At 70.6% G+C, this 54,638-nt stretch carries 58 protein-coding genes, 1 tRNA gene and 1 pseudogene (1 of these 60 running past the window's edge); 19 read left to right on the top strand and 41 right to left on the bottom strand.

All coding sequences use genetic code 11. From position 1 onward, the window contains the following. Both ACIQU6_RS05760 and ACIQU6_RS05755 read left to right on the top strand, forming a co-directional pair. On the top strand, positions 1-354 hold the 3' portion of the coding sequence (locus tag ACIQU6_RS05760; RefSeq protein WP_403480374.1) for a TadE family type IV pilus minor pilin. It extends 57 nt beyond the left edge of the window; only the last 354 of its 411 coding nucleotides appear in the window; its start codon lies off the left edge, out of view; its stop codon occupies positions 352-354. Positions 355-370: 16 nt separating this feature from the next. Beyond that, a pseudogene (locus ACIQU6_RS05755) lies at positions 371-604 on the top strand (Rv3654c family TadE-like protein); the annotation flags it as partial. Positions 605-1,003: 399 nt separating this feature from the next. Here ACIQU6_RS05755 and ACIQU6_RS05750 read toward each other — a convergent pair. After that, a complete protein-coding gene (locus tag ACIQU6_RS05750; RefSeq protein ID WP_403480373.1) occupies positions 1,004-3,373 on the bottom strand; it encodes a DEAD/DEAH box helicase in 2,370 nt (789 codons plus the stop codon). Positions 3,374-3,533: 160 nt separating this feature from the next. Between ACIQU6_RS05750 and bldG the strand changes: the two genes are divergently transcribed. The 7 genes from bldG (at position 3,534) to ACIQU6_RS05715 (ending at position 10,947) form a co-directional block, all read left to right on the top strand. After that, positions 3,534-3,875, top strand: a complete 342-nt coding sequence (bldG, locus tag ACIQU6_RS05745; RefSeq protein WP_004571875.1) for an anti-sigma factor antagonist BldG — start codon at positions 3,534-3,536, stop codon at positions 3,873-3,875. Between the two features lie 110 nt (positions 3,876-3,985). Then, positions 3,986-4,429, top strand: coding sequence for an ATP-binding protein (locus ACIQU6_RS05740; protein ID WP_403480372.1), 444 nt, complete (start codon positions 3,986-3,988; stop codon positions 4,427-4,429). 822 nt (positions 4,430-5,251) lie between these two features. After that, positions 5,252-7,660, top strand: coding sequence for a sodium-translocating pyrophosphatase (locus ACIQU6_RS05735; RefSeq protein WP_403480371.1), 2,409 nt, complete (start codon positions 5,252-5,254; stop codon positions 7,658-7,660). A gap of 216 nt (positions 7,661-7,876) precedes the next feature. Next, a complete protein-coding gene (locus tag ACIQU6_RS05730) occupies positions 7,877-8,461 on the top strand; it encodes a small secreted protein (RefSeq protein ID WP_403480370.1) in 585 nt (194 codons plus the stop codon). Positions 8,462-8,594: 133 nt separating this feature from the next. Beyond that, positions 8,595-10,118 carry a methyltransferase gene (locus tag ACIQU6_RS05725; protein WP_403480501.1) on the top strand — a complete coding sequence of 508 codons (1,524 nt, stop codon included), beginning with the start codon at positions 8,595-8,597 and terminating at the stop codon, positions 10,116-10,118. 69 nt (positions 10,119-10,187) lie between these two features. Continuing rightward, positions 10,188-10,385 carry a hypothetical protein gene (locus ACIQU6_RS05720; RefSeq protein WP_403480369.1) on the top strand — a complete coding sequence of 66 codons (198 nt, stop codon included), beginning with the start codon at positions 10,188-10,190 and terminating at the stop codon, positions 10,383-10,385. A 157-nt stretch (positions 10,386-10,542) separates the two neighbouring features. Continuing rightward, on the top strand, positions 10,543-10,947 hold the full coding sequence (locus ACIQU6_RS05715) for a hypothetical protein (protein ID WP_403480368.1): 405 nt from the start codon (positions 10,543-10,545) through the stop codon (positions 10,945-10,947). A gap of 18 nt (positions 10,948-10,965) precedes the next feature. Here ACIQU6_RS05715 and ACIQU6_RS05710 read toward each other — a convergent pair whose 3' ends face one another. After that, on the bottom strand, positions 10,966-11,418 hold the full coding sequence (locus ACIQU6_RS05710) for a DUF2752 domain-containing protein (RefSeq protein WP_403480367.1): 453 nt from the start codon (positions 11,416-11,418) through the stop codon (positions 10,966-10,968). Then, positions 11,415-11,975 (bottom strand): hypothetical protein, encoded by a 561-nt coding sequence (locus ACIQU6_RS05705; protein WP_403480366.1) that lies wholly within the window; start codon positions 11,973-11,975, stop codon positions 11,415-11,417. The genes ACIQU6_RS05710 and ACIQU6_RS05705 overlap by 4 nt, the downstream gene beginning before the upstream one ends. Before the next feature lie 441 nt (positions 11,976-12,416). Here ACIQU6_RS05705 and topA point away from each other — a divergent pair, with 441 nt between their 5' ends. From topA to ACIQU6_RS05680, 5 genes are all read left to right on the top strand, one after another. Then, positions 12,417-15,257: a type I DNA topoisomerase gene (gene topA / locus ACIQU6_RS05700; RefSeq protein ID WP_403480365.1), complete on the top strand. Its 2,841-nt coding sequence runs from the start codon at positions 12,417-12,419 to the stop codon at positions 15,255-15,257. Positions 15,258-15,406: 149 nt separating this feature from the next. After that, positions 15,407-18,595, top strand: coding sequence for a dTMP kinase (tmk, locus tag ACIQU6_RS05695; protein ID WP_403480364.1), 3,189 nt, complete (start codon positions 15,407-15,409; stop codon positions 18,593-18,595). A 310-nt stretch (positions 18,596-18,905) separates the two neighbouring features. Further along, a complete protein-coding gene (locus ACIQU6_RS05690) occupies positions 18,906-20,126 on the top strand; it encodes a DNA polymerase III subunit delta' (RefSeq protein ID WP_403480363.1) in 1,221 nt (406 codons plus the stop codon). A 209-nt stretch (positions 20,127-20,335) separates the two neighbouring features. Beyond that, positions 20,336-21,940 (top strand): alpha/beta hydrolase, encoded by a 1,605-nt coding sequence (locus ACIQU6_RS05685; RefSeq protein WP_403480362.1) that lies wholly within the window; start codon positions 20,336-20,338, stop codon positions 21,938-21,940. Between the two features lie 90 nt (positions 21,941-22,030). Continuing rightward, positions 22,031-22,104: transfer RNA gene (locus ACIQU6_RS05680), tRNA-Thr, on the top strand. Between the two features lie 43 nt (positions 22,105-22,147). On the opposite strand, the gene ACIQU6_RS05675 is transcribed toward ACIQU6_RS05680, so the two are convergent. Together ACIQU6_RS05675 and ACIQU6_RS05670 are read right to left on the bottom strand one after the other, a co-directional pair. Further along, positions 22,148-23,920: a tyrosine-type recombinase/integrase gene (locus ACIQU6_RS05675; RefSeq protein WP_403480361.1), complete on the bottom strand. Its 1,773-nt coding sequence runs from the start codon at positions 23,918-23,920 to the stop codon at positions 22,148-22,150. Then, positions 23,917-24,633, bottom strand: a complete 717-nt coding sequence (locus tag ACIQU6_RS05670) for a helix-turn-helix domain-containing protein (protein WP_403480360.1) — start codon at positions 24,631-24,633, stop codon at positions 23,917-23,919. Before ACIQU6_RS05670 ends, ACIQU6_RS05675 begins: the two co-directional genes overlap by 4 nt. Before the next feature lie 112 nt (positions 24,634-24,745). Between ACIQU6_RS05670 and ACIQU6_RS05665 the strand changes: the two genes are divergently transcribed. Then, positions 24,746-24,973, top strand: a complete 228-nt coding sequence (locus ACIQU6_RS05665; RefSeq protein ID WP_403480359.1) for an integrase — start codon at positions 24,746-24,748, stop codon at positions 24,971-24,973. Positions 24,974-25,054: 81 nt separating this feature from the next. Here ACIQU6_RS05665 and ACIQU6_RS05660 read toward each other — a convergent pair whose 3' ends face one another. After that, positions 25,055-25,252, bottom strand: a complete 198-nt coding sequence (locus ACIQU6_RS05660) for a hypothetical protein (protein ID WP_403480358.1) — start codon at positions 25,250-25,252, stop codon at positions 25,055-25,057. Continuing rightward, the gene (locus ACIQU6_RS05655) at positions 25,249-25,572 is read right to left on the bottom strand and encodes a hypothetical protein (RefSeq protein ID WP_403480357.1); all 324 of its coding nucleotides are present in this window, start codon (positions 25,570-25,572) and stop codon (positions 25,249-25,251) included. Before ACIQU6_RS05655 ends, ACIQU6_RS05660 begins: the two co-directional genes overlap by 4 nt. A 175-nt stretch (positions 25,573-25,747) precedes the next feature. Between ACIQU6_RS05655 and ACIQU6_RS05650 the strand changes: the two genes are divergently transcribed. After that, complete coding sequence (locus ACIQU6_RS05650; RefSeq protein ID WP_403480356.1) at positions 25,748-26,023, top strand: GntR family transcriptional regulator; 276 nt, start codon at positions 25,748-25,750, stop codon at positions 26,021-26,023. Positions 26,024-26,146: 123 nt separating this feature from the next. Here the strand turns inward: ACIQU6_RS05650 and ACIQU6_RS05645 are convergent, their stop codons facing one another. From ACIQU6_RS05645 to ACIQU6_RS05630, 4 genes are all read right to left on the bottom strand, one after another. Continuing rightward, a complete protein-coding gene (locus ACIQU6_RS05645) occupies positions 26,147-26,713 on the bottom strand; it encodes a GNAT family N-acetyltransferase (RefSeq protein ID WP_403480355.1) in 567 nt (188 codons plus the stop codon). After that, positions 26,706-27,119, bottom strand: a complete 414-nt coding sequence (locus ACIQU6_RS05640; protein ID WP_403480500.1) for a lasso peptide biosynthesis B2 protein — start codon at positions 27,117-27,119, stop codon at positions 26,706-26,708. Before ACIQU6_RS05640 ends, ACIQU6_RS05645 begins: the two co-directional genes overlap by 8 nt. Before the next feature lie 209 nt (positions 27,120-27,328). Next, positions 27,329-29,011, bottom strand: coding sequence for an albusnodin/ikarugamycin family macrolactam cyclase (locus tag ACIQU6_RS05635; RefSeq protein ID WP_403480354.1), 1,683 nt, complete (start codon positions 29,009-29,011; stop codon positions 27,329-27,331). A 77-nt stretch (positions 29,012-29,088) separates the two neighbouring features. Next, positions 29,089-29,232, bottom strand: a complete 144-nt coding sequence (locus ACIQU6_RS05630) for an albusnodin family lasso peptide (RefSeq protein ID WP_403480353.1) — start codon at positions 29,230-29,232, stop codon at positions 29,089-29,091. 455 nt (positions 29,233-29,687) lie between these two features. Between ACIQU6_RS05630 and ACIQU6_RS05625 the strand changes: the two genes are divergently transcribed. Then, complete coding sequence (locus ACIQU6_RS05625) at positions 29,688-30,518, top strand: Scr1 family TA system antitoxin-like transcriptional regulator (protein WP_403480352.1); 831 nt, start codon at positions 29,688-29,690, stop codon at positions 30,516-30,518. Beyond that, positions 30,515-30,733 (top strand): DUF397 domain-containing protein, encoded by a 219-nt coding sequence (locus ACIQU6_RS05620; protein ID WP_403480351.1) that lies wholly within the window; start codon positions 30,515-30,517, stop codon positions 30,731-30,733. The genes ACIQU6_RS05625 and ACIQU6_RS05620 overlap by 4 nt, the downstream gene beginning before the upstream one ends. Positions 30,734-30,819: 86 nt before the next feature. Here ACIQU6_RS05620 and ACIQU6_RS05615 read toward each other — a convergent pair whose 3' ends face one another. The 5 genes from ACIQU6_RS05615 to ACIQU6_RS05595 all read right to left on the bottom strand — a co-directional run bounded on the left by ACIQU6_RS05615 (position 30,820) and on the right by ACIQU6_RS05595 (position 33,881). Next, on the bottom strand, positions 30,820-31,077 hold the full coding sequence (locus ACIQU6_RS05615; RefSeq protein WP_403480350.1) for a hypothetical protein: 258 nt from the start codon (positions 31,075-31,077) through the stop codon (positions 30,820-30,822). After that, positions 31,074-31,340 carry a hypothetical protein gene (locus ACIQU6_RS05610; protein ID WP_403480349.1) on the bottom strand — a complete coding sequence of 89 codons (267 nt, stop codon included), beginning with the start codon at positions 31,338-31,340 and terminating at the stop codon, positions 31,074-31,076. Before ACIQU6_RS05610 ends, ACIQU6_RS05615 begins: the two co-directional genes overlap by 4 nt. A 7-nt stretch (positions 31,341-31,347) precedes the next feature. Continuing rightward, positions 31,348-32,073 carry a GH25 family lysozyme gene (locus tag ACIQU6_RS05605; RefSeq protein ID WP_403480348.1) on the bottom strand — a complete coding sequence of 242 codons (726 nt, stop codon included), beginning with the start codon at positions 32,071-32,073 and terminating at the stop codon, positions 31,348-31,350. Positions 32,074-32,151: 78 nt separating this feature from the next. Then, positions 32,152-32,400, bottom strand: a complete 249-nt coding sequence (locus ACIQU6_RS05600) for a hypothetical protein (RefSeq protein ID WP_403480347.1) — start codon at positions 32,398-32,400, stop codon at positions 32,152-32,154. A gap of 29 nt (positions 32,401-32,429) precedes the next feature. Next, on the bottom strand, positions 32,430-33,881 hold the full coding sequence (locus ACIQU6_RS05595; protein WP_403480346.1) for a hypothetical protein: 1,452 nt from the start codon (positions 33,879-33,881) through the stop codon (positions 32,430-32,432). Between the two features lie 112 nt (positions 33,882-33,993). Between ACIQU6_RS05595 and ACIQU6_RS05590 the strand changes: the two genes are divergently transcribed. Beyond that, positions 33,994-34,218 carry a hypothetical protein gene (locus tag ACIQU6_RS05590; RefSeq protein ID WP_403480345.1) on the top strand — a complete coding sequence of 75 codons (225 nt, stop codon included), beginning with the start codon at positions 33,994-33,996 and terminating at the stop codon, positions 34,216-34,218. A 38-nt stretch (positions 34,219-34,256) separates the two neighbouring features. Here ACIQU6_RS05590 and ACIQU6_RS05585 read toward each other — a convergent pair whose 3' ends face one another. The 25 genes from ACIQU6_RS05585 to ACIQU6_RS05465 form a co-directional block, all read right to left on the bottom strand. After that, the gene (locus ACIQU6_RS05585; protein WP_403480344.1) at positions 34,257-35,003 is read right to left on the bottom strand and encodes a hypothetical protein; all 747 of its coding nucleotides are present in this window, start codon (positions 35,001-35,003) and stop codon (positions 34,257-34,259) included. Continuing rightward, positions 35,003-36,103 (bottom strand): hypothetical protein, encoded by a 1,101-nt coding sequence (locus ACIQU6_RS05580; RefSeq protein ID WP_403480343.1) that lies wholly within the window; start codon positions 36,101-36,103, stop codon positions 35,003-35,005. Before ACIQU6_RS05580 ends, ACIQU6_RS05585 begins: the two co-directional genes overlap by 1 nt. Before the next feature lie 22 nt (positions 36,104-36,125). Next, a complete protein-coding gene (locus ACIQU6_RS05575) occupies positions 36,126-37,127 on the bottom strand; it encodes a hypothetical protein (RefSeq protein ID WP_403480342.1) in 1,002 nt (333 codons plus the stop codon). A gap of 9 nt (positions 37,128-37,136) precedes the next feature. After that, positions 37,137-38,039, bottom strand: a complete 903-nt coding sequence (locus tag ACIQU6_RS05570) for a phage distal tail protein (RefSeq protein WP_403480341.1) — start codon at positions 38,037-38,039, stop codon at positions 37,137-37,139. A 2-nt stretch (positions 38,040-38,041) separates the two neighbouring features. Further along, entirely contained in the window at positions 38,042-40,462 is a 2,421-nt protein-coding gene (locus ACIQU6_RS05565) for a phage tail tape measure protein (RefSeq protein ID WP_403480340.1), read from the bottom strand. Positions 40,463-40,468: 6 nt separating this feature from the next. Continuing rightward, the gene (locus tag ACIQU6_RS05560; RefSeq protein ID WP_403480339.1) at positions 40,469-40,636 is read right to left on the bottom strand and encodes a hypothetical protein; all 168 of its coding nucleotides are present in this window, start codon (positions 40,634-40,636) and stop codon (positions 40,469-40,471) included. A gap of 20 nt (positions 40,637-40,656) precedes the next feature. Beyond that, positions 40,657-41,178: a hypothetical protein gene (locus ACIQU6_RS05555; RefSeq protein ID WP_403480338.1), complete on the bottom strand. Its 522-nt coding sequence runs from the start codon at positions 41,176-41,178 to the stop codon at positions 40,657-40,659. Then, entirely contained in the window at positions 41,178-41,696 is a 519-nt protein-coding gene (locus tag ACIQU6_RS05550; RefSeq protein ID WP_403480337.1) for a phage tail tube protein, read from the bottom strand. The genes ACIQU6_RS05555 and ACIQU6_RS05550 overlap by 1 nt, the downstream gene beginning before the upstream one ends. Before the next feature lie 11 nt (positions 41,697-41,707). Beyond that, positions 41,708-42,139 (bottom strand): minor capsid protein, encoded by a 432-nt coding sequence (locus tag ACIQU6_RS05545; RefSeq protein WP_403480336.1) that lies wholly within the window; start codon positions 42,137-42,139, stop codon positions 41,708-41,710. Then, positions 42,136-42,492: a minor capsid protein gene (locus ACIQU6_RS05540; RefSeq protein WP_403480335.1), complete on the bottom strand. Its 357-nt coding sequence runs from the start codon at positions 42,490-42,492 to the stop codon at positions 42,136-42,138. Before ACIQU6_RS05540 ends, ACIQU6_RS05545 begins: the two co-directional genes overlap by 4 nt. Next, positions 42,489-42,812, bottom strand: coding sequence for a hypothetical protein (locus ACIQU6_RS05535; RefSeq protein WP_403480334.1), 324 nt, complete (start codon positions 42,810-42,812; stop codon positions 42,489-42,491). The genes ACIQU6_RS05540 and ACIQU6_RS05535 overlap by 4 nt, the downstream gene beginning before the upstream one ends. Then, positions 42,806-43,201 carry a hypothetical protein gene (locus ACIQU6_RS05530; RefSeq protein WP_403480333.1) on the bottom strand — a complete coding sequence of 132 codons (396 nt, stop codon included), beginning with the start codon at positions 43,199-43,201 and terminating at the stop codon, positions 42,806-42,808. Before ACIQU6_RS05530 ends, ACIQU6_RS05535 begins: the two co-directional genes overlap by 7 nt. Before the next feature lie 3 nt (positions 43,202-43,204). After that, positions 43,205-44,119: a N4-gp56 family major capsid protein gene (locus ACIQU6_RS05525; protein ID WP_403480332.1), complete on the bottom strand. Its 915-nt coding sequence runs from the start codon at positions 44,117-44,119 to the stop codon at positions 43,205-43,207. 22 nt (positions 44,120-44,141) lie between these two features. Further along, complete coding sequence (locus ACIQU6_RS05520; protein ID WP_403480331.1) at positions 44,142-44,798, bottom strand: hypothetical protein; 657 nt, start codon at positions 44,796-44,798, stop codon at positions 44,142-44,144. A 76-nt stretch (positions 44,799-44,874) separates the two neighbouring features. Next, the gene (locus ACIQU6_RS05515; RefSeq protein WP_403480330.1) at positions 44,875-45,042 is read right to left on the bottom strand and encodes an Rmf/CrpP fold protein; all 168 of its coding nucleotides are present in this window, start codon (positions 45,040-45,042) and stop codon (positions 44,875-44,877) included. Between the two features lie 12 nt (positions 45,043-45,054). Beyond that, on the bottom strand, positions 45,055-47,337 hold the full coding sequence (locus ACIQU6_RS05510; protein ID WP_403480329.1) for a phage minor capsid protein: 2,283 nt from the start codon (positions 47,335-47,337) through the stop codon (positions 45,055-45,057). A gap of 79 nt (positions 47,338-47,416) precedes the next feature. Then, positions 47,417-47,626, bottom strand: a complete 210-nt coding sequence (cspE, locus tag ACIQU6_RS05505) for a transcription antiterminator/RNA stability regulator CspE (protein ID WP_403480328.1) — start codon at positions 47,624-47,626, stop codon at positions 47,417-47,419. Positions 47,627-47,711: 85 nt separating this feature from the next. Then, complete coding sequence (locus ACIQU6_RS05500; RefSeq protein WP_403480327.1) at positions 47,712-49,190, bottom strand: phage portal protein; 1,479 nt, start codon at positions 49,188-49,190, stop codon at positions 47,712-47,714. Continuing rightward, positions 49,177-49,875: a terminase gene (locus ACIQU6_RS05495; RefSeq protein WP_403480326.1), complete on the bottom strand. Its 699-nt coding sequence runs from the start codon at positions 49,873-49,875 to the stop codon at positions 49,177-49,179. The genes ACIQU6_RS05500 and ACIQU6_RS05495 overlap by 14 nt, the downstream gene beginning before the upstream one ends. A 266-nt stretch (positions 49,876-50,141) precedes the next feature. Then, on the bottom strand, positions 50,142-50,498 hold the full coding sequence (locus ACIQU6_RS05490) for an ASCH domain-containing protein (RefSeq protein ID WP_403480325.1): 357 nt from the start codon (positions 50,496-50,498) through the stop codon (positions 50,142-50,144). Beyond that, complete coding sequence (locus ACIQU6_RS05485; protein WP_403480324.1) at positions 50,495-51,643, bottom strand: hypothetical protein; 1,149 nt, start codon at positions 51,641-51,643, stop codon at positions 50,495-50,497. Before ACIQU6_RS05485 ends, ACIQU6_RS05490 begins: the two co-directional genes overlap by 4 nt. A 92-nt stretch (positions 51,644-51,735) precedes the next feature. Continuing rightward, positions 51,736-52,173, bottom strand: coding sequence for a hypothetical protein (locus ACIQU6_RS05480; RefSeq protein WP_403480323.1), 438 nt, complete (start codon positions 52,171-52,173; stop codon positions 51,736-51,738). 77 nt (positions 52,174-52,250) lie between these two features. Continuing rightward, entirely contained in the window at positions 52,251-52,691 is a 441-nt protein-coding gene (locus ACIQU6_RS05475; protein ID WP_403480322.1) for a hypothetical protein, read from the bottom strand. A gap of 55 nt (positions 52,692-52,746) precedes the next feature. After that, on the bottom strand, positions 52,747-53,976 hold the full coding sequence (locus tag ACIQU6_RS05470; protein ID WP_403480321.1) for a helix-turn-helix domain-containing protein: 1,230 nt from the start codon (positions 53,974-53,976) through the stop codon (positions 52,747-52,749). A gap of 244 nt (positions 53,977-54,220) precedes the next feature. Further along, a complete protein-coding gene (locus ACIQU6_RS05465) occupies positions 54,221-54,517 on the bottom strand; it encodes a winged helix-turn-helix domain-containing protein (RefSeq protein WP_403480320.1) in 297 nt (98 codons plus the stop codon). Between the last annotated feature and the right edge of the window lie 121 nt (positions 54,518-54,638).

Here is a 54,638-nt window from a genome sequence, read left to right as displayed (position 1 = left end):
CCCGGCGGGCCGGGAGCGCGGGACGCCGGGTTCGTGACGGCGGAGGCGGCGGTGGTGCTGCCGGTGCTGGTGGTCGTCGCGGTGGCGCTGGTCTGGGGGTTGCTGGCCGCCTGCGCCCGGATCGCCTGCGTGGACGCCGCGCGGGCCGGGGCGCGCGCGGCGGCGCGGCAGGAGCCCTCGGCCCAGGTGCTCGCGGCCGCGCGGGCGGCGGCTCCCCGGGGTGCGCGGATCGCGGTGACCCGGGAGGGCGACCTGGTGCGCGTACGGGTCGAGGCCGGGCTCCCGGGAGTGGGGCGGTTGCCGGTACGGGTCGGGGGAGAGGCGGTGGCCCTTGCGGAGGAAACGGTGCGCTGACGAGGGTTCCGCCACGGTGTGGACGGTCTGCGCGGCGGCGGCGCTGTGTGCGGTCTTCGCGGCGTTGATGGCCGTCGGCCAGGCGGTCACCGCCCGGCACCGGGCGGGCGGTGCGGCCGACTTGGCGGCGCTGGCGGCCGCCGATCAGGCGCTCCGGGGCCCGGTGGCGGCCTGCGCCACGGCGCGCCGGGTGGCCGCCGGGCAGCACGCCCGGCTGGTGCGCTGCGCGGTGGCCGGGCCGATCGCCGACGTCACGGCGGAGGCGGGCGGCGGCCCGTTCACCGCGCGGGTGCGAGCCCGCGCGGGCCCGACGACGGGCTCGCCGGCCGCGCCCGTGCCGCTGAGTTGGGGCGGGCGGTTGCCGCCGGCGCGGGGGTCGTTCGGGAAGCCCGACGCCGTGCGGGCGCGGGGCCGTCCGGGCGCCGCGGGGCTCCGGGCGTCGTGGCGGTCTGCCCTCCCGGCAACGCCCCAGCGGTGCGGGCCGGGAGTGAGGCGTGCCCGTGAAGTCCCGCTCGACGACGGGCACTTGGTGCGCACCGTGGCCGTACGGCGGGACGGTCCCCGGACGCCCCACGCGGGGTCGGTGCCACGGCCGGGGCCAACGCCCCGTGCGCCCGGCGCGGTTGGCGCGTGGTGGGGGCGGCGAACGTCAGCCGGGGGGAGCGCCTGGGGCGCCGCGGAGGAGTTCGGTGAGGAGGCGGAGGGCGCCGCGCTTGTGAAGCGGGTCGTTGCCGTTGCCGCACTTGGGGGACTGGATGCAGGACGGGCAGCCGGCGTCGCACTCGCAGGCGGCGATGGCGCTGCGGGTGGCGGCGAGCCAGTCGGCGGCCGTGTGGAAGGCGCGCTCGGCGAAGCCCGCGCCGCCGGGGTGGCCGTCGTAGACGAAGACCGTCGGCAGCAGCGTGTCCGGGTGCAGGGGGACGGAGACGCCGCCGATGTCCCAGCGGTCGCAGGTGGCGAAGAGCGGCAGCATCCCGATGGAGGCGTGCTCGGCGGCGTGCAGGGCGCCGCCCAACTGCTGCGGGCCCACCCGGGCGGCGTCGAGCTGGTCCTCGGTGACCGTCCACCACACCGCGCGGGTGCGCAGCGTACGGGGCGGCAGGTCCAGCTTGGTCTCGCCCAGGACCTCCCCGGTGATCAGTTTGCGACGGAGGAAGGAGACGACCTGGTTGGTGACCTCCACGGAGCCGAAGCACAGTCGGGCGTCGCCCCAGGGGACCTCGGTGTCGGTCTCCAGGACGGAGATCGCGGTGGTGTCGCGGGCGGTCGTGGAATACGGCGGATTGGCCTCCTCCACGAGGGCGACGTCGTCCGCCAGGTCCAGGTGCCGGACGAGATAGCTGCGGCCCTGGTGGAGGTGGACCGCCCCCTCGTGGACGGTGGTGTGCGCCGCCGCGGCGTCGACGGTGCCCAACAGCCGGCCGGTGCCGGCCTCCACGACCTGGACGGGGGAGCCGCCCTGGCCGCGGATGTCGGTGAGGTCGGCGGCCCGCTCGCGGCGCGTCCAGTACCAGGCGGCGGTGCGCCGCCGCAGCAGGTTGGCCGCCTCCAACTGCGGCAGCAGTCCGGCGGTCTCCGGGCCGAAGAGCGGGAAGTCGGCCTCGGTGAGCGGCAGTTCGGCGGCGGCCGCGCAGAGGTGCGGGGCGAGGACGTACGGGTTGTCCGGGTCGAGCACGGTCGACTCGACGGGGCGGTCGAAGAGCGCCTCGGGGTGGTGGACGAGATAGGTGTCCAGCGGGTCGTCGCGGGCCACCAGGACGGCCAGCGCGCCCTGTCCGGCGCGCCCGGCCCGGCCGGCCTGCTGCCACAGCGAGGCCCGGGTGCCGGGGTAGCCCGCGATGACCACGGCGTCCAGGCCGGAGACGTCCACGCCCAGTTCCAGCGCGGTGGTCGCGGCCAGGCCGAGGAGATCCCCGCTGTGCAGGGCGCGTTCGAGGGCCCGGCGCTCCTCGGGCAGATAGCCACCGCGGTACGCGGCGACCCGCGCGGGCAGCGAGCGGTCCACCTCGGCGAGCCGTTCCTGGGCGATCAGGGCGATCAGTTCGGCGCCGCGCCGCGAGCGGACGAAGGCGACCGTGCGGACCCCTTGGACGGCGAGGTCGGTGAGCAGGTCGGCGGTCTCCGCGGTCGCCGTGCGGCGGACCGGGGCGCCCTGCTCGCCGTGGAGCTCGGTCAGCGGCGGTTCCCACAGGGCGAACACCAACTCGCCGCGGGGCGAGGTGTCCTGCGTGATCTCCGCCACGGGCAGGCCGGTGAGCCGGGACGCCGCCTGCGCCGGCTCCGCGGCGGTGGCGGACGCCAGCAGGAAGACCGGTTCGGAGCCGTAGCGGGCGCACACCCGGCGCAGCCGGCGGATGACCTGGGCGACGTGGGAGCCGAAGACGCCGCGGTAGGTGTGGCATTCGTCGATGACGACGTAGCGCAGCGCGCGCAGGAACGAGGACCACCGGGAGTGGGCCGGGAGGACGCCGCGGTGCAGCATGTCCGGGTTGGTCAGGACGTAGTTGGCGTACTGGCGGACCCACTCGCGCTCCTGGACCGGGGTGTCGCCGTCGTAGACGGCGGGCCGGACCGCGGTGCCGAGCGGGGCGGCCAGTTCGCGCACCGCCCGCCGCTGGTCGGCCGCCAGGGCCTTGGTGGGCGCGAGGTACAGGGCCGTGGCCCCCCGCCCGTTGGGCGCCTCCGAGCCGTCCAGCAGCGTGGAGAGGACCGGTGCCAGGTACGCCAGGGACTTGCCCGAGGCGGTGCCGGTGGCGACCACGACGGATTCGCCGCGCAGCGCGTGTTCGGACGTCCGTGCCTGGTGGGCCCAGGGGCGATCGATTCCGGCCGAACGGATGGCATCGATCACTTCCGGTCGGATCCGTGCCGGCCAGTCGGCATGGGTGCCGATGCGCGGGGGCAAGTGCTCCGTATGAGTGATGCGCGCAGCACGGGTCGCGCCCCGGGCGAGACCGTCGAGAATCATGCCTGGGGACGTGCGCGCGTCACGCTCCGGCGGACGTGGATTGGAGGCCATCGGCACCGAGTGTGTCACCGGTGTGACGGACAATGCTCACAAGGCGTCGTGCACGCCTGCTGGTAAGTGATTGAATGCCATGGCGGCTGCCGATCCGCCCCTACCTCGGTGGGGAGGCCCCAGGGGGGCGACCGCTCGATAGCAAGGTGCTGGAGGATCCGTGGACCTGTCCCTGTCGACCCGGACCGTTGGCGACCGTACGGTCGTCGAGGTCGGTGGCGAGATTGATGTATACACCGCGCCCAAGCTGCGCGAGCAGCTGGTCGAGCTTGTGAACGACGGAAGCTACCACCTCGTGGTGGACATGGAACGTGTCGACTTCCTGGACTCCACAGGGCTCGGCGTCCTGGTCGGCGGGCTCAAGCGGGTGCGCGCCCACGAGGGCTCGCTGCGCCTGGTCTGCAACCAGGAGCGCATTCTCAAGATCTTCCGAATCACCGGTCTGACCAAGGTGTTCCCGATCCACACCTCGGTCGACGAAGCCGTCGCAGCCACTGACTGACGGTTCGCCGGTCCCCCGCGCCAAGGGTGCGGGGGGTGGAAGGAGTGGGGGGTACCGGGCGCGCTCGTCCGGCCCCCCGCGTTGCACGTCCGCATCCTGAGGGGGATGGCATGGCCACCGTCGAACTTCGCTTCAGCGCCCTTCCCGAGCACGTCCGGACCGCGCGTCTGGTCGCGGCTGCCGTGGCGCGGCGCGCGGGGGTGGACGAGGCCGTGCTGGACGAGGTGCGGCTCGCCGTCGGCGAGGCGTGCAGTCGCGCCGTGGGGATGCACGAGAGCCACGGCATCTCGGCGCCGGTGCGGGTGGTGCTGGTCGAGGACGAGGCCGAGAAGAAGTTCTCGATCGAGGTGGGCGACGAGGTTCCCGGCTCCGGTGGGACCGCCGCGGGCGGAGTTCCGGCCGAGGGCGGCGGGGAGAGCGACGCCGAGGGCGAGGACGAGATGGGCCTCGCGGTGATCAGCGGGTTGGTCGACGACGTCGAGGTGTCCTCCGGCGAGAACGGCGGGCGGATCCGGATGAGCTGGCCCGCGCATCCCACGCCGGTGCTGCCGTAGCGAGTGGGGCCGTCAGGCACGGGGCGGTTGGTGCCTCGTCGGGCGGGTGGATTGGTTCGTTGGGCGGGCGTCGTTGGTGGCGCCCTCGCTCCGGGGTTGTCTGCCCTCGCTTCGGGGGTGTCTGAGGTGGGTGTTGTCGGGCCGTGGGGCTCGGCGTTTTCGCGTGGGCGTTTCCGTGTGGTGTGTTCCTGACCGGCCGTCGGCACCGCCGGTTCTCTTGTCTGTTGCCGCCTGTCGGCGTCTGCCGCCGCCCGTTTCTGTCTGCTGGCGTGCCGAGTTGGGTCGGTGCAGCCTGCTTCTCCCTGGGCCCGAGGCGGCGACGGAGCCGTTGGACGGGCCGCCCGTCCGGCCGGCCGTTGAGGCCGTCTACCCCGACGCGTTCCGGCGTAGCCCGGGTGCTCCGTCATGGCCGGTGTGTGCCGTTGTGGGCGATGCGATCCGGACGTGATCTGACGGGACGTCACCACGTGGTGCGGGGCCGCTGGAGGGGGTGGGTGAGGGCTTCGGAGGGGTGTCGGGCGGCTCAATTCCCTCCCGTTTCACGGCGGTCACGGGGGGATCGGGGTGCGGTGAAAGGTCTTTGAGCAGCGAGGATCGTGGGAAATTCCGATCATCGGTCAAGGGTCAGCGAATTCGCCGGTTTACTTCGTGCGGGCGAATTCGGCGAACCCCCGGCCTTTTGATCTTCGCCGGGAACAGGCGAATTCCCTTTGAGGCGCCCTGTTTTGATCAACCGCGGCTCCCTACAATCCGTCCACATCTTGCTCAGGACGCCTGAGCGTGCTTCCGCGCGCCCATGTGCCATAACGTCAAGGAGGACGAATGGCGGGGCCTCTCACCCCTCAGTTGATGGACACCCCCACCGTGCTGGCCGAACCGTCACTCACCGCGGGCAACCGCGGGATCGTGCTGGTGATCGCCGTCGTCGCCCTGGCCGCCCTGGCGGTCGCGGCGGTGCTGGTCCGCCAAGTGCTCGCGGCCGGTGAGGGCACCGACAGTATGAAGAAGATCGCGGCGGCGGTGCAGGAAGGCGCAAACGCCTACCTGGCACGGCAGTTGCGGACCCTCGGCGCATTCGCCGTGGTCGTGTTCTTCCTGCTCATGTTGCTGCCCGCGGACAATTGGTCGCAGCGCGCCGGACGGAGCGCCTTCTTCTTGATCGGCGCGGCTTTCTCGGCGGCCACCGGCTATATCGGCATGTGGCTTGCGGTGCGTAGCAATGTGCGTGTGGCGGCAGCGGCCCGTGAGGCGACTCCGGGAGAGGACGCGACGCAGCAAACGGATCTTACGGCGGTCGCGCACAAAGCGATGAAGATCGCTTTCCGTACCGGTGGCGTCGTCGGCATGTTCACCGTGGGACTCGGCCTGCTCGGCGCGTCCTGCGTGGTGCTGGTGTACGCGGTGGACGCGCCCAAGGTGCTGGAGGGCTTCGGCCTCGGCGCCGCGCTGATCGCGATGTTCATGCGGGTCGGCGGTGGCATCTTCACCAAGGCCGCGGACGTCGGCGCCGACCTCGTCGGCAAGGTCGAGCAGGGCATCCCGGAGGACGACCCGCGCAACGCCGCCACCATCGCGGACAACGTCGGCGACAACGTGGGCGACTGCGCCGGCATGGCGGCCGACCTCTTCGAGTCGTACGCGGTGACCCTGGTCGCCGCGCTCATCCTGGGCACCGCGGCCTTCGGCGACGCCGGGCTGGCCTTCCCGCTGCTGGTGCCCGCGATCGGGGTGCTCACCGCGATGGTCGGCATCTTCGTCGTGGCGCCCCGGCGCCGGGACCGCAGCGGGATGACCGCGATCAACCGCGGCTTCTTCATCTCCGCGGGCATCTCGGTGGTGTTGGTGGCCGTCGCGGTCTTCGCCTACCTGCCGTCGAGCTACAAGGACCTCGCCGGCGTCAACGACCCGGAGATCCTGGGCCGTAGCGGCGACCCGCGGGTGCTGGCACTGGTCGCGGTGGCCATCGGCATCGTGTTGGCCGGGCTGATCCAGCAGTTGACCGGCTACTTCACCGAGACCAACCGGCGGCCCGTACGGGACATCGGCAAGACCTCGCTGACCGGGCCGGCCACCGTCGTGCTCTCCGGCATCTCGATCGGCCTCGAATCGGCGGTCTACTCCGCCGTGTTGATCGCGCTGGCGGTCTACGGGGCGTTCCTGTTGGGCGGCGCCTCGATCACGCTGGCGCTGTTCGCGGTGGCGTTGGCCGGCACCGGCCTGCTGACCACCGTCGGGGTCATCGTCGCGATGGACACCTTCGGTCCGGTCTCCGACAACGCGCAGGGCATCGCCGAGATGTCCGGCGACGTGACCGGGGACGGCGCGCAGGTGCTCACCGACCTGGACGCGGTGGGCAACACCACCAAGGCCATCACCAAGGGCATCGCCATCGCCACCGCGGTGCTCGCGGCCTCCGCGCTGTTCGGCTCGTACCGGGACGCGATCGCCAACGCCGTACGGGAGATCGGCCAGGCGGCCGGCGGGATGAGCCTGAGCCTGGACATCTCGCAGCCCAACAACCTGGTGGGGCTGATCCTGGGCGCGTCGGTGGTCTTCCTGTTCTCCGGGCTGGCGATCAACGCGGTGTCGCGGTCGGCCGGGGCGGTGGTCTTCGAGGTGCGCCGGCAGTTCCGGGAGAAGCCCGGGATCATGGACTACACCGAGAAGCCCGAGTACGGGCGGGTGGTCGACATCTGCACCAAGGACGCGCTGCGCGAACTGGCCACGCCGGGGCTGCTGGCGGTGCTCACGCCCATCGTGGTGGGCTTCGCGCTCGGCGTCGGCGCGCTCGGCTCGTTCCTGGCCGGGGCGATCGGCTCCGGCACGCTGATGGCGGTCTTCCTCGCCAACTCCGGTGGCGCGTGGGACAACGCCAAGAAACTGGTCGAGGACGGCCATCACGGCGGCAAGGGCAGCGAGGCGCACGCCGCCACGGTCATCGGCGACACCGTCGGCGACCCGTTCAAGGACACCGCGGGCCCGGCGATCAACCCGCTGCTCAAGGTGATGAACCTGGTGGCGCTGCTCATCGCGCCGGCCGTGGTGAAGTTCTCGTACGGCCACGACAAGAGCCTCGGCATCCGGGTCGCGGCCGCCGCGTTGGCGCTCGTGGTCATCGTCGGCGCGGTGTACCTCTCCAAGCGGCGCGGCATCGCCGTGGGTGACGAAGGCAACACCACGGAGGACCCCGAGAACGTCGCCAAGTCGACCGAGACCGCCGTGGCGTCCTGAAGGCCAGGGCCGCAGGTACGGCCCTCCGACCGCTCAACGGGCGGGTGTACGGCGCTTTTTGTGCGCGCCGGACACCCGCCCGCGGCGTCTCCGGACCCGCCCGCGGTCCTTGGTGCAAATGGCTGCAATGCGGGCCGGGCCCGAAGCCCGACCAGGGGGCGAGGCCGGTCGGACGTGTATGTTCCGGGGCCGAGAGCCATGGAAGGGACCAATCCGGTGAACAAGAAGCTCGTGGCTGCCCTGTCCGGCGGTGCCGCACTCCTGCTCGCGCTGACCGGTTGCAGCAGCGACAACTCGAAGAAGCTCGACGACTGGGCGAAGACGTTCTGCGACCCCGCGCAGGCTCCGTTCAAGCAGATCCAGGACGCCAACGCGGCCATGCAGACGGCCGACAGCGGCAACACGGACTCCAAGAAGGTCCAGCAGACCGACTCGGCGGCCTTCCAGAAGATCTCGGCGGCCTACGCCCAACTGGCCAAGTCCCTGGACAAGGCGGGGGCGCCGCCGAGCGAGGGCGGCGAGGACGCGCAGAAGAACGCGGTCAAGGAACTCAACTCGCTGTCCGCGGGGTACGCCGACCTCAAGAAGCAGGTGGACGGCCTGGACACCGGCGACAAGCTGAAGTTCGCCGACGGGCTGCGCAACCTGTCCAACGGGATCAACAAGCTCAACGCCAAGAGCGAACAGGCCTTCAAGAAGCTGGAGGCCGGCGACGTGGGCAAGGCGATGGCGCGGCAGAAGGGCTGCCAGAACCAGGGCGCCTCCAACGGGCCGTCGGCGGCGCCGTCCAAGAGCGCCTAGCGGACCGGTCCGTGGGGTTCCCGCGGACCGGTCGGAACAGCCCGTGGCGACGGCCCGGCGACGCGCCCGAGAGGGGCGGGGCGCGGGGCCGTCGCCGATTGTCGGTGGCAGGGCCGACAATGGTGGGGTGACGATGCACCTCCCCACCGCAGATGCCCAGGACCCCGAGAGCAGCGCGCGGACCAACCGGCTGCGCGAGGCGCTGTTGGCCGCCGCCTTCACCGCCGACGGCCTGTTGGAGCTGCTGGGCGCGCCCGCGTACGCGGCGTTGGCCCGCAGCGAGACCGTGCCCGCGCTGCGCGCGACCCGGGGCGAGGGCCCCCTGGAGACGCTGGTGCGGCTGTTCCTGTTGCAGCGTCCGGTGGCCGAGGCGCGGGCGGCCGCGGTGCTGCCGCTGGCGGACTGCCTCGCCGACGGCTGGCTGGTGCGGGACGGCGACGAGGTGCGCGCCACGGTGGACGTGCGGCCGTACGGCGGCCCCGACGGGGAGGACTGGTGGATCGTCTCCGACCTCGGCTGCGCGGTCGGCGGCGCGGGCGGCATCCGGGGCGGGGCGGGGGCGGACCGCTCCGGGCTGGTGCTCGGCGTCGGCGGGGCGTCCACGACCCTCGCCGGGATCACCGCGCGCCGCCCGGTCGCCAAGGCGCTCGACCTCGGCACGGGTTCCGGCATCCAGGCGCTGCACGCCGCCCAGCACGCCACCCACGTCACCGCCACCGACCTCAACCCCCGCGCGCTGCGCATCGCGGCGCTGACGCTGGCGCTCTCCGGGGCCGGTTCGGCGGAGCTGCGCGAGGGCTCGCTCTTCGAGCCGGTGGGCGAGGAGCGCTACGACCTGATCGTCTCCAACCCGCCGTTCGTGATCTCGCCGGGCGCGCGGCTCACCTACCGGGACGGCGGGATGGGCGGCGACGACCTGTGCCGCACCCTCGTCCAGCAGGCCGCCGCGCACCTCAACGACGGCGGGTACTGCCAACTGCTCGCCAACTGGCAGCACGTGGCGGGCGAGGAGTGGCAGGACCGACTGCGCTCCTGGGTGCCGCGCGGCTGCGACGCCTGGATCGTGCAGCGCGAGGTGCAGGACGTCACCCAGTACGCCGAGCTGTGGCTGCGCGACGCCGGCGACCACCACGCCGGCCAGGAGGAGTACGCGGCGCGCTACGACGCCTGGCTGGACGAGTTCGAGGCGCGCAAGACCAAGGCCGTCGGCTTCGGCTGGATCACGCTGCGCAAGTCCGGCGCGGAGGACCCGTCCCTCACCATCGAGGAATGGCCGCACCCGGTCGAACAGCCCCTGGGGGAGGCGGTGTTGCGCCACTTCGACCGCCAGGACTACCTGCGGGCCACCGACGACGCGGCGCTGCTGGCCGGGCACTTCCGGCTGGTCGACGAGGTGGTGCAGGAGCAGGTCGGGCTGCCCGGCGCGGAGGACCCGGAGCATGTGGTGCTCCGTCAGAACCGCGGCATGCGGCGGGCCACGAAGGTGGACACGGTCGGCGCCGGCTTCGCGGGCGTCTGCGACGGCTCACTGCCCGCCGGCCGGATCCTGGACGCCATCGCCCAACTCGTCGGCGAGGACCCGGTGTTGCTGCGGGACCGCACGCCGGCCGCCATCCGGATGCTGGTCGAGCAGGGCTTCCTGGAGCCGGTGGAATAGCGGCCGGGGCGGCGTTTTCGTTCACACGGCGTTCGTCCCGTCGCCGTACGGGCCTGCCAGGCTGGGGGCATGGACAGTGGGCCGGCAGGCTTCGCGGGGGCGGTGTTCGCGCTGTTCGGGGGCGGACTGCTGCTGTGGGCGGGCGTCTGCGCCCGGACCGGGCAGCCGGTGGCGGTGGGGTACGGCCGGGTGGCCGGGGCGGTGACGGCGCTGCTGACCGGGGCGGGGTTCCTGGCCCTGGGGTGCCGGCTGTTGGGCGCGTTCTGAGGGGACAACTACCGGGCTGGTGGCGGGTGTTCAGTTCCGGCCAGTTTCGGGGAATTCGGCGGATCTGGGGCGGAGGGGGAACCTCCGGTAGTCGATGCCCGTATTCCTGAGCGAAGGTCACCAACCAGCTCATTGGCCCATCAGTGAGGAATCCGACATGAACCGTGCACTTCGTTACGCCGCCGTCGGGATGGCCGCCGTCGCCCTGCTCGCCGGGGGTACGGCCGCCGCGGTCGCCGCGCCGACGCACGTCCACACGCCCACGCCGGTCGTGGCCACCGCGCCCGCGAAGGCGACGCTGACCGCCAAGGCCAGCGCGACGACGGTCAAGACCTGGCAGGAGTTCCGGATCACCGGCGTCGCCAAGGGCATCAAGGCGGGCAGCAAGGTGACGGTCCAGCAGAAGCAGGCCGCGAAGTGGGTGTCGCTGCCGGCGCAGGCGCCGGTCAACCACAACGGCAGCTACGCGATACGCGTCAAGCTGGGCATCAAGGGCGCCAACCAGCTCCGGATCGCCTCCGGCAGCACCCTCTCGCCGGTGGTGAAGGTCACCGTTCGCTGACGCCGGGACGGTCGCCCGTCAGCCGACGAGGTTGCGGGCGACCAGCCACACCGCGGCGGTGCCGAGGAGCACGGCATTGCCGCGGGCGGTCGGCTTCATCGGACGGCGCCGCCCGCGCAGCCCGTCGGCCAACCAGCGCGTCAGGGCGTAGGCGAGGGCGGGGACGCCGAGGACGAGCAGCACGGCGTTGTCGTGGAAGGCGGTCGCCACGTCGCCGTGCATCAGGTCGTACGCCATCCGCGTCCCGCCGCAGAACGGGCAGAGCAGCCCGGTGAGCAGGCGGAAGGGACAGGGGAGCAGGAGCTGCCCCGGTTGGTGCGGGTCGGTGTGCCAGAGGTAGCCGGCGGCCAGCGCGCCGGCGCCGAGCGCCATGGCCGCGGTGCGCAGGGTGCGCCGGCGGACGGCCGCGGCGTCGGTGCCGCCCGCCGGGGCCCCGGGGCCGGTGCTCCCGGTGGGCCGGTGCGGGTTCACACGCTCAGCGACCTGGCGTAGTTGACCTGGTTCAGCACGAACATGACCTGCTCGGGGGACTGCACCGGGATCATCGTGGCGTGGTGCCGCCCGCCGCTGTTCACCGTGACCTGGACGAAGCCGGTCGTCACGCGCTCCTTCATCAGCAGGAAGAGCAGCCCGAGCAGGCAGAAGAGGAAGAAGACGATGGCGAGGACGATGGCGTGCGTGGGGATCTTCTCCTCCGTGCGCGACATGTCGGTGGCCGTCCAGACCGCGCCCCGCAGCGGCATCGGGCCGACCGGCGTCATGATCGTGTCGCCGGTGACCGCGATGTCGCCCAGCGAGAGCACCGTGGGCCCGGGCTGCGGAGGCTGGCCGGGGAAGCCGCCGGGCGGGGGTGGCGGCGGGGTGCCGAAGCCCGGGCCGGGCGGCGGGGCGGCCTGCGGGTAGCCGTAGCCGGGCTCTCCGGGCCGGCCGCCCTGCGGGTAGCCGTAGCCGCCCTCCGGGGAGTAGGGGTGCTGGCCGGGCTGACCGGGCGGCTGTTCCGGGGGCGGGCCGGGGTACTGGTTCGCCATGGGTGGGTTCCCCCCGAGAGTGCGTGACGACGGCGGCTGACGGGCTCACGCGGTGAGTCGTGCCGCGTCCATCCTGCCAGTCCGATCACCTGCCGTATCAGGGTGATGACGGCAACGGGGCCGCCTTGTGACCGTTTCCGTACCCGGGGTGTGACCGGGAAGCGACGGGTCGGGGAGCGGACGGTCACGCTGTGAGATCGACGGCGGGCCGGGGAGGCGGTCGGCGGGGGCCGGCGCGGGGCGATCGGAGGGCGGCCGAAGCGGTCGGGGCGGCACGAAGGCATGTAGTCGGGTTACCGTTCGAGTGGCGTTGCGGGGTTTTTCCGTTTGACACGGGGGCGGGAGGTACCGTCACACTCCGCAGCGTCAAGCGTCACCGCAGTGATCTCGGGCGTCCGGCCCGGGAGCATTCCCAGCGTCGACCGGAGAGAAGAGCCAAAGTTGTCCCCGACCAGCGAGACCGCAGACGGCGGCGGCCGTCGACTCGTCATCGTCGAGTCGCCTGCCAAGGCGAAGACGATCAAGGGCTACCTCGGCCCCGGCTACGTGGTCGAGGCCAGCGTCGGGCACATCCGCGACCTCCCCAACGGCGCGGCCGAGGTCCCGGCGAAGTACAAGGGCGAGTCCTGGGCCCGCCTGGGCGTGAACGTCGACGCCGACTTCCAGCCCATCTACGTCGTCAACAGCGACAAGAAGGACCAGGTCAAGAAGCTCAAGTCGCTGCTGGCCGAGTCCGACGAACTCTTCCTCGCCACCGATGAGGACCGCGAGGGCGAGGCCATCGCGTGGCACCTCCAGGAGATCCTCAAGCCGAAGGTCCCGGTCCACCGGATGGTCTTCCACGAGATCACCAAGGACGCCATCCGCGAGGCCGTCGCCAACCCCCGCGACCTCAACAAGAAGCTGGTCGACGCCCAGGAGACCCGCCGGATCCTCGACCGCCTCTACGGCTACGAGGTCTCCCCGGTGCTGTGGAAGAAGGTCATGCCCCGGCTGTCCGCGGGCCGGGTGCAGTCGGTCGCGACCCGGCTCGTGGTCGAGCGGGAGCGCGAGCGCATCGCCTTCCGCTCCGCCGAGTACTGGGACCTCACCGGCACCTTCGCCACCGGGCGGACCGGTGACACCAGCGACCCGTCGACGCTGACCGCGCGGCTGAACACCGTCGACGGCCGCCGCGTCGCGCAGGGCCGCGACTTCGGCCCCAACGGACAGCTCAAGAACAACGACGTGCTGCACCTGGACGAGGCGAACGCCCGGGCGCTGGCCGCCGCCCTGGCGGACACCCAGTTCTCGGTGCGGTCGGTCGAGTCCAAGCCGTACCGCCGCTCGCCCTACGCGCCGTTCCGGACGACCACGCTCCAGCAGGAGGCCAGCCGCAAGCTGGGCTTCGGCGCCAAGTCGACGATGCAGGTCGCGCAGAAGCTGTACGAGAACGGCTTCATCACCTATATGCGTACGGACTCCACCACGCTCTCGGACACCGCGGTCGCCGCGGCCCGGGCGCAGGTGACGCAGTTGTACGGCGCCGGGTACCTGCCCGACAAGCCGCGCACCTACGCCGGCAAGGTCAAGAACGCGCAGGAGGCGCACGAGGCGATCCGCCCCTCCGGTGACCGCTTCCGCACGCCGGCGGAGACCGGACTGACCGGCGACCAGTTCCGGCTCTACGAGCTGATCTGGAAGCGGACCGTCGCCTCCCAGATGAAGGACGCGACCGGCAACTCCGTCACCGTCAAGATCGGCGGCCGGGCCGCGGACGGGCGGGACGCCGAGTTCAACGCGTCCGGCAAGACCATCACCTTCCACGGCTTCCTCAAGGCGTACGTGGAGGGGGCCGACGACCCCAACGCCGAGCTGGACGACCGCGAGCGGCGGCTGCCGCAGGTGGCCGAGGGCGACGCGCTGGCCGCGCGGGAGATCACCGCCGACGGCCATGCCACCAAGCCGCCCGCCCGCTACACCGAGGCCACGCTGGTCAAGGAGTTGGAGGAGCGGGAGATCGGCCGCCCGTCGACGTACGCGTCGATCATCGGCACGATCCTGGACCGCGGCTACGTCTTCAAGAAGGGCACCGCGCTCGTCCCGTCGTTCCTCTCCTTCGCGGTGGTCAACCTCCTGGAGAAGCACTTCGGCCGGCTCGTCGACTACGACTTCACCGCCAAGATGGAGGACGACCTCGACCGCATCGCCCGCGGCGAGGCGCAGGCCGTGCCGTGGCTGCGGCGCTTCTACTTCGGCGAGGGCCAGGGCGAGGGCGGTGCGGCGGACGCCGGCAACGGCGACGGCGACCACCTCGGTGGCCTGAAGGAACTGGTCACGGACCTGGGCGCGATCGACGCCCGGGAGATCTCGTCGTTCCCGGTGGGCAACGGCATCACGCTGCGGGTCGGCCGCTACGGCCCGTACGTCGAGCGCGGGGAGAAGGACGAGGAGGGCCACCAGCGGGCCGACGTCCCCGACGACCTGGCGCCCGACGAGCTGACGGTGGAGTACGCCGAGGAGCTGCTGGCCAAGCCGAGCGGCGACTACGAGCTGGGCATGGACCCGGACTCCGGCCACCAGATCGTGGCGAAGGACGGCCGCTACGGCCCGTACGTCACCGAGGTGCTGCCCGAGGGCACGCCGAAGACCGGCAAGAACGCGGTCAAGCCGCGCACCGCCTCGCTGTTCAAGTCGATGTCCCTGGACACCGTGACGCTGGCGGACGCGCTCAAGCTGATGTCGCTGCCGCGGGTCGTCGGCGCCGACGCCGAGGGCACGGAGATCACCGCGCAGAACGGCCGCTACGGGCCGTACCTCAAGAAGGGCACCGACTCGCGTTCCCTGGAGCGTGAGGAGCAGCTCTTCACGATCACGCTCGACGAGGCGCTGGCGATCTACGCGCAGCCCAAGCAGCGCGGCCGGGCCGCGGCCAAGCCGCCGCTGAAGGAGCTGGGCACCGACCCGGTCAGCGGCAAGCCGGTGGTGGTCAAGGACGGCCGGTTCGGCGCGTACGTCACCGACGGCGAGACCAACGCGACGCTGCGGCGGGACGACGACGTCGAGACGATCACGCCCGAGCGCGGTTACGAGCTGCTGGCGGAGAAGCGCGCCAAGGGGCCGGCGAAGAAGAAGACCGCCAAGAAGGCGCCGGCGAAGAAGACGGCGGCCAAGAAGACGACGGCGAAGAAGACCGCCGCCAAGAAGACCGCGACGAAGACGACGGCGGCCAAGAAGACCACCGCCAAGAAGACCGCGGCCAAGACGGCGGCGAAGAAGACGGCCGCGTCGGCCGAGGACTGAGAAAGCGGCTCCGGCCGGCGCGATCCGGCGCGGAACAAGGGCGGGCCGGCGGACATCCTCCGCCGGCCCGCCTTCGTACGCCCCGGCGCATCCGTCCATTTGTTCGGGCGGGCGCCCGGGGGAGTGCCGCATCCCGATAGGCTGGCGAGATGACGCGTGCCGAGCAGCCAACGGTCGTGACCCCCACTTCAGACGCCCTCGCAGCCGACTCCCGCGAGCGCGCGGTACGAGCCCTGCTCCGCTTCCCCCCACTGAAGCGGTTGTGGAGCGCCCAGCTCGTCGGGGGTATCGGCGATGCCCTGTCCTTGCTTGTCCTGGTACTCCTCGCCCTCCAGGCGGCGCTCTACGTGCCGTTGGGCGGCCAGGCCGTGTTCGGCGGCGGCTACCGCGGCGCCGCCTTCGCGGTCACCGCCGTCTTCGGCGTGCGGATGCTGGCGACGCTGCTCTTCGGAGCCGTCCTGCTGGGCCCGCTGTCCGCGCTCACCGCGCCGGACGGGCCGCTGGACCGCCGCTGGACGATGATGGCCGTGGACGGGCTGCGGATCGCGCTGCTGGTCATCGCCCCCCTGTGGATCGACTGGACGCCCACCAGCGCGCTGGCCTGGCTGCTGGTGACGGTCTTCGTCACCGGCGTCGCCGAACGCTTCTGGACCGTCGCCCGGGAGAGCGCCGCGCCCGCGCTGTTGCCCGCGCCGCCCCCGGAGGGCGCCGCGATCCGGCCACTGCCGGACAACATGGACGCGCTGCGCCGCCTGTCGCTGCGCACCGCCTTCGTCGCCGTGCCGCTCGCCGCCGCCGCGCTGCTGGTCTGCGCGCTGGTCGGGAAGCTGCTGGGGACCGGCGTCGCGTGGTTCGACGTCCACCAGGCGGCGCTCGGTTCGTACCTCGCGGCCGGGTTGTTCGCCGCCTCCGTCTCGATCCTCTACTTCATCGAGCTGCCCGGTGGGCAGACGCCGCGGCCGCGCTCTCCCCTGGAGGGCCTGCGCCGCCCGAAGACCACCTCGGCCACGGCCAAGGCGGGCAGCGCTCCCGACAAGGGCCGCACCGGCGCCCTTCCGTTGCTGGTGCTGGCCTGCGCCGCGGTGGCCGCCGCGATCGCCGCGGCCGCCTCGCTCGCCGTCCTGCACGCCGTCGACCTCGGCGGCGGGCCGGCCAGTTACGCGCTGCTGGTGGTCGTGCTGACCGGCGGCACGGCCCTGGGCATCCGCGGCGCCCGCAAGGTGCTGCCCGGGTTCTCCCGGCGCCGGCTGCTCGCCCTGGCCGTCGCCGTCACCGGGCTGTTCCTCCTGGCCATGGGGCTGGTCCCGGACACCACGACGGTGCTGCTGCTCGCCCTGCTGGCCGGGCTCAGCGCCGGCGTCGCCGCCAATACGGGCCACGCGCTGCTGGACCAGGAGACCGAGGCGTCCCGCACCGCCCGGACGACCGAGCACCTCCAGGCCGTCGTCCGGCTCGCGATAGCGCTCGCCGCGATCGTCGCGCCGCTGCTGGCCGCCGTGATCGGCCCGCACCACCTCGGCAGCGGCGCCTTCGTCCTCGCGCACGGCGGCGCGGCGTACACCCTGATGCTGGTCGGCGCGCTGCTGCTGCCGGTCGCCGCCTGGGTGCTGGGCAAGACCGACGACCGTCAGGGCGTCCCGTTCCGGCGCGATCTGACGGAGGCGGTGCGCGGCGGCGACCCGGCGCAGACCACCGCGGCCACCGGGTTCTTCATCGCCCTAGAGGGCGGCGACGGGGCCGGGAAGTCCACCCAGGTCGAGGCGCTGGCGGAGTGGATCCGCGGCAAGGGCCACGAGGTCGTGGTGACCCGGGAGCCGGGCGCCACCGCGATCGGCAAGCGGCTGCGCTCGATCATCCTGGACGTGTCCACGTCCGGGCTGTCCGACCGCGCCGAGGCGCTGATGTTCGCCGCCGACCGGGCCGAGCACATCGACAGCGTCGTCCGGCCCGCGCTGGAGCGCGGCGCGGTGGTGATCACCGACCGCTACATCGACTCCTCCGTGGCCTACCAGGGCGCGGGCCGCAACCTCGCGCCCACGGAGATCGCCCGGATCAACCGCTGGGCGACGGGCGGGCTGGTCCCGCACCTGACCGTGCTGCTGGACATCGCCCCGGAGGCCGCCCGCGAGCGGTTCACCGAGGCGCCGGACCGCATGGAGTCCGAGCCCGCCGAGTTCCACCAGCGGGTCCGGGCCGGCTTCCTGACCCTGGCCGCCGCCGACCCCGCGCGCTATCTGGTCGTCGACGCGGGCCAGGAGCCGGAGGCCATCACCACCGCCGTCCGCCACCGGCTGGACCAGGTGCTCCCGCTGTCCGAGGCCGAGATCAAGGCCCGCGACGAGGCCCGTAAGGCGGCCGAGGAGGAGGCCCGCCGCAAGGCCGAGGAGGAGGCCGCGCGCAAGGCCGAGGAGGAGCGCCGGGAGCGCGAGCGCCAGGAGCAGCTCGCCAAGCTGCGCGCCGAGGAGGAGGAGCGCAAGCGCCGGGAGGCCGAGGAGGCCAAGGCCCGGGAGGCCGCCCGGCAGGCCGAGGAGGCCCGCGAGCGCGCCGAGGAGGCCCGTCGGGCCGCGGAGGAGGAGCGCAAGCGGCGGGAGGCCGAGGAGCAGGCCCGCAAGGAGGAGCAGGAGCGGCTCCGCAAGCAGCACGAGGAGCAGGCGCGGCTGCGCCAGGAGGCCGAGGAGCGGCGCCGGGAGAAGCAGCGCAAGGCCGAGGAGGCGCTGCTCCGCGCCGAGCAGGCCCGGGTCGCGGCGGCCCAGGAGACGGCCGCGGCGGAGGCGAAGGCGCGGGCGGAGGCGACCGCGTCGGCCGAGGCGCCGACCGCGGAGACGGACGTGACGCAGCTGCGGAAGCGGATGGCGACGGAGGAGGCTCCCGGCAAGGGGACCGGTTCCGACGGCGAGCGGACGGCGGCGCTGCCGCGGCCCGAGCCGCAGGAGGGGCACGGCCCGGCGGACGAGACGACGGTCCTGCCGCCCGTACGGGACGACGCCGCCCGGGGCGGCCACCAGGGAGGCGGCGCGGACTCCGAGGAGACGGCGGTCCTGCCGCCGGTCCAGGGCGACCCGGCGGACCGGGTGCCGCCGTGGATGTTCGCCCAGGAGAACGGCAAGGGCAAGGACGCCGGCGCGGCCGAGCGGACCCGGGAACTGCCGCAGCCCGACCCGGAGACCGGCCGCCCCGCCGAGCCCCCGCGGCGCAGCCGGCCGCGCCCGGAATGGGCGGAGGAGACCCCGCTGGACGATCTGCCGACGCTCGCCGACGAGCTCCTCGGCCCGCGCGCGGACGAGGACACCGACCAGGGCGCGGGCGGGAACGGCCGCCGCCGGGGCCGGCGCGGCTGACGGGGGCGGTCCCCGACCCGGCACGAACGGCCGTGGCCGCAGCGCGCGAACGCTGCCGCCACGGCCGTTCGCCGTTCCGGGAGCCGGGAGCCGGGAGCCGGGAGCCGGCGCGGTGCGGCCGGCGGCGCTGGTTGTCGGTGGGGTGCACCACAATGGGTGGGGCGCGGGTCGAGACGGCCGGGTCGGGAGGGCCGGACCGCCGCCGCACGGCCCGCCGGGGCTCGTGCGACGGGCCCGAGCAGCACACGCGGGGCGCGCCCCAGGGCGCCCACCACGCACCACACGCGGAACGGACGGGACGGCAGCAGCGATGGCGGTATGGGACGACGTGGTCGGCCAGGAGCGGGTGACGGAGCAGCTCGCCGCGGCCGCGCGCGATGCGGACGCCATCGTGGCCGCCGAGGCCGCCGGGGAGGGGCCGGCGGAGCGCAGCGGCGCCTCCCAGATGACCCACGCCTGGCTGTTCACCGGCCCACCCGGGTCCGGCCGGGCCACCGCCGCCCGCGCGTTCGCCGCCGCTGTGCAGTGCGTGAGCCCGGACCGCGGGCTCGGCGGCGCCCCCGGCTGCGGCTTCTGCGACGGCTGCCACACCACCCTGGTCGGCACCCACGCCGACGTCGAGATCGTCCGCACCGACCTGCTCTCGATCGGCGTGAAGGAGACGCGTGACCTGGTCCGCCGGGCCTCGCTCTCCCCGGCCGGCGGCCGCTGGCAGGTGATCGTCCTGGAGGACGCCGACCGCCTCACCGAGGGCGCGGGCAACGTCCTGCTCAAGGCCGTCGAGGAGCCCGCGCCCCGCACGGTCTGGCTGCTGTGCGCCCCCTCCATCGAGGACGTCCTGCCCACCATCCGCTCCCGCTGCCGCCACCTGTCGCTGCGCACGCCCCCGGTCAGCGCGGTCGCCGACGTCCTCGTCCGGCGCGACGGCATCGACCCGCAGGCCGCCGACCTCGCCGCCCGCGCCACCCAGGGGCACATCGACCGGGCCCGCCGGCTCGCCACCGACGAGCGGGCCCGGGCCCGCCGCGCGGCCGTCCTGAAGCTCCCCCTGCGCGTCGACGACATCGGCGGCTGCCTCAAGGCCGCCCAGGAGCTGATCGACGCCGCCGGCGAGGACGCCAAGCAGGTCGCCGAGGAGGTCGACGCCAAGGAGACCGAGGAGCTGCGGGCCGCCCTCGGCGCCGCGGCCGGCACCGGCGGCCGGCTGCCCCGCGGCACCGCGGGCGCCATGAAGGAGCTCCAGGACAGGCAGAAGCGCCGCGCCACCCGTACCCAGCGCGACAGCCTCGACCTCGCCCTGGTCGACCTCACCGCCTTCTACCGCGACGTCCTCGCCGTCCAGATGGGCGCCTCCGTCCCGCTCGCCAACGACGAGGTCCGCGACAGCGTCCAGCGGATCGCCACCGGCTCCACCCCCGAGCGCACCCTGCGCCGGATAGAAGCGGTGATCGCCTGCCGGGAGGCCCTGGAGCGCAACGTCGCCCCGCTGCTCGCGGTCGAGGCGATGACGGTCGCGCTCCGGGCGGGCTGACCCACCGGGCCCTCCCCTCCCGGCTCCGCCGATCCCCCCGACCTCTCGATCGTCGCGCACGGATCGTACGTCTCTGGATACGCTCCGTTCGTAGCCCCGGGACCGGGACGTCGGGACCGGGAGCCTCGATCGCCGAGGAGCCGCCACCAGGAGCCACGCCGGCCACCACCGGGAAGACCGCCGCCCGGGACCGACACCGAGGGACCGCCATGCCGCCCAGTCGCCCGTTCCGCTCGACCACCACCGCCGCGGCCGCTGCCGCCGCGGCCCTCGCCCTGCTGATCTCCGGCTGCTCGTCGGGGACTTCGTCCCCCGGCGGAGCCGCGTCCCCGGGGCGCTCGACGGAGGCCGGCGCCGAGCGCCCGGCGTCCGACATCTCCCCCCTGAAGCCGCTCCCCGCCGCCGTCCCGGCCGATCTCCGCCCGTACTACGACCAGAAGCTGAGCTGGCACGACTGCGGTGTGGCCGGCTTCCAGTGCGCGACGATGAAGGCGCCCCTGGACTACGCCAAGCCCAGCCCGGCCACCGACCTGAAGCTGGCGGTGGCCCGCAGGAAGGCCACCGGCCCCGGCCCGCGGATCGGCTCCCTCCTGGTCAACCCGGGCGGCCCCGGCGGCTCGGCGATCGACTACCTCCAGCAGTACGCGCCCCAGCCGGCCGTGGTCCGCGCCCGGTACGACATGGTCGCCATGGACCCGCGCGGGGTCGCCCGCAGCGAACCGATCGAGTGCCTCACCGATCGTCAGATGGACCGCTTCACCCAGACCGACACCACCCCCGACACCCCCGCGGAGGTCAACCGGCTCGTCACCGCCGACCGCGACTTCGCCGAGGGCTGCGAGGCCCGCTCCGGCAAGCTGCTGCCGCACGTCTCCACCATCGAGGCGGCCCGCGACATGGACGTGCTGCGCGCCATCCTGGGCGACAAGAAGCTGAACTACGTCGGTGCCTCCTACGGCACCTTCCTCGGCGCGACCTACGCCGGTCTCTTCCCGTCCCGCTCGGGCCGCCTGGTCCTCGACGGCGCGACCGACCCGACGCTGGACTCCCGCGCCGTCAACCTCGAACAGACCGCCGGCTTCAACACCGCCTTCACCGCGTTCGCCAAGGACTGCGTGAAGAAGAAGGACTGCCCGCTCGGCACCAAGAACGCCACGGACGCCGGCCGGCGGCTCTCCGCCCTCTTCGAGAAGTTGGACGCCCACCCCCTCGACACCGGCCAGGACCGCAAGCTCACCGAGTCCCTGGCCACCACGGGCGTGATCGCCGCGATGTACGACCAGGGCGCCTGGCCGCTGCTCCGCGAGGCCATCGCCCAGGCCGAGTCCGGCAACGGCAGCGGCCTGCTCGCGCTGTCCGACAGCTACTACGAGCGCGACGCCTCGGGCCACTACGCCAACCAGATGTTCGCCAACCCGGCCGTCAACTGCCTCGACCTCCCACCGGCCTTCACCAGCCCCGAGCAGGTCCGCGCCGCCCTCCCCGCCTTCCGCAAGGCGTCCCCGGTCTTCGGCGACAACTTCGCCTGGTCCGCCCTGAGCTGCGCGTACTGGCCGGTCAAGGCCACCGGCATGGTCCACCGCATCGCGGCCAAGGGCGCCGACCCGATCGTCGTCGTCGGCACCACCCGCGACCCGGCCACCCCGTACGTCTGGGCCAAGGGCCTGGCCGCCCAGCTCTCCAGCGGCAGCCTGCTGACGTACATCGGCGACGGCCACACCGCCTACGGCCGCGGCAGCGACTGCATCGACACCGCCATCAACACCTTCCTCCTCGAAGGCACCCCACCAGCCAAGAACAAGCGCTGCACCTGACCCCGTCCCCTCCGCCCACCCCCTCACGGGCCCCTCCGGAACCGAGTACAGAGCACCCCCCGCTCCTGTGTAGACTGGGCCGCGCACCACGCCGCCTTAGCTCAGTTGGCCAGAGCAACGCACTCGTAATGCGTAGGTCTCGGGTTCGAATCCCGGAGGCGGCTCAAGGAAAGTCCAGGTCAGATAGCTCCTGACCTGGGCTTTTTCTTATGCGCTGATCTTGCGGGGGCGGAACGCGATGATCTTCGCACCGTCCTGCGTGCCCGCTGCGTGCCCATCGGGCTCAGGAATCGCCGCCGCCGGCTGCTGCTGGGCAAGGTGGGCGAGGGCCTGCTGCGCGATGTCCTCGACCGTGCGGCCGTCCAGTGCGGCAGCCTCGACGATCTGCGCGACGAGGTGATCGAGCGTCACCTGTGCGCCCTGCTCAATGCGTGGATCGGTAGTCGCCTCGGTTGGCGTCTGCTTGGGGCTGCGGGCCGCACCGCGGGGAACGACGGCGGCGGTTGCCTCGGCGGCCTCGCGAGCAGCCTTCGGCATGACGGACTGGTAGATGTCCCGGGTGATGCGGCTCTCACTGTGGCCGAGGGTCTCGGACACGATCTTGATGTCGACGCCGGCGGCAAGCATGAGCGAGGCGGCGACGTGCCGCAGATCATGCAGCCGGATCGGCGGCAGGCCCGAGAGTTCGACGAGCCGCTCGAAATAGTCGGTCAGCCACCCCGGGTGAATCGGCGCACCGCTGTCCATGGTGAAGAACCGACCCGAGTCGACCCACGCCTCGCCGCACGCGAGGCGCTCCTCTGCTTGTCGTGCCTCCTGTTCGTCGAGTACCTCGTCGGTGTAGTCGTCGAGGTCGATCACGCGTTCGCCGCTGTCGGTCTTTGGTGCGTTCTCGATGACCTCCCAACCGTCCTGCACAAGCTGCGTGGCGATGGTCAGTGTTCCGGCGGCACGGTTGCGGTCCGTGCGGCGCAAGCCGCACGCCTCGCCGCGGCGCAGGCCCCGGAAGGTGATCAGGTGGAAGAGTCCGTACAGGCGCTCTCTCCGGTCGGTGAGGAAGTCGAGGAACTCGCCTGCCTGCTCGGGGGTCCAGACCATGACGGGGGACGGCTTGGTGCCGGTCCGCAGCCATTCGGCGATGCGCTCGTCGGTCCACACAAGCGCCTTGGGGCGCCTGGCGGCTTCGAGCTCGACGTGCGCGGCGGCGTTGAAGATGATGAGTCCACGCGCGATAGCGACGTTCAGGGCAGCCCGTAGCGTGGCCTTGATGTGGTGTTGTGTCGCAACTCCCGTGATCCGTCGGAATGGTGGCATCGCGTCAATGGTCTCTTTGATCGCCTTACGGTGCCGCCGGTTCTCTGGTCCCTTCCAGGGGATCAGCTTGAGCTCGTCGAGCGCGGTGCGGCGGAGCATGTTGGTGTCGTTGATCTCGATGTTCGCCTCGGCGATGGCGGCGAACATCTCGTCGAGGTGCGCGACGGTGAGGCGGTCGAGGCGTATGTGCCCGATCCGCGGTATGAGGTGCACGCGGATATCGGTGTCGTACCGGTTCTTCCCGCTCGTGCGGAGTCTCTTCTTTCCTGCGAGCCACTGTTCGAGCCATTCGCCGACGGTCAGGTGCTGCGTGAGGGACTGGCCGGTCGCGAACTTCCGCTTGGTCTCGTCGTAGTTGGGGATAGGGTCCTTGCTCGCTGAGACGGTTTCGAGCAGGTCGCCGATACGGCGGCGGCCTTCCCGGTCGTTCTTGTCGGCGATGTTGAGCAGGGCGCGGACGGCGTCGAGGTCGGCCTGCGCGTCGGTCTTGGTGTCGTAGCCGGTGCGACGGAAGAGACGGCGCTCGCCGTCCTTGTTCGGCGGCAGTTCCTGCCGAACAGACCACACGCCGTGGGCGCGTTGGTTGAACTTCGGGCAGGCGGTGCCCAAGGGCTTGCCGGTTTCCTTGCTGCGGCAGTAGCAGCGCTTCGTCGTGGAGCCGTTCACTGGTTGCCTCTCGGGTTAAGGGTGTTGGGGGCGTCGAGGACGTCGAGCCCCTTCATGTCCTCGATCAGGTCCGCCCGTAGGGCGGGGACCGGGACGCCAGCGCGGCCCATGTCGTTGATGTGCCGGGCGAGTTCTTCAAGGCGGTGCAGGTACTCGGTGTGTGCAGCGGCGCTGCCTCCCTTCGACTGCTCGGCTTCGGCCCGTAGATGGGCCCTGTGGGCCGCTTCGCGGCGCCGCTCGAACTCGGGGTAGAGGCTGGCGGGATAGGCCGCCTCAGCCCATGCTGCGGACCATTTCGGGCCGCCCTCGGTGATGGGGTGCGGGTCGGGGTAGTGGCGCCCGTCGAGGGGGCCGGCGAGAGCGGGCGTCTCTTCGCCGGTCCACCACTTCCACACCGTGTAGGCATCGCGTGGGCCGGCCGCGGGGACGGTGGGGACGCTGCCCTCGGTGCCCAACGGAAGTGCCAGAAGGAGCGGGGGGACGGCGAGGGCGAGCCCCAGCACTGTCAGCTCGTCGACGGTGACGTGTCGGCGGCGCTTGCCTTCCTTGGTCTTGCGGCCGTTCTCGATGTCGACCAGCGCCGAGTAGGACAGTTCGGGGGCGCCGAGGTCGGCGCAGCGTTCTGCGAGTTGGTCGCGGTTGAGTCCAAGTCGGGTGCGGTGGCGGCGGATTTGGGCGCCGATGATGTCGCTCGGCCTGTCGTTGCTATGCATATCGACAAGCTAGCAAAGCATGTTGCGCAAGATCAATCTAGATCGGTACGTTGTCGGCAGGAAACGATCCGTACGCGCCACTTCCGGCGCAGAACTGCACAAGGGGGATGCCATGTCGACCAACGGACAGACGATGACGCACGAGGAACTCATGGGCCTGCCCGTGGCGGTGCCGCTGGACATAGCCAACCGCGCGCTGGGCATCGGCCGGACGAACGGGTACGGCCTGGCGAAACGTGGCGCCTATCCCGTCCGAGTGCTGCGCCATGGGCGGCAGTACAAGGTCACGCGCTACGACCTGCACCGGCACCTCGGCCTCGCGCCCGGTGCCGAGGGGTAAGTCGTAGTCGACGCGGCGTAAGCCGAACCTGGCCGCTGTACTCGCAAAGTGCAGCGGCCAGGTCTGCGGCGGCGAACTGCCTCACGCCCGGCGGCGTATGAGTTCACCAGGCGTCGGACGGGGGATGAGGTGCGGGGCGTCGTCGGGGCAGGCGTAGACGAGTACGGGTGGCCCGCTGACGCGGTCGATAGCGGACACGGGGACGGCGGCGCTCGTTTCCCGTCCGCAGGCGCAGCAGTGCCGCGGGGCTCTGTCGTCGGGTGCGGTGGTGTCTCTCACGCGGCGACCGTCCGGTGCGCTCCGGTGATGTTGAGGGTGGGGAAGTCGTAGTCGATGCCGATTTCGCAGAACGCGGCGGCCCACCACCGTTCGCGCTGCTCCGGCGTGAGGGATTGAACCTCGCCGGCATGGAAGATTTCGCGCACCATGGCGGCGCTCGGGCCTCGCCACGGCTCTAGCCATGGGTTCGTAATCACGGGTTCGGGCGTGGGTCGGGCGGCGAAGTAGGCCGCGGAGTGGCGCCCGGGGGCGATATGGCGGCGGGACCGTGGCAGTAAGACGAGCACCCAGGCGAGGGCGTGGGCGATAACATCGCGCATGAGTCGGTCAGCTCCTCGAAAGCTGTCTCGGCTAAGCCCCGGATGGACCGCTGGTACCGGCCTTCCGGGGCGCTTTCGTGTTCGAAGGTAGATCAACCTGTATAGGTCCGTCTAGCCATGTTCAACCCTGTCTAGGCTGCGGCCACGAGATGGCGTGTTGTCTACGCTTTGCTGCATGGCAGCGCGCGAAATCGACCCTCGGGCACCGGAACCGCCGTACCGGCAGATCGCCGCCGACCTGGTCGCTGAGATCAGGCGGGGTGAGCTGGTACCTGGGCGTCCGCTCCCATCCGAGAAGGAGCTCGTGGAGCGGTACGGCGTCGCACGCAATACCGCGCGGTCCGCGCTCGCGGTGCTGCGGGAACAGGGGCTCGTCTACACCGTTCCCGGCCGTGGAACGTACGTTGCAGACCCCCGCGAGGCCGCCGGCGACGACAAGCCGGTCGAGTAGCCGCTCCTAGGGTGGCCGAGGGCGGCCTCGCTGGTCCGCCCTGCGTGCAGGGCGACGGAGAAACCAGCGGGGCTACCCGGCACAGGCCCGGTCAGTACCAGGGACTAGACGGCGCCGCAGAGGTCAGTCGCCGACGGCGGCAGACACGGCCGACGGCCCCGGGAAGTCCTCGGGAAGCGCGTCCATAAGGATCTCGTCGGCAGGCTCCCCGAGCCAGAACCCCGACTTCCGAAAGCGTCCCGCCTCTTTGAACCCAGCCTTTTGGTAGGCGGCAATTCCAGCATGGTTGGGTGCTAGTACCTTGAGCCACACCGTGCGCAGCGCGCCGAGGTGGAACGCCCAATCCAGCGTCAACTGTGTCGCCTCGGTGGCATATCCCTTCCCTCGCGCCTCGGGTGCGAGCACGATGACGAACTCGGCGGAGCGCGTGAAGGTGTTGATCTGCAACACGGTGATGCCAATCGCGGTCTGTTCGTCGAGCTGCACGACTTCAAACTGTTGGTAGCGGTCGTTCGCGCGCTGGCGTTCGTACCCTGCTGCGCGCACTTCCCACGCTTGGGGGAACTGGTTGCCGTAGCCCAGGATCGTGCGCGCGTCGTTCTCCCAGCGGTGGTACTCCGGCAGCAGGTCTTGCCGGGGCATTCCGAGTGCCAGCTTTTCGCCGGTCAACAAGATGTGCGGTTCACTCACGGTTCGCTCCCTGCTGGTCCCGTGCGGCGCCGGGGCCGTCTGGTGTGTGGGTGGCGGTATAGAGGGCGGTGTCGGCCGGCTCCTCAACGAGGTGACCGTCCGGTCCGACGATCCAGGCGTGCAGACGTACCGGGTCCATGGCTACGCCATGGCGCCATTCCGCTCGGCGTCCAGCGAGGGCCAGCAGTAGTGCTGCTGACGTCGATTCCTCCATGCACGCCCACCGCATCGGCATGAGTTGTGTGACCCACCGTGCGGCGCACACAGCGTAGCGAGCCTGATAGGACGTTGCGGGGCGCAAGTTCCTGCCCAGGCAGGCGAGTCGAACGAGTCGTCGAAACCGTCGCTTGGGGCGGCCGAGCGTGAATGCTGCTGCGGTGACCAGTACGGCGGGGACCGCCCCCATTCGCCACCGCATTGGTACGTGCGGCAGGCGTGACAGTGCGGCTCGTTGTTCGATGGTCCCCCATGAGGGGGCAACGTCCGGCAGTGGAACGACGGTTGCGCCCAGCGCGGTGGCACTCTCGGATGCTGGGCGTAGTTCGGTGCGGCCGGTGTTGTAGTCGATGAGCACGCAGGCATCCGCCGTCGTGGCGGCGACGGTGTTGTTACGGCTCACTGCGCACCGGCCTGGTGCAGCTTGGCCCACTCAGTTCGTGGTCCGCGTTCGACTGCCGCCAACCATGCTTCCGCCGCGATGGCGGACAGCAGTGGGGGCCAAACCGTTCGGGCCCCGAGTGCTGCTGCGTGCATGGTGGCGCGCAGTGGATCAGGGTTGATCAGGCCCATGGCGGCGAGGCGTCCATCGGCGAGGGTGAGAAGGTGCCGCAGGTTGAGCCGTAGTCCTTGGTGGAAGTCACCTACGAACACCCCTTTGGACGCTCGCCGGCGGTGGGCTCGGGGTAGCACGTCAGCGAACGAATCGGCGAGCAGGGGCTTGTAGCGGCGGGCAGAGAAGCGGACTTCGGCGCCGGCGGACACCACCGCGTCCATTACCGCTCCGTCGAAGTAGGGGTTGTGCAGAGCAACGCCCAATGCGTCGGCAAGTTGCAGCTCCGATTTCGCGGCGCGTGCGACGTTCCGTATCGAGGCAACGAGTAAGGCGTCAGGGTCTGTTGTCGTCGTCATCACCGGTTCCGGTATCTCCGATGTGAGCCACGTAGGACGCAGCCGCTTCGTGCGTCCGATACGGCCGGCATCCCCACGGAGCGCTGCCGCGATCAAAGGGCGAGGGTCCTGCCGGCGAAGCCGTGCCCAATCCATCGAATCGCGTACCAGCCGCAGTAGTTGACCCCGTCGGGCGAGGTGCACCAGGTGCGTGGGCGGGACCGTGAACAGGTTGTCGCCGCCGTCTCCTGTCAGGTGGCAACCCGAACCCGCAGTGGCTACTGCCCGCAGTTGCTCGGAGAACATCGCCCACACCGCAGTTGACGGTGCTGGCTCATCCGTAGCGGGTAAGGGAACGGATGCTTCAGCGAATGGAAGATGCCGGGTCGTGAGGGGGAACCGAGTCAGCAACACGGCTTCGTCGCCGAGGGCTTGGGCGTATCGGAGGTCCCCGCCGTCCGTGACATCTGCCGGGTGCAGCGTCATGCCCGTCACTTGCCCGTGCCGAGCGGCAAGGAGCGCCACCGTCGTTGAGTCCATTCCCGCCACGTCTGAAGTAGTGGGGACGCCTTCAACCCGTACGCGTACACCCTCGCTCAGTGCCCACCGCAGTGCGGCCACCGCCGCGCCCGCCGGCTGCGCCGATGGGGTCCACCACTGTGTGAGCGAGGGGGTGCCGTCCGGTCTCCACGCCAGGACGTGTCCAGGCGGAACCGGTCGGACTCCCGCCCACGCACTGTGTCCACCAGGCGCCGGCGCGTTTCGCTCCCGGAGATACGCCCCCATCCAATCCGTGTCCACGGTGCCCTTGGCCAGCGAGGCGAGGGCAAAGGCGCTGGACCCCCACACGTGACCGTCGGGGGTGGCTACCGTGTAGACCGGACTCGCGCCGGTGGCATCTGTCACGAGTTCGACGGTGCCCGTCGGGCCGACCCCTACGGCCGTGTAGGAACCGGCCCACTCACCAGCAGCCGAGGCGAACGCACGGCTCGACAGGGCGAGTTCCAGGTCTCGTTCGGTAGCGGAACACGGGCCGAATATTGCCAATTTCCCATTCGGCCGTTCGAGCGTGCGCAGATGGCCCGGTACGTCGTCGCCGACTGTCCACATCGGGGGATCTCGCCACACTAGGCGGGCCCCGACCGGGGCAACAGGTTGTTTGCCTGGCGCGCAGCCGCCGAACCACCGCATCCGAAGTCCCTCCAATTTGGTACCTCCACCTATATGCGAACGGCGGCCCCCAATGACGGGGGGCCGCCGCACATGCATTAGTCGTACGGGGTCTGCTTCGACTCCGTGCTGTCCTGGTCGCTGCCGCGCGTGAGTTCTGCAGCGTCGCCCAGGTCGATCACCTGCGGCGGCGTGAACGTACTCGCCTGCTGCTGAGTTGCGGTCTGCTCGTGGTCGGTCATGATCTCTCCTTCCTTAACTCAACTTGCTCAACGGCCCCTTGTGCTGAATAGGCCAGCGCAAGGGGGTGGAACCGCGCCCGCCGGGTGTGTAGGAGAGCCCTAACGGGTCGTCCCGGCAGGGGGCGGAGTCTCAGAGGTAAAGCTGCCGGCCGCACTGGCGGCAGAAGGTCTTGCCTCCGCGCTTGACTGTTGTCGAGTGCTCACACGGTGGCGACTTGGCCAAGATGCCGGAGCGAGTGCACCGTGTAGTACGGTGCGCGCCTGCTCCGCACCTGTGCACGGCCCCCTCCACCGAGCGTGACTTGATCGCCGCCGCCATGTCGGTCCCTTCGAACGTTCGCCGGCTGTGCCGACGGGGGATCTACTACTTTGCGTGCTTCAAGCGTTGCCCTGGATAGCAGCGAAGGCCAGGCATTCATGTCCCCACTTCCATGTGGGGAGAAGGGAGTTGCCCAGTGCCAGCACGACCCCGCGAACTGACGCCCGATCGGAGCGCGCGGCATCTGTTCGGCGCCAAGATGCGCGCCTATCGCGAGCGGTTAGCCATAAGCCTGGAGGGGCTGTCGGAGGTGGTGAAGATCAGCCGCAGCCACCTGTCCCGGATCGAGACGGCCGAGTCGATGCCGCCTCCGACGTTGCCGGCGATGCTGGACGCTGAATTTGGGACGGATGGGATTTTCCAGGAGCTGTATCGGCTCGCTGCAAAGGAAGTTCATCCCGATCAGTTCCGTCGTCGAATGGAGCTTGAGGCGCGAGCGCGGCTCATCGAAGAGTACGCGGGGCAGATCGTGCCCGGACTGGTGCAGACAGAGGGATACGCCCGCGCTCAATTCGTTGTCTCCAACCCCAAAGCGACGCGGGAGGAGATCGAGGAACTGCTCGCAGCCCGTATGAGTCGGCAAGCGTTGCTGCGTGCTGACCCGTCGCCGGATCTCTCCCTGATCCTCGACGAAGCCGTATTGCGGCGAGGATTCGGGGGCTCAGCAGTCATGCGGGCGCAGCTGACTCGACTCGCCGATCTGACGCTGACGCCCACGACGGTCGTTCAGGTTCTCCCATTCGAACATGGGGGACATGCGTTGGTAGGGGGCACGCTGACTCTGATGACCTTGGACGACGGTGCGCGAGTGGCCTACGAGGAGAGCATCACGACTGGAACGCTGCTCGAAGACTTGGGGATCATTGCGGAGCGCCAGCGCGCCTACGATCTGCTCAGGGCATGCGCCCTTACGCCGGCCAAGTCGGCGGCGGTCATCCGGTCCGTAATGGAGGCACTACCGACATGAGCACCACCCCTGACCTCTCCCACGCGGAGTGGGTCAAGTCGAGTTACAGCGGTAACGGGGGCGGGAGTTGCGTTGAGTGGGCACCGGCTTACGCCAGCTCAGGCAATATCCCAGTCCGTGACAGCAAGAACCCGCAGGGTCCTGCGCTCACCTTTGAGCCGTCCGTGTGGTCATCGTTCGTCGAGGCTGTCAGGAGTGGGGGGCTCACTTCCTGAGCCTCTACCCTTAGCCGAACTGCACCGCGCACGAGAAAAATCGCCCCCGCCCCGGCGCGTTGCCGGAGGCGGGGGCGCACAGTTGATTAGCGGGCTGCGGTGGCTTGCCAGATCGTTAGGGCTAGCCCGATGACGCCAACGAGCGCGGCGATGCTGGGGAGCGGCCAGCGGCGGCGTTCGACGGCGTCGAGGCGGGTGTCGAGGTCGGCGAGGCGCCGGTCGGTCTGGTCGGATCGCTGTCCCACAAGGGCGAGTTGTCCGTCCAGGCGGGCGAACCCGGCCTCAACTGCCGTTCGCAGTCGCTCAAGTTCGAGGGCGACGTCGCCGGGGTCGCGGTCGGTCACTCGCTACCCCCGCCGTCCTTGCGGGCGAGGGCGCGCGGCTCGACGTCGGCCGGCGGATCGGCGCGCAGCCAGCCGGGGAGTAGCGCCTGCACGCCGGGCAGGGCCATCACGCGGGCCAAGCCGCCGGCGACGGCGAGGGAGCCGGCGACCCACGGCAGGGACGCGGGGATGCCGGCGGCATCGACGATGGCGGGGAGTAGTACGGCGAGGGCGACGGTGGTCTGCACGATGGTTCGGATGGTGCGGCGGTTGGCGTCGGTCATGGGGTCCTCACTTCACGATCTTGAGTGTCTGGCCGGCGTAGATCCGGTCGGGGTTGGCGATGTGGTTCGCGGCGGCGAGCTTGGCGACGGTCGTTCCGTAGCGGGCCGCGATGCCGGAGAGGGTGTCGCCGGATCGCACGGTGTACGTGGCGGCCGGCGGCGAGGGCTTGCTCGGCGGGGCCGCGGCCTTGGTCGCCCACGCCCGAAGCGCGGCCCGGTCGGGGAAGTCCGCGACGTTGGTGTCGAGGGGCCGGTCGGTGTGCTGGTGGAAGAGCCACCGCGCCTTGATGCGAGGGCGGCCGGCGGTGACGTAGTCCGCGATCCACAGCGCGTCGCCGGCGTCGCCGCTGGTGTCCCGACGCAACCAATAGTCCTGATTGCAGTACAGGCCGACGCGGTGCGTCGCGCCCCGCAGGCGCCGGACCTCGGCGAGGAACTGGTCCTTCTGCGCGCAGCTCACCCGCGAGTCTTCCCAGTCGGCGAACAGCGGGTCGCCCTCGACGCTGCACGCCTGGTCGACGAAGTAACGGGCCTGGGCCTTCATGTCGCCCGGCCGCAGGAAGTGATAGAAGCCGGTAACCAGCCCGTTCCGGCGGGCGTGGGCGGCCTGTGCGGTCATGCGGGGGTTGATGTACGACGTGCCCTCGGTGGCCTTGATGAACGCGAAGTCGAGCCCCTTGGTGCTGTACGTCGCGGACTGGTAGGAGGAGACGTCGACGCCTCTCACGGTCATGTGGTGTCTTCCTTGCTGGCATGAGAAAACGCCCGGCGCGGTGCGCTCGGGCGTGCGTGCCGGACGTGAAATGGGAGGTCAGATAGGGGTGTTGGCCTCGCTCACGAGGGAAGCGGCGACGCTATAGCCCCGATTGGTGGGCAGTGCTGCGACGAACGCTTGGGCGGCGGCCCTGAGCGCGGCCTCGTTCTCCTGGGGCGTGAGGTAGACGCTGCCGCCGGGTGCCCACGTCATGATGGGGATGTTGTGCCGGATCACGGCCCTGTGCGGGTCTCGGTTCTCGATGTCGTAACCGACGGCGATTTCGGCGCGGATGATCTGTGCCATGGGTGTGGTGCCTTTCTGCTGTGTGGTGGTCAGGCCAGGGCGAGAGCCATGACCGGAACGTCGTGGTCGGTGAGCACGCTCGCGTCGGCCTGGTTGAGCTTGGTCGGGGTGTTGGACTGGGAGTTGAGGTACCAGGCGCGGGCAAACGGCGTGCCGAAGAAGAAGTTCGCCGCGGCGGCGGGGGATTCGTTCTGCACGTGGAAGAACGCGTAATCCGAGGCGCCGCCCGTGGTCAGAACCCATGTCAGCCAGTAGCGGCCGGGCGAGAGGGTGATGGTTGACGGCATGGCGATCGCGGTTGAGCCGATGTGGTTGGTGGCCATCTGCGGTGGACTGCCGGGCGTCTGCCCGGCCATGCCGAGGCTGACCGGCGCCGCCGTGCTGGTGACCTTCGTACCGTCCTCGCGGTAGATACCCGCGGCGAACCGGGCGGCGGACACGCCCCCGTAGCCGCGGGCGAACATGATCACGGCGTTGGCTTGGGTCGGCTCGGTGATGTTGATCCCGCACACGTAAAGACGTTGGGGCACAAGGAACTTGGCCGCTGGGTTGGCCGCGGTGTACGGGTCGCACGTCCACGCCTGAAAGCCGAGAGCCTGCGGTGACCAGACGTTCCGGGCGCCGCCGTTCACCGTCGGGAGCTGAGTGGCGGGCACGCGCCCGTTGGCGTCGAGTGCGGCCACACCGCCGGCCGTGCCGCGCGTGCTGGTGGCCAGCGCGCCGACGTCGTCCGCGCTGAGCTGTACGGCGCCGGTCTTGCCGTTGACCGACGTGACCGCGCCGACGGTGGAGGGGAGTTGGGTGGCGGGTACGCGGCCGGTGTCGTCGAGCTGGGCGATGCCACCCGGGGCGCCGGCCGCCGTGGCGGGGACCGCTCCGACGTCGGCCGCGGCGAGCGTAACCTCGGCCGCTGACTGGCCGTTGACGGATTGCACCCGGCCGTCTGCCCCCGGGGTACCTTGTCCGCCGCGTGCGCCTTGGGGGCCTGGCTCGCCCTGGGGCCCGATCGGACCGCGTTCGCCCTCGGGGCCGCGGGGGCCAACCAGAGATGCGAGCCAGACGGCCGGGGCACCTTCGAACCCGGCGGCGACGGCCACCTCGTACGCCGAATCGCCCCGCACAGCCACGTAGTTCGGCTTGGCCGGGTCGGTCGGCGCGATGTCGGCGAGGTCTACGAGCGGCGCCTCGGCGGGCAGCAGGACTTGATACGAGCGGCCGGCGGGGATGCCCCCGAGCTGCTCGGTGACGGTGTACGACCAGCCCGACGGGTCCATATCGGGTGCGTCGGTGGCGGGCAGGGTCGCACTGATCTGCCCCTGGGCGTCGAGGGCGGCGACGACGGGACCGCCGAGGATCACTTCGGCGGTGGGGAAGGTGAGTTGGGCCGGTGCGCGGAATGTCACGCTGCCGGACAGGGGCCGGCCATCGGGTGAGAGATAGCGCCCGGTGACGGTGACGGTGGGGATGGAGTCGGGAAGCACGACATCACCTCATGACTGGTCGGTAGGGCGTTGGGGTGAGCGCCGGCATGCGGCTTCGGCAAGGCCGTGGAAGCCTGTGGAGGGGGTCAATCAGTCTGAAATCGGAGCAATCATGAACATTGACGACAACGTCGACGGCTCGGTCCAGCAGATGGAAGACGAGGCCAGGGACCGGTCCGGTAGGAACCCGCAGTCGAATGACGAGGCACAGCGCAAGCCTTCGCAGGAACAGCCGCAGCGCAAGCCTTCGCAGCCGCAGCGCAAGCCTTCGCAGGCGCAGCAGCAGGGCCAGCCCAACTCTGACAATCTGCGGATTGACATAGGCGACCTGTCGTAGACCGGGGGTCACCCGCCGGCTCCGGTTTGGCGCTGCTTCTACGCTTCGCTGGCGTTGGCGGTGTTGCCTCCCCATATGCCCTGGCACCACGCAGTACAGGTGCCAGGGCCGTTGGTGCGCCGGGCTTGGATGAGGAGGACGGCGGTGTCGCCACGGGATAGGCCGTGTGTCTTGGGGGTGATGCGCTGGGAGGTGAAGGCTTCTTTGCCGGTGGCGGTGACGGTGTTGCCGAGCTGGGTGAGGTTGCCGCTGTGGTTGAGCATGAGGCGGGCCTCGGCGGTGGTGCCGGCCGGCGCGTGAATCGACCAGTTCGCCGCGAGCACGGCGTGTTGCGTCCAGATGGTTCCGACGTGCGTCGTTGTCCAGTCGGAGGCGGTGACGGGGGCGCTGGGGGCGAGGGGGATGGGTACCCACGGGCGGCCGAGGTACCCGTCGGCGTACCCGTCGTCCATCACGATCGGGGAAGACGGATACCCGCCGCGGGGAAACAGCCTGATCATTTGGGATGCGGTGGTGTCGTTGCCGCCTACCTCCAGGGCGATGCCGGTCCCGTCCTCGCGGGCCATGCTCACGCCGTACCGGCCGGTGGTGGGGAACTGGCCGACCCCGAGAACCTGCGCGCCGCCGGGGGCCCGGACGTCGAGGGAGCCGCCCTCGCCGATCACGACGGCCCCGTGCGTGATGCGGTTCATGGCAGGCCGGGTCTGCGCGCGGCCGGCCAGTTCGCGAACCTGGCGTTCAAGGGTGCGGATGCGGTCGAGTAGGTCGAGGGGGACAGCGGCCATTAGGGCGCCTCCAGGTACAGGCGGGCGGTCTCGGGTTGTCCGCGCGAGGGGGGTGTGATGGCCATGCCGACGACGCGGTATCGCGCATCGAGGCCGTCGGCGAACCACAGGTCGCGTATGCGCAGGCGGATGGTGGTGCCGAGCATGGCGGGGGAGAGGGGCGCGCGGCCCATGTGGACCGTGACCTCGGGGATAGTGCGCGGGGTGCGGGCGGCGTTCCAGTCGGCCCGCGCGTGCGCGTCCAGGGTCGGCTTCTCGATCACCGTGGAGTAGTCCGAAGTGCCGTCGAGGCGGGGCCAGCCGGCCGCGAACGCGGCCTCGTCAACGAGCAGATCGGAGAGCAACGGCACGGAGTCCTCGGTCTGGTTGGCGTTGTCGCTGGCACCGCGGGACTGCCAGACGCTCGCTTGTCCGGTGGCGTCTACGGGCCAGGCGTAGGACATGACTGGGCCCGGGTGGTCGAGGACGGTGTCGGCCGTGCCGGTGCGGATCACCGGTGACCCAAGCTGCAAGCGCTTGATGCGCCGGCCGCTTTCGGGATCACGGAAGGCGGCTATACGCCACTCAAACCCGCTCTGCACGTTGCCGAGTTGGTCGATCAGGTCGCGCAGCGAGGGCACGTCGTACCGGCTGTAGAGGCGGTCACGGGGCGTGCCGGACGTCTCGGTGCCGTACTCGATGCCGATGTCGCCGCCGGCGGTCTGCTGCGCGTAATCGATCAACTGCCGCACGATGTCGAACTGTTCAACCTGCCGTGCCTCGAAGGTGTCGAAGAGCCGGCGGTGATCGAGGTAGCTGTCGAAGGTGCCCGCCTGGACCTGCATGGACAGAAAGCCGCGGTCGGTGGACTGCACGGACGCGGTCCACACGATTCCGCCCCACCAGATTTCTCGTCCCCGCTCGATCCACAGTGCGGTGCGGCCGGGGGCGACGGCGGTGCGGACGCGAGCCGCAACGGCGGCGTTGGGGATAGGGATGGTGCCCGAGGCGGTGCCGGTCTTGCCGAGGTAGTCGTCGAAGCTCACCCCTTGTAGGGGCAGCACGTCGAGTAGTTGGTCGGTGCGCAGATCGCAGAACAAGGCTCGGTAGGGGGCGGACACGGCGTACCCCCTTGCGTGTGGGTCAGTCGGTCCACCAGGAGCAGCCGAAGGCCAGCCATGTGGAAACGGGTCGTTGAAAGGCGGCGCTGATGGTGCCTCGGCCGCTGATCTCGCCGCGGACAACGCCAATCGGGTAGGTGCTGGAGACGTCGCAACCGAACGTCACCTCGACGTACGAGCTGGGCGACTGGGACGGCCGGTAGGCGGCGGGCAGGGTTAGACCGGGGAGGGGTTGTCCGTCGGCGGGGATGGGGCCGGCGGTGCGGGTGATGCGCCCGCGCAGGTGCACTTGTGTGCCGGTCTTGCGGATTTGGAAGGGGTAGGCGTTGGCGGAGAACCGCTGATAGCCGGTGGGTAGGGGTAGGTCGAGCCAGCCGGTGTCGGCCGGGTGGATCTGCCACGTGTTGGCCGAGGCGGACCAGCGTTCCAGGCCGGTGCCGGTGTCGCGGTACTGCCCGTCGTAGGCGCCGGGGAAGTTCAGGCCCCAGCCGCGGGGGATGATCCCGCCGTACGCGGCGGTGTACCGGCGCCGATCGGCCAGCGCCGTACTCCAGTTGATCCCGCCCGTTCCCGCGGAAGCACCGGCCGGAACGGTCACCTCCCACAGGCGGAGCGCGGCCGGCGGCAGCATCGGGGCGGTTGGGGTTGCCGAGGGGGTGCCCTGGATGATCTCGATGGCGACGTCTGTCTGCTCGCTGGTGTCGTACAGGGGGTCGAGCACGCGCAGCACGATGGAGTCGACCCGCGGGTACTGCGCATCACCGTCCGCAACCGTAAGTGTTTCAGGGGCGGTTACGGCGACGGGGTAGGCGCCTTGGGAGTCGGTGCCTTGCACGAGTGCGCGGCCGGTGCCGATCTGCACCTGCATGGAGGCGACCGGCGTCGCTTTGAGCGGATCACCTCCAGCGATCACGCCACCGCGGGAGGCGAGTTCGGAGGTGGGGGCCATGGCGCCGAGCGGCGCGAGGCGGGTGTCGGCGCGGGTCTGCCCGTCGGGCAGCAGCCACGCGGCGCGCACGGTCACAGGGTCTCCTTACCAGTAGGCCGAGCGCCACCGCACGGAGCAGGCGGCGCGCGGGTCGGTGGTGCCGGGCGCGGCCCGGAAAGCGAAGTGCGTAAGGCCAGGCGGGAGCGCGAACGTTCCTTCTGGGCCTGATTGGTTGGTGGCGGTGTAGAGGCGTGAGGCGGTGCCGTTGAGCGTGACCGTGCCCTCGTTGGTGTCGACGGTCAGCGTGTCGTCGGAGGCGAGGGCGAGGTCGTACTCGATCCGGTCGCCGGTGGCCAGGTTGGTCAACGACGGCAGGGCAACCGGCCCCCGGAAGCTGATCACTGGGTGTGTGGGGGCGTCTCCGTCGTTGGCTACGGCGAGAGTGCCGGTGGAGCCGGGTGCGCCGAAGTCGAGCGGCCAGTCGAGGCGCTCGACGGTGCCGGAGGTGAGGTGCCAGTCGAGGCCGGGCTCAGGCATCGGTAGCCGGGTCTCGACGCGCTGCTCGACGACGGCGTACCGGCGCGGGTCGCTCGCCTCGAACTGCACCGCACCGCCGGTGACGACGCCGATCGCGTACCCGCGGGTGACGGGGATCGAGCGACGTATGCACCGTGCCCACGACAGCAGGGGCGGGGAGTCGTCCAGGCGCACGACGAGCGGCTGCTCGCTGTCGGTGAGCGTGGTTGCTGCGGCGAGGTATCGCACGACGGTGCCCACCGCGCCGGGTTCGGCGCGCAGCACCAGGCCGTCAACGGTGATGGTGCGCGGCTGTGCCAGCAGTCGGCCGGGGAGGGCGCCGTGTGCGTCGGAGCGGGCCACGCTGCCAGAGTCCAGGCCGGGGGAGTCTTCCCAGCCGGTGAGGGACTGCCAGCGGTAGGGGGTGCCGGGGCCGAGCAGCAGCTCGCCGAACTGTATGTGCCCCGGCACGCTGACCATGTCGCCAGCCACGGTCACCCCCTTGCCTTGGCGTGCCAGGCCAGCGCCGCGGCGGTTTGGTCCGCGGTCGCCGATCCGGCGTGCCAGTTCTCGATATGCACGGTTGCTCCCCAACTCCCGCTCTGCGGCGTGCTGGTGGCGGGTGCGCCGGCAGTCGTGGCGAGCTGCGGGGCGGCGGGGACAGACACAAGGTTGCGCATCGTGCGGTCGACCGCGGGCGCGCCGGACTTGATGCCCTCGACGATGCCCGAGGGGATATGCCGGCCGATCTGATCCCGCATGACGCGCGAGGGTGAATGGATGCCCAGCGCGCGGGCAATCGGCCCGGGGATCAAGTCCTTTGCCCACCCGGCGAGGGTGCTGGCGAGCCAGGGACCCATGTTCTTGATCCCGTTCCACAGGCCCGTGATCAGGTCGCGGCCCTTGTTGTAGAGCATCGAGCCGAAGTCGCCGAAGTACGACACGATGCGCACGGGAAGTCCGCGGACCCAGTCGAGCATCTCGCCGGCCTTGCGTTGTGTGCCGTCCTTGATTGCTGACCAGTGCTTGATGATCAGCCCGACGAGGGTCCAGTTCAGGAAGAAGTCGACGATGCGCTGCGGCAGTGCCTTGACCCAATCGACGATGGCGTTCCAGACCCGGACGGTGCCGGCCTTGATGTCGTCCCAGTGTTTGATGATCAGGCCGACGAGGGTCCAGTTCAGGAACAGGTCGAGCAGCCACTGCCCCACACTCTTGATCTTGTTCCAGACCCACTCCCAGGCGGCGGCCGTGGCGTTCTTGATGGCGTCCCACTTGGCGACGATCAGCGCAACCAGGCCCACAACGGCGGTGATGATCCAGCCGACGGGGCCCATGGCCATCACCCACGCAGCAGCCATCCGCGCGGCCTGCATCAGACTCTGCGCACCCATGAGGACCCATGCCCCCACCACGCGCGCACCCGTGGCGACGGCGGCGGCACCTTGCGCCACCCAACCGGCAAGAACCGTGACGTTCGAGGCGACGAACCGTGCGGCGCCGGTAACGGCCGCGGCGCTTTGCGTCGCCCAACTCGTCACCACGGATGCCGCGGTGGTGGTGGCCTGCGTGGCGAGCGTGACCAGGGTGGGGAGCATGAGCGTGGTGATCACGCCGGCCGCGATGCTGAGCGCGGTGGAGTGCTGGGATACGAAACTCGCCGCAGTCTTGAACGCGCGGCCGAGGCCACCGTCGCCGAGCCAGTTCACGAGCTTCTCAATCGCTGGAACGACGTAGGTACCGAGGACCTCGACAACGCCCTGCATCAACTTGCGTTTGAACACCTCGACCTTGGTTGCGGCGTTGTCCCGCATGGCGTTGCCCGCCCCGTCGGCGGCGCCCTTGACACCCCCCAACGCCTTTACGGCGCTGGACGGGTCGAGCGTGTAAAGGGCCCGCGCTAGGTCTTCGCTTTTCGTGCCGAAGAGATCCATTGCGATCGAGTTGCGTTCGACGGGGTCGCGGACCGCACGGAGCTTGTCGGCGACCGTGTCGAAAGCCTTGAACGCCGCGGGCCCGCCCTTGCCGAATGCCTTGAACAAGTCGTCTGCCGGCAACTTGAGTTCTTCGAGCCCCTTGCGGACTCCGTCGCCGCCCTTGACCGCCTCAATGCTAAATTCCTTGATCGCGTCTGCGACGACGTCAGCATCGCGGGCACCGCCCTTGAGCCCCTGCTGAATGAGCCCCATGGCCTGCTGTCCGGACAGGCCCATGTTCCGGAACTGCGTGCCGTATTCGGTGAACGTGTCGAGCAAATCCTCGGCCGCGTTCCCGCCGCGCTGTGTGCCTCGAACAAGCACGTCCATCGCTTCATCCGCGGATTTGGCGAGGCCCGTGCGCATCATCTGGCCCACGGATCGGGTGACGGCTGAGACGTCCTCGCCCATCACGGCCGCGGTATCGGCGACCCGCCGGCCCATGGTGGCGATCTGCTGCTCGGTTGCCTCGGGCGGCAACAGGCCATTACGCGCAATGCCGGTGAGAACCTCGGCACCGTCTTGGACGGAGTCGACTACGGCACTGCTGTAGAGCTGGCCGGCGACCTTGCCGTACTTCGCGGCGACGGGGCCGCTGGTGCCGAGCTGCGCCTGTAGCTGGCCGGGGACCTTGGACTGTTCGAGGGCTTCGCCAATTCCGCCGACCAGGGCGGTACCGATGGCCAGGCCGACCGCGGCGGCAGCGAGCCGCTTGAGCCCCTTCTGTATGGCCTCGGCGGCGCGGTTGCTGCCCCGATCGGCGCCCCGCTCGACACCGTCGCCGAGCTGGTCGCCGGCCTGCTGCCCGGAGCGGCCGGCGCCCGCGGCCATACGGTCGCCGCCAGCGCGCAGCGCGGCCTCGGCCCGCTGCACACCAGTCCGGGCGCCGGAGTCATCGACGCTGATGGTTGCGGCGAGTTCGCCGACGCGCAGGGCCACGGCGCATCACCTCCGGACGGTCGAGCCTCCCGGGGATGCGGAGGCGGCGGGTGGGGGTGTGAGCGCGCGGGCGAGGCGGGACTCGGCGGACAACAGGGCGAGGATGCGCACGCGCAGCCACCGCCAGGACCGGGCCCGCAGCAGTGCCCGGTCGCCGACGTCGACGCCGTACATCTCGTGCAGGTCCGCCTCGATCAGCGGCCAGTGCCCGAGGATCTTGGACCAGGTGAGCGCGAGCGGTTGCCCCTGCCCCGGGCGCGGGCGGGGGGTGCCTTCGGGCCACTCGTACCACTCGTGGAGCCCCGAGGCGGGGTCGACTTCGCCGCGCCCGATTGGGCCCGGCGTGCCTGCCGATTCGGGGCTGCTCGATTTGGGTCGCCGCCCGCATTCCAGAACTTCTCTGCCGCGGCCTTGTCCTGCGTGATCCACACCATCGCTGTCAGGGCGGCGTGTTTGAGGGCGGGCCAGGGCACGGCGTCGGCGACCATCTGCGCGTGCGCGCTACCGAGAACCTCGCGGTACAGGTCACGTTCGGCAGCATCACCGAGCACCTGCTCGTCGACCTGCCCGCCGTCGGCCGCCACCGCCGCGGCGTTCAGGAGCGCCTGCGTGCGCAGACCGACCTCGGCGGAAGGTGCCGGGACGGTGTACGTCTTGCCTCGGATGGGGAATTGAATGGTTTCGTCGAGCAGCTCGTCGAGAGCCTCGAACGCCACTACGCGTCACCGCCCTTGTTGTTCACCGGCGGCGCGTCCCCAACGGGGTTCGGGATCTCGACCAGCGGGCCCGATCCGGTAAGCGTGACCTTGATCGTGTCGACCTCGTCGGGGCCGCCGCCCTCGGGCTCCCAGGTGACCAGGGCCGTGCCTTCCTGGGCGTCTGGGGCGCCGTTGCGGTCGTAGTAACGCACGCGGACGTAAGAAGCCGCGCCGAACGACATGCTTGCCCGGCGCAGGGTCTCCTGCGCGGCGTTGAATCGGCCGGTTGTGGGGTGGGCGCGGTGGGCGAGGGTGACCTCGACCGACCACGCGAGCATGGTCACGGCCTGCTCCGACCAGCCCTCGGCGTCATACGTGGTGACGTCCTGCTGAGTCGGTTCGATTTTCGGCGTGAACTCAGTAACGCCGGGGACCACGGCCCATGCCGGGGTGCCGTCCTTGCCTGTGTCGAGTTCCAGTCGGTAGCGGCGGGCGAGCGCGGTCACGGTCTCGGCCGGCGGCGTCGGGGTGCTCATCGTGGCGCCTCCTATTCAAGATTCGGGGCCCTGCGGTGGGCGCGGGCGTAGTAGTTGCTGCTGCGTTCCATGCGGCCGGCGGAGTCGGCGCCGATCGGCGCGGCTGAGACGCGATAGAGAAGCTGCACACGGGCCGTGCCCCAGGTGTGGGGGCCGGAGCCGTGCAGCACGTCGAACACCGCGTCGTCGAGCGCGTCGACCTCGCGCGGGTCCGCGCTGGCCCGGGTACGGAGCTGCACGCCGGTGAGGGTGTCGGTGAGCACCGGGGAGTCGGTGACCGAGTAGGCAGATAGGCAGATCACGCGATCTGGCGCCGGTGGCATGGTGGCGACGGTGATCGCGGTATCGCCCGGCTGATACACCCCATCGGGCCGGTAGCTCCCGACCCCGGCGGCGTCCAAGAGACGGGCGAGGCCGTCGAGCAGGTCGGCGGTGTAACTCATGAGCGCAGCGCCCGCCGAACCTGCGCCGCGATCAACGCCTGCACGTCGCCGCTCGTGCTCGGTAGCACCGATTCGAGGTACTTCGCCGAACGCCCGGGAGAATGCCGGGCGTTCATGTCCTCGTGCACCCGCCGGGCGTAGGGGGTGTCATAGGAGACGGCGGCGACGATCTGCTGCTCATCGACGCTGGCGGCGCCGGAGCGTTCGAGGGTGCCCTCGGCGATCGGTACCCGCTTTCGGCTCTCGGCGAGTACGTGCTCGGCGCCGAGCAGCGCGCCGCGGGCGGCGGCCTGTTGGATGGCGGCGGTTGCTGCCTGGCCGTCCCACTGTAGGTGGGCCCGTTGTGCGGTCATTCGCAACTCACCTCCGTACAGGCGGGAATAGGCAGTCCGGGGGCGGTGTGGCGAGCCACGGTGAGCGCGGTGGTGGTGCGCCCGCCGGGCAGGGTGATCTGGCTCCCGGGTGGGCAGTCGAGCGTCGGCCCGGCGATGACGGTTGCTGTTGCGGTGACTTGGCGACCGTCGGCGGTGCGCACCAGGCGGGGACTGTCGTCCACCAGGGCGGGCACGTTGGGGATGGCGTGGCGGTATTGGGCCCCGTAAGCGCCCTCGCCTGCGTACGGCGCGACTGTGATCCGGTGCCGCAGCAGCACCGCGGGGACCTGGGTCACCATGCGAACACCTGCCCCGGTTCGAGGCTGGCGCGGCGCAGGATGCGGTCGGCGCGCGGGGCGAGGTCGACGCCGGACGATCCGGCGCTGCGCCCAGACCGACCGGACAGGGAGACGGGTCCGATAGAGACCGAGTCCCACTGTCCGGCCGCCCCGGTGCCGTCGTCGCCGGCGGCGAGTTGGTACTCGACCTGTGCGCAGGTGGCATCCCGCAGCGCGGCTGCGATGGTTGCCTGGGTGGGGTCGCCGTCCTCGTCGACCGGATACACGGCGGTCAGCAGCGCACTGTCGACATCTTCGGACGCACGGGCGAGGAGTCGCTCGGCGCCCTCGGGGGCCGGCTCACCGGTCCATGCCGCGTACTGCTCGGGGGTGGCATAGACGCGTCCCATAGCTCACGCCTTCTTGGTGCGCTGCTCCGGCTGCGGATCGTCCCCGCTAGTGGAGTTGGGCCGGCTGGCAGCGGTGCGCAGGACGACGACCCCCTCGTCGTCCAAGCGGTGCGTCGCGTAGTGCACGTTGGTGGCGATCAGCGTGCTGCGGGAGAGCACCCTGCGTTCGGTCTCGACCAGCGGGCGACGCTTGTAGAGCAGGCCGAGCGCACCGCGCCGGATCATCAGCGCGTTGTACGTGGCCGGCTTGCCCTCAGCGCCCGGGGTGGTGGTGACGCGATCGGAGACATAGACGTTCACGCCGCCGATTCGCCCGATCATGCCGCGCGGGATCACGGCACCGGTGCCGAACTTGTCGGCGCTGATGAAATTGGGGTCAGCAAGCAGGCTCGCGTGCTGCACGGAGTGAATGACGAGGCCGGCCATGTTGTCCGGCTCCCACTCGTCCCGAAACCGCGTGATGCCTTCCACCAGGACCTGCCACGAAAGCGGCTCGTCGGAAGCATCGACGTCGAGCACGCCAGGGGCCTCGGCCGCGGCGATGAGATCCTTGTCGATCTTCCGCGCGATCAGGACACCGAGCTGCCGCTGCGTTTCCGCATACGGGTCGCCGAACGCCACCAGGCGCGCCTTGTCCGTGAGCTCGACGGCCTTCCCGGCTTCCTTGATGGTGGCGGTGGCGCCCGGGTTGGTGCTGAGCTGCTCGGGGGTCATCGGGGTGCCCTCGTCGAGCTCCTCGGCCTCGCCCAGCGTGCGCCACTTGGGGAAGTTGGCGGAGTCGCCTGGCTTGCCTTCGAGGGTGTTGTCATCCAGGGCGAGTGAGCCGACGATGAGCTTGCCCTTGAACTTCGCCTGGACCATGTCGGCCCAGACGTCCGGCACGATCATCTGTGCCGAGGTGGTCTTTCCGGTCGCCATCTGGCGCCTCCTTGCTGCTTAGTTACTCGGACGCGGCAGAAAGCCGCCGGTACAGATCGGGGTCGGACTGGAACAGCTCCACGCGCTTGCCATACGGCAGGGCGGCGAACTGCTCGGCGGTGAACTGCGGGAGCGGGGTGGCGAAGAAGTCGGCGCCCCCCTTGGGCGGGCCGGCAAGGACGCCGTCCGCACGCAGGAGAGGGTTTGCCTCGATGGCGGCGGCGATGACCTTGTCGAGTCGCTCGGCGAACTTCGCCTCGGCCGGGTCGAGTTCGGCGAGCTGCTGCTCGACCGCGCGGGAGTCGAGCAGCCGGGCAGGGTCGGCGCCGCCACGGTGGGCGGCCTGGTGCGCGGCGAGCTCGACGCGTAGCTGCTTGGCTTCGGCGAGGGCCGTGTCCCGTTCGGTGGCGGCCTGCTCAGCCAATCGTGCCGGGTCCTGCTCGCCGGCGGCGCCGCTGGGATCGAGCACCTTGCGCAGGGCAGCGAGCAACTCGTCGCGCTCCGCAGTGGCCTGCTGCGCGGCCTGCTCGGTGTCGGCGAGTCGCTGCGCGACGGCCGGCTCAACGGCAGGCACCTCGACGGCGCCGGTGCTGCTGCCCTCCGGTGCAGTGGGTGGGGTGGGTGGGGTGGAGGGGTTCGGTTCGGCGCGGGTCGGCGGCGCGGCGGGGGTTTCAGACACGCGGGATCACGTCCTTCCGATGTGGTGCGGGCAAAGAGAAGGGCCCGCAGTCTGCGGGCCCGGAGTCAGCGGCGTGCTAGTCCGCGGGGGTGTGCGGCGACTTCTGGCCGGCCGCGTATCCGCGGACCCACGCTGTGCGCAGCAGGGAGTCGGCGGGGTGCGGGCAGTCGGTCACCGGGCGGCCGGCGTGCGCAGCCACATATCCGGCGCGGCGCGCCCGAATAGCGTCCTCACGGAACCCCATGGCCAATCTCCTTTAGAACTTGCGTTGTTGGTCTGTACGGGCGTGGCGGGCGGTCTCGGCCGCGCTGCTGCGGATGCCTGTTACCTGCTCGGTGAACTCGGCCAGGGTGACGCGGGGCGATTGCTCCTCCCAGAACCTGATCAAGTCCTCTGAAGCGCGCGCGTAGGCGACGTGGGAGGGGCCCGAGAACAGACTGCGAGGGTCGACGCCGTCGGCCTCGGCCCGCCGGTTGAGCAGATGACCGCGGGTGGCGTCCTCGGCGGCCAGCCATTGCAAGTGCAGGTGCTCCTCGTACATCTGGCGTATCTCCGGGCGGGTGTAGGCGGTCTGTGCGAGGCGGTCGGCGAGCTCCCGCTCATACACCCAGCGTTCGGCGGCCGACATGTGCTCGGTCCCATCCGGGCCCTTGGTGATGTCGCGGCCCCACGCGCCCCACTCGTCGGGGTCCGCCGGCGCCGGATCGTCCAGGCGTACCGGGCCCATGGCTTCATCGAGGGCGGCCCGGTTGGCGACGGTGTCGGCCACGCCTGTCCCCGCGGCGGCGGGTGGCGGGGGCGCGGGGTATCGACGGTCGATCTCGGCAGCGATCCGCGCGGCGTCCTCGGGGCCTGCGTAGCGCACGCCCCACACGAGCAACTCGTCGCCGAGCTGCGACAGATCAGCGGCCAGGCGCCCGCCGGGGAACAGTTCGGCCAGCAGGCGGCGGCGGTGAACCTCGGAGCCGATCGCCTCGCGGTCGCCTTCAACGTGCCGGGCGCGGGTGGCGAGATCACGCTCGGACATGCCGACCAGGTCGCGCCGGATGCCAGGCAGCGCGGCGTCAATGTCCCGCCGGTCCGCCTCGGCCATGATCCGCAGCATGTCGTCGTCGCCCAGGCGCGTTGCGACACGGGCGAGCTCGTCGTCGCTGAACGCGGAGAGATCGTCGACGAGTTGGCCGTGCGGACGGAAGCGGTCGAGCAGTGCCTGCACGTCGCGCCGGTCGGCCTCGTTGCTGATCCGGTGCCGGTCGTGCTCGTCGAGCACACCAGGGCGCAGCGCGGCGCCGAGCTGGGCGTCGCTCATCTCCGGCAGGGTCCGCGCGTCACCGGAGCGCACCCGAGCGACCTCGAACGGGTCCGACCCCGGACCACCCACGGTGCCGGGACGGCCCGCCATGCCCCCGGCCGGGGGCAGGTTGCCGGCGCCGAGCTGCTCACGCTCGCGACGGCGGATGAGCTCGGGATGCTCGCCAAGATGCGCCCGCATCTTGGCCTGCCACTGCCGCACCCGCGCCTCGGCGGCCCGCTTGCCTTCGGGTGTCGTCGAGGCGGCGGCGCGGTTCTTCCACTTCCGTATGCCGCGTTCGATCGCCCGCTGCTTCTGCGTGGCCTCATACCCTCTCGGGTCCTGCGAGTGCTCGACGGGGGCACGTGTGACGCCGGGCAGGTACGCGCTCGTACTGTGACGGCAGTTGGGATGCTGCAACCCGGCGCGGCGCGCCTCGTCGAGACTGCCGGCGATCCGCACACGGACCATGCGGCCGTCTTCGACGGCGTGCTCGACCTCGATCACCCGGGCCCCGTCGGGACCGTCCAGCGCCAGCACACGGCCCTCATACGGTTTGCACAGTGGGCACTCGTGCGGAGCGTTGGAGACGATCACCAGGTCGACGCCGGCGGCGCGCAGCCGGTCGCCGTGCGCCTCGACCGCGGCACGTCCCACGCTGGTGCGCACGGTCATCTCGGCGTACGAGGTCATCGACCACGCCCGCCCGGCCTTGTCGACGAACGTCCGCAGACCACGGTCGGCAAACCGCTCCATCGCGCGTTGGGTGGCCTGACGTCGGGTGTCGATCCCGAGCAGGGGCGTGGAGGACACCTCGGCAACCACTTGCCGGTAACCGTCCTCAACACCGCGCAGAATGCCGCGGTGCGTCTCCTCGACAAGATCGACGGTCTCCTGCGCCAGGCGGTCAACGGCACGGGCGTTGGGGGTGCTTTCAGCGATCCGCCGGACGTCCTCGTCGTGCAGCGCGCCCAGCTCGATCAGCCCGGCCCGCGCGCCCACGTTGTACGCCTCGGCGACAACGTCGAACACCTCAAGTTCCATGGCGGTGCCGAGCGCCTCGACGACCTGCTGCGCACCGCGTCGCAACGCCTGCACATCGGCCAGCTTGGCCGTGGCCCACCCCGGAGCGTCGTACCCCGCGGCAAGCTGCCGCGCCACGATCCCAAGCAGCCGCTGCTCGGCGTCCGCATACAAGTCCCGAACACCGGCCGAGAGGTCTTCGACCATGGCGGGGTGGATCGGCATGCAGCCACCCCCCTACGCGCATCACGCTGTGCCGGTCCTCCGGTGGGTGCGGGGCGACCGGCACAGCGAGGGTGATGCTCTAGATGGCTACGACGTTCACGGCGCTGGGGCCCTTCTGACCGTCTTCGATCTCGAACTCGACGTTCTGGCCTTCCGCCAACGTCTTGAATCCGTTGCCTTGGATCGCCGAGAAGTGCACAAACACGTCCTTGCTGCCATCAGCCGGGGCGATGAAGCCGAACCCCTTGGATTCGTTGAACCACTTCACCTGGCCCTTGATCTTTGCCACTGCTACTCCTTGAGCTATGAGCGGCCGATAGGGACATCGGCCTCGATGGGGGAATTATCCTGTCGAGCGGCCTGAGCGGCACCTTCTAGAGAAGGTGGCCGGATTGCATGGGGTCAGGCACGGCCTGCCCGGACTCGGTCAGGATGCGGTCGGTCTCCTCGCGTACGGCGGTGTCGTCCCAATCCGGGTGCAAGATCCGCACTTTGGTCTCGACGCTGACGGCCTGTGCCTGCTGGAGCAGGGACAGGGTCTGCGCGACCGATTGCGGGTCTTCGGAGACGGAGTCGCCGAACACCAGCCGTGGGCGCTCCGGGGCGAGGCCCGGGGTGAACAGGGCCTGGTCGAGCATGAGCATCACGTGCAGCATGTCGGCGAGTGCGGGTGCCCAGTACCGCGATTTGGTGTCGCGGGTGATCATCGATCGGCGCTCGCGCGCGGTGACTTCGGTAGCAGTGACGGCGGCGCCCTGGTCACCGAGGCCGAAGGACTGGACGCTGTAGCCAGCGGACCGTACGGCCTGCTGTGTGAGCGCCTCGGAGGTCTGCCGGTGCTCGTCGACCCTGATCGCGAACTGCGCCAGGGTGATCCCACCCTGCTCGGTCGGGGGCACGTTCAACGCCTGCCAGATTTCCCGGTCAGCATCGAACGAGGCGCCGCGGCCGGGGCCGCGGTCCCGCAAGTAGGCGTCCGGCACGATCAGCCGCGCACGGGCGAGGCGGATATCGCGCATCCACGACGACCACACCTCGTCGATCTCGTCGAGCATGTCGTACAGCGGCGCCGCGTAGTCACTGCGCCCGTGCGGACTTTCCAGGTGAAGCCGGTGAGGCTTCATGTTCGGCACGTAAGCGGCGGTGAGTGCGGGGATACCGGTCTCTATGGTGTCGCCGGCGGGCCCGAGCGAGGCGGCCAGAGGTGCGGTTTCAGGCCGTTCGGTCAGTGGCACGCGGATGCCGACGTGGTCGGGGGTGCCCTGGTAGAGACCGTGCACGATCCGACCGGCCTCGTGCCGCTCCACATGGCGCCACACGGTTCCGGAGTCCTCGCAGGGCAGTTCGTGCCAGAAGGTGACGGCCGCCAGGATGCCGAAGCGGAATTCAGGCACGGCACGGTGAGCGTGCACGACGGTGAGCAGGGGGCGGGCGACGAGGTCGCGGTCCCAGGTCACCCGGAGGTACACACCGCCGAGCGCCGCCCCCACCTCCGCGGCTTCCAGCAGCGTGTTCGCTACGCCGCCGGCCTCGATCAGCTTGTCGAGGCGCTGCTGCGTGGGGGAGTTGGTGACGGTAGCGGTGGGCGGCTCGGAGAACAGCAGGGCCGCCGAGGTGTGCGCGATGTCCGCGGCGAGCGGGATATGCATCCGCCGGTCGCGCTCGCCGGGTACGGGCGCACGGAGCCGGGACCACAGGCGGCGGCTGCCGTCCTCGCGCTGTTCGTCGCGCTGGTAGACGCGAGCGAGCAGCGTGCGGTCCCCGGAGTACCACGCGTGATCGGTGCGCATCTCCTGGTAGAAGGGGGCCATCTGCAGTGGTGGCCAAGGGGAGTTGTTATCAGGAAGCGACACCGGTCACCTCCTCATCGACGGGCGGAGCGGGAACCAGATGGCGCCACTCGTGGACGGTGGAGTGCAGCGCGTAGCGCAGCGCGTCGCATGAGTGGTCATTGACCTTGATGGGGCGGTCCTCGCCACGGGCGGCGGCGGCCGAATCCCAGGCGTACGAGGGCAGTTCATCGAGCAGTCCGGTGCATGAACGGTGCACGCGCAGCAGTCCGGAGTCGAGGGCGACGGATACCGAGCGGATGCCGTCGAGCACCTCGTTTCGGGCACGGGTGACGTGCGGGAATCCGTCTGTCCACAACTGTGTGGAAAACGATGCGGCGCTCGGGTCGACGAAGATCCATTCTGGTTCGACGTCCTGCTCGGCCAGCCATGCGCTTACGGCGTGGCTGTATTGGGCGTCGGTCATCTGCCGTCGCACGGCCCGCGCATCGTGGCGCCACTCACTCACCACATACAGCCGGTCGTCCGTGCCGAGGCCAACGAGCAGCGCGGCGAACGGATTCGTCGTGCCGTAGTCGACAGAAGCCCAGCAACGCCGCATGGCGGGCAGTTCGTCGACGACGTGCCGCTGCTCGTCGTACGCGTCGTAGATCGCGCCCTCGGCCACCACCCACGCGCCGTCAATCATCCGGCGCCGCCACAGACCGGAATACTCCGCGGCCAGCGACGCGACGTAGGCACGCGACAAGCTCGGGTTGTCGGCGAGGCGGAAATGCCATGACTTCAGGTCGAGTTCGGCCTCGCGGTCGAGATAACCGGTCTTGAGCCAGTGGCGCGGCCCGTCCGGGTTGGTGGTTGCTAACCCTCCATGTCAACCCCTCAGTACTGACGCGCCGTGTCGTGGCTCAGATACGCAGGTCAGCCGGGGTATCTCGCGCGGTCGCTGCTTCCCATGCCGGCATGACAACGGCCCCCGCCGCATGGCGAGGGCCGGTCGGTCGGGCGCCGTGGTGCTCACGATCCGACGAGTTCGATACCGATCGCGAGGGCGCCGAGCGCTTCCTTGTCCGGGCCGTAGATGCTCCGGATGTTCGCGAGCTGTTCCTCGCGGCTGGAACTCGGGTTGACGTTTGCTGGGCCCTCGCTGTCGAGCAGGGCCTCGAACGTCCTGTACTCGTTGACCCGGGTCACGCGCACATCGACGGTCTCCTCGGTGCCCTTGATCCGGAACCGGATCACGTCGCCCGCGGCGAGGTCTTCGAGGTGCGGGTACTTGACCCGTACCTCGGTGGACTTCTTGCCCGCGGCGACGAGGTCGAAGTACCGGCGGTAAAGGTTGAGCTCGTGTACGCGAGCTGCGGTTCCGGTCATGGGGCGGGAACGCTCCTAGCTGCTGGTGCGGTCATCATCCGGCCGACCTCGCCGGCCGAGTACGAGCGGAAGAAATGCCGGGGGTCCGAGAGTACGACCTCGGTCATGCCGAGCAGGTGCTCGACGTAGTCGGCCACCGTGCCGGGCCACTCTCGGGTGTCGAGCATCCAAGGCGCGGCGCCCTCCGGCAAGGGTGCGCGCCCTTCCCGAATGAGGGACTTGGACAGCTTCGCGCCCGTGTCCGTGACGATCTGCGGGCAGAACAGGCGGGCCGGGAGCTGCTGACGGGTGAGCCCTACGGCCTGTAAGGCGCCGTCGACGAGCTGCGAGCCGAACACCCAGTCGCCGCCCTTGACCATCACGTGCAGGGTGCCGCCGTGCGTGTCGGAGACGGAGAGCTCTTTCACGAGGTTGCGGTACAGGGTGGCGAGGTCGAGGTACCCGTCGCCGCCGTCCGGCGCGATGGTGACCTCGTACGCGCCATGGTGCAGGCACTCGGCCGTGACGATGGCGCGGTCGTGGCTGTTGTCGCGTACGCGGGTGCGCTGGGCGTACTTCTCGGACCAGCCGCACCCTGATTCGGGGCACGGCACACGGAGGTGAGCGACACCAGCCGACGGGGCGAGCCACCAGCGGGCCGCGTCCATCTGGGGCAGCACGCGCAGCCACGTGCGGCGGTAGTGCTTGGCGGCCTGCTGCTGGCTGTATGTCTCGACGACGTACGGCACGGCCAGGCGCTCGGAGAGCGCGGCGAAGAACGGCCGGTACAGGGCGTCGATCTGCTCGGCGATGGCCTGCGCGCCGAGGGCGTGCGCGTAGGTGCGCATGTAGCGGTGTCCGGTGAGGTGGTCCGTGACGACGGTGTGCGGTGCGTTGTCGAGGGCCGCGAACCGGACCTCGACCGGTACGCCGAACTTCTCGCGCACCCGCGTCGCAGTGGCGAAGGTGAGGGACTGGACGAGCGACGTACCGATGTGCGGTGCTCCGTTGATCTGTGTCCCGACCACGAACACGATCCGCTCGGGCGCGGCGTCGAGGACGCGGGGCGTCAGTACGTCGGGAGCGTGTGAAAGCGCGTTGGCAAGGACAGTGTTTGGCGAGACCGGGTAGTAGGAATCGGGGCGGGCGCGCTCGAACTGTTCCATGGACTCACTTCCCTTGGTTGGGGCGGTGGTTCTGGACAGGTGGTGCACCACCCCCGCGCCCGGGGGGAGCCGTTATCGGCGCGGGGGCGGGGTCATCGGGTGAAGCGCCAGCGGCGCGGCCTGCGGTGGCGTCCCGCCTCCACAGGGGCATTGGGGCGTCTTCCGGCGGGGGCGGGAGGCTGTATGGGCCTGCTATGGATCGGAAGGGCGTAGGCGCGCACGGAGTACCGGGCGTCGTAGTCCGTGACGTTGAGCAGGTAGGCATTACCCGAGGCGAGGACGCGCATGGCGCGTTCGTACTGCTCGTCGCTGCTGGCCCATTCGAGCAGATCGTCGTCGGGCCGCGGGCAGGTAGAGGCCGCAGCAACGAGCAGGACCGACGGCAGGTGCGCCGCCGCAGGCTCCGGGGCGAGCAGGCGGGCGAGATGCTGCGCCTCGGCGTGTATCCATCGTGCGGCGAGGCGCGGGGACGCGGCCCGGTAGTACGCGAGGACGACCTCGCGAGAGCCGCTGAGGTCGTGGGCGGTCACTTCACAGCGGAAGGCGACGGCGGCGTGCCTGAGCGGGCGCGCGGGTGTCGGCGGGCGATACGTCCCGACGGCCGCGCTCACAGTCCCTGCTCCCGGGCCTTCTTCCGGCGCTCGATGAGCTTCTCTAGTTGCAGGTGGTACAGCTCGACTTGCGCCGGGGTGAGGATGAGCACCGACTCGGAGTTGCCCCCGTCCTCATGGTGGACCGTGACCGATAGGGCGGCCTGCTGCGCCCGGGTGTCGTACACCACGTCGCGCCGTTGGGGCGTGACGTGTGTGACCGGTACGGCCACGGGGCGCAGGGTGGTCCCGTCGGCCCTTGCGCGCCAGTCGCCCCCGCCTCCGGGCAAGCGCAGGTGATACGACTTCGCGCTGTCGCTCGGCAGGGCGACGACGACCCCGATCTGCCCGCCCTCGGCGAGGTCGAGGGCGAGGTCGCCGAGTCGGGGGTGAAACGGGGCGCCCGTACCTAACTCGACGCCACGCGTGGGAAGTTGCTTCGAGGTCTGTTCGGCCATACCCCGAAGCTAGGGGCGAGCTACAGGCCGAATATGAGCCGGAGGAATACCACCCTCATCCGTCGAGGTGGAAGCGGTCTGACATGCGGCACAGCTTCTCGCGGGTGGCTGCTCGTTCGGCGTAGACGATGCTGCGCAGGGTTGACCGGGCAATGGGGTGGTTGCGGATGAGCTGCGGCGCGATGCGCTCGGCGGCCTCCAGTTCCTTCAACGCCTTGTCCCGGTTCCCATCCCACAGCCATGCCCGCGCGAGGTCCATGTGATGGTGGCCTTGCCGGGAGTTGGGGAGCGCTGCGACCAGGTCTCGGGAGGTGCGCCGGTTTATGGCCAGTGCCTTACGCTGCTCGCGCATCTCCAGTGCGACGCTGATTGCGTGGATCTGGACGTTGCCGGGTGAGAACGTGAGCGAATGCCGGTCGTAGATCGGGGGCCCGACGTACTCGCCCAACCGTTCGGCAGCCGTCTTTGCGTGCCCGATTCGGTCCTCGGCTTCCGCGGTGTGCCCGCCCCTTGCTGCGGACACTGCCGCGCGGAGCTGGAGAGAGCCCCACGCGCGCACGGCGAGCGGCTCGCCCCGGTCGTAGCCCTGCTGGAGACTCCCAATGGCCCGGTCCGAAAGGGCGATTGCGTCCGACCAATCCGCAGTGGCCCACATGTCCCACATGCGCATCCAATCCGCCACGGCTGGCATGACGGAGTCGCCGGACAGGCGGGCCGACCATGCGGCCCGTTCGCAGGCCATGGCGACCAATTCGGGGTGTCCGAGGGCGTGCGCGGCTGTGTGAGCGAATTTGCAGCACACGGCGTAGATGGCGAACGCTTCCTCGCGCTCATGACCGTTCGACACTTCGGCAAGGGCGCGAGCCTCGCGAAACAGGTCGGGGAGCACCTGCACGATTGCGACGTTCGCTGCGGCGTCGCGCAGGCGGTGCAGTCGGGTTGCCTCCTGCCAGAGTTGGCTAGCTGACCGTGGTGTGCCGTCGAAGACGGGGGCGAGGTCGTACCGGCGCAGCTCGCGCAGGATGGACGACGCGGCAACCTGCCATCGGTTCTCGTCTGGCGAGCTGTTGTATGGGCGGCCGATCAGGTCGTTAGGGTGTACGTGCAGCTCGGCGGCAACCTGGTTGAGCAGGCCGACGCGGTCGAGTTCGATTAGGCCGCGTTCCATCTTCGACACCCACCCCTGCGTTTTCCCCAGGGCGGCGGCGAGGTCTGCCTGCGGCATCCCGAGGCGCAGCCGTGCGCGCCGGACGCGGCGGCCGATTTCCTCGGCTTCCTCCAACATCAGCGCGCCCCCCTTGCGGCGAGGGGCCGGCGGCTTACAAGCGGTCGGCGACGCATCCGTGCTCCATCCGTCGGGCTCATACTCATGACGGTACAGAGCGCACACGGTGCGTGTGGAGGGCTACAGGCCAGGAAGCGCCGGGTAAGGACAACGGCGCCCCCGTACCGGCGAGAGGTCGGGAGGAGGCTCGGTGTGGCTCGGGGCGAGCTACTCGTCGACGGAAGCGGCGCGTACGCGGCGTGCCCTACGCGTCAGACTGCGATTCCGACTGGTCAATGACGTACGAACCACGCTGCGGGACGGTGCGGACGTAGCCTTCTTCGCGCAGGTAGCGCATGACGCGGCGGGCGGTGTCCCGTGCGACGCCGTACCGCTGCATCAGGTTCGACTCGGTGGGAACTCGGCGGCCGGGGGCGAGTGCCCCGCTCTCGATATCCGCGATGATCTCGGCGGCAGCGGTCCCGGGGTGACGCTGTACGCCTGCCCAGACTGCGTTTCCTGCCTGACCCCCGGTCCCCTCCCTGCGGAGACCTCCCCGCACGCGCGGCTGACTGCCGACCGCCCCCTGCCCCGTTCGGACCGTGTCCGGGCGGGGCTTCGTCGTGCCTGGCGACGGTGGGGGTCTATTCGGTGGGGAGTGGGGTGGCGGCGTGTTGGTCGGC

The organism is Streptomyces sp. NPDC090442 (genome assembly GCF_044769405.1).
Taxonomy (GTDB): domain Bacteria; phylum Actinomycetota; class Actinomycetes; order Streptomycetales; family Streptomycetaceae; genus Streptomyces.
Note: the sequence above shows the minus strand (reverse complement) of the source record. Positions and strands in the feature narration are given on the sequence as shown.

What these genes read in the sequence shown, in the direction of transcription:
- ACIQU6_RS05510 (WP_403480329.1), bottom strand. Translation starts at nt 47,337, where the DNA reads ATGCCGATCCACCCCGCCATGGTCGAAGACCTCTCGGCCGGTGTTCGG.
- ACIQU6_RS05665 (WP_403480359.1), top strand. Translation starts at nt 24,746, where the DNA reads ATGTCGACCAACGGACAGACGATGACGCACGAGGAACTCATGGGCCTG.
- ACIQU6_RS05605 (WP_403480348.1), bottom strand. Translation starts at nt 32,073, where the DNA reads ATGACCGTGAGAGGCGTCGACGTCTCCTCCTACCAGTCCGCGACGTAC.
- ACIQU6_RS05735 (WP_403480371.1), top strand. Translation starts at nt 5,252, where the DNA reads ATGGCGGGGCCTCTCACCCCTCAGTTGATGGACACCCCCACCGTGCTG.
- ACIQU6_RS05750 (WP_403480373.1), bottom strand. Translation starts at nt 3,373, where the DNA reads ATGGCCTCCAATCCACGTCCGCCGGAGCGTGACGCGCGCACGTCCCCA.
- ACIQU6_RS05540 (WP_403480335.1), bottom strand. Translation starts at nt 42,492, where the DNA reads ATGACCGCACAACGGGCCCACCTACAGTGGGACGGCCAGGCAGCAACC.
- ACIQU6_RS05650 (WP_403480356.1), top strand. Translation starts at nt 25,748, where the DNA reads ATGGCAGCGCGCGAAATCGACCCTCGGGCACCGGAACCGCCGTACCGG.
- ACIQU6_RS05475 (WP_403480322.1), bottom strand. Translation starts at nt 52,691, where the DNA reads ATGGCCGAACAGACCTCGAAGCAACTTCCCACGCGTGGCGTCGAGTTA.
- ACIQU6_RS05600 (WP_403480347.1), bottom strand. Translation starts at nt 32,400, where the DNA reads ATGGCACAGATCATCCGCGCCGAAATCGCCGTCGGTTACGACATCGAG.
- ACIQU6_RS05740 (WP_403480372.1), top strand. Translation starts at nt 3,986, where the DNA reads ATGGCCACCGTCGAACTTCGCTTCAGCGCCCTTCCCGAGCACGTCCGG.
- tmk (WP_403480364.1), top strand. Translation starts at nt 15,407, where the DNA reads ATGACGCGTGCCGAGCAGCCAACGGTCGTGACCCCCACTTCAGACGCC.
- ACIQU6_RS05535 (WP_403480334.1), bottom strand. Translation starts at nt 42,812, where the DNA reads ATGGTGACCCAGGTCCCCGCGGTGCTGCTGCGGCACCGGATCACAGTC.
- ACIQU6_RS05620 (WP_403480351.1), top strand. Translation starts at nt 30,515, where the DNA reads ATGAGCACCACCCCTGACCTCTCCCACGCGGAGTGGGTCAAGTCGAGT.
- ACIQU6_RS05655 (WP_403480357.1), bottom strand. Translation starts at nt 25,572, where the DNA reads ATGCGCGATGTTATCGCCCACGCCCTCGCCTGGGTGCTCGTCTTACTG.
- ACIQU6_RS05550 (WP_403480337.1), bottom strand. Translation starts at nt 41,696, where the DNA reads ATGAGCACCCCGACGCCGCCGGCCGAGACCGTGACCGCGCTCGCCCGC.
- ACIQU6_RS05590 (WP_403480345.1), top strand. Translation starts at nt 33,994, where the DNA reads ATGAACATTGACGACAACGTCGACGGCTCGGTCCAGCAGATGGAAGAC.
- ACIQU6_RS05725 (WP_403480501.1), top strand. Translation starts at nt 8,595, where the DNA reads ATGCACCTCCCCACCGCAGATGCCCAGGACCCCGAGAGCAGCGCGCGG.
- ACIQU6_RS05470 (WP_403480321.1), bottom strand. Translation starts at nt 53,976, where the DNA reads ATGTTGGAGGAAGCCGAGGAAATCGGCCGCCGCGTCCGGCGCGCACGG.
- ACIQU6_RS05685 (WP_403480362.1), top strand. Translation starts at nt 20,336, where the DNA reads ATGCCGCCCAGTCGCCCGTTCCGCTCGACCACCACCGCCGCGGCCGCT.
- ACIQU6_RS05530 (WP_403480333.1), bottom strand. Translation starts at nt 43,201, where the DNA reads ATGGGACGCGTCTATGCCACCCCCGAGCAGTACGCGGCATGGACCGGT.
- ACIQU6_RS05720 (WP_403480369.1), top strand. Translation starts at nt 10,188, where the DNA reads ATGGACAGTGGGCCGGCAGGCTTCGCGGGGGCGGTGTTCGCGCTGTTC.
- ACIQU6_RS05670 (WP_403480360.1), bottom strand. Translation starts at nt 24,633, where the DNA reads ATGCATAGCAACGACAGGCCGAGCGACATCATCGGCGCCCAAATCCGC.
- ACIQU6_RS05490 (WP_403480325.1), bottom strand. Translation starts at nt 50,498, where the DNA reads ATGACCGGAACCGCAGCTCGCGTACACGAGCTCAACCTTTACCGCCGG.
- ACIQU6_RS05610 (WP_403480349.1), bottom strand. Translation starts at nt 31,340, where the DNA reads ATGACCGACGCCAACCGCCGCACCATCCGAACCATCGTGCAGACCACC.
- ACIQU6_RS05690 (WP_403480363.1), top strand. Translation starts at nt 18,906, where the DNA reads ATGGCGGTATGGGACGACGTGGTCGGCCAGGAGCGGGTGACGGAGCAG.
- ACIQU6_RS05560 (WP_403480339.1), bottom strand. Translation starts at nt 40,636, where the DNA reads ATGTACGGCGTCGACGTCGGCGACCGGGCACTGCTGCGGGCCCGGTCC.
- ACIQU6_RS05515 (WP_403480330.1), bottom strand. Translation starts at nt 45,042, where the DNA reads ATGGGGTTCCGTGAGGACGCTATTCGGGCGCGCCGCGCCGGATATGTG.
- ACIQU6_RS05485 (WP_403480324.1), bottom strand. Translation starts at nt 51,643, where the DNA reads ATGGAACAGTTCGAGCGCGCCCGCCCCGATTCCTACTACCCGGTCTCG.
- ACIQU6_RS05630 (WP_403480353.1), bottom strand. Translation starts at nt 29,232, where the DNA reads ATGACCGACCACGAGCAGACCGCAACTCAGCAGCAGGCGAGTACGTTC.
- ACIQU6_RS05640 (WP_403480500.1), bottom strand. Translation starts at nt 27,119, where the DNA reads ATGGGGGCGGTCCCCGCCGTACTGGTCACCGCAGCAGCATTCACGCTC.
- ACIQU6_RS05525 (WP_403480332.1), bottom strand. Translation starts at nt 44,119, where the DNA reads ATGGCGACCGGAAAGACCACCTCGGCACAGATGATCGTGCCGGACGTC.
- ACIQU6_RS05715 (WP_403480368.1), top strand. Translation starts at nt 10,543, where the DNA reads ATGAACCGTGCACTTCGTTACGCCGCCGTCGGGATGGCCGCCGTCGCC.
- ACIQU6_RS05585 (WP_403480344.1), bottom strand. Translation starts at nt 35,003, where the DNA reads ATGGCCGCTGTCCCCCTCGACCTACTCGACCGCATCCGCACCCTTGAA.
- ACIQU6_RS05635 (WP_403480354.1), bottom strand. Translation starts at nt 29,011, where the DNA reads ATGCGGTGGTTCGGCGGCTGCGCGCCAGGCAAACAACCTGTTGCCCCG.
- ACIQU6_RS05545 (WP_403480336.1), bottom strand. Translation starts at nt 42,139, where the DNA reads ATGAGTTACACCGCCGACCTGCTCGACGGCCTCGCCCGTCTCTTGGAC.
- ACIQU6_RS05705 (WP_403480366.1), bottom strand. Translation starts at nt 11,975, where the DNA reads ATGGCGAACCAGTACCCCGGCCCGCCCCCGGAACAGCCGCCCGGTCAG.